The 57,671-nt window shown below is 59.7% G+C and carries 49 protein-coding genes, 1 rRNA gene and 4 pseudogenes (1 of these 54 running past the window's edge); 26 read left to right on the forward strand and 28 right to left on the reverse strand.

The features are described 5' to 3' along the window. Window positions 1-2: 2 nt before the first annotated feature. From rrf to INT12_RS09705, 4 genes are all read left to right on the forward strand, one after another. A 5S ribosomal RNA gene (rrf, locus tag INT12_RS09690) occupies window positions 3-118 on the forward strand. A gap of 169 nt (window positions 119-287) precedes the next feature. Beyond that, entirely contained in the window at window positions 288-947 is a 660-nt protein-coding gene (locus tag INT12_RS09695) for a paraquat-inducible protein A (protein WP_017844516.1), read from the forward strand. Then, on the forward strand, window positions 934-1,557 hold the full coding sequence (locus INT12_RS09700; protein WP_046384829.1) for a paraquat-inducible protein A: 624 nt from the start codon (window positions 934-936) through the stop codon (window positions 1,555-1,557). Before INT12_RS09695 ends, INT12_RS09700 begins: the two co-directional genes overlap by 14 nt. Beyond that, window positions 1,550-3,853, forward strand: coding sequence for a PqiB family protein (locus INT12_RS09705; RefSeq protein WP_017844514.1), 2,304 nt, complete (start codon window positions 1,550-1,552; stop codon window positions 3,851-3,853). Before INT12_RS09700 ends, INT12_RS09705 begins: the two co-directional genes overlap by 8 nt. Before the next feature lie 186 nt (window positions 3,854-4,039). On the opposite strand, the gene mksF is transcribed toward INT12_RS09705, so the two are convergent. From mksF to mksB, 3 genes are read right to left on the reverse strand one after another with little or no spacing between them, the layout of a single operon-like run. Next, window positions 4,040-6,880 carry an Mks condensin complex protein MksF gene (gene mksF, locus INT12_RS09710; protein WP_017844513.1) on the reverse strand — a complete coding sequence of 947 codons (2,841 nt, stop codon included), beginning with the start codon at window positions 6,878-6,880 and terminating at the stop codon, window positions 4,040-4,042. Continuing rightward, the gene (gene mksE / locus INT12_RS09715) at window positions 6,877-7,584 is read right to left on the reverse strand and encodes an Mks condensin complex protein MksE (RefSeq protein ID WP_017844512.1); all 708 of its coding nucleotides are present in this window, start codon (window positions 7,582-7,584) and stop codon (window positions 6,877-6,879) included. Before mksE ends, mksF begins: the two co-directional genes overlap by 4 nt. Further along, window positions 7,574-8,851 carry an Mks condensin complex protein MksB gene (gene mksB / locus INT12_RS09720; protein WP_017844511.1) on the reverse strand — a complete coding sequence of 426 codons (1,278 nt, stop codon included), beginning with the start codon at window positions 8,849-8,851 and terminating at the stop codon, window positions 7,574-7,576. The genes mksE and mksB overlap by 11 nt, the downstream gene beginning before the upstream one ends. Before the next feature lie 187 nt (window positions 8,852-9,038). Between mksB and INT12_RS09725 the strand changes: the two genes are divergently transcribed. Continuing rightward, window positions 9,039-9,782 (forward strand): energy transducer TonB, encoded by a 744-nt coding sequence (locus tag INT12_RS09725; RefSeq protein WP_104904014.1) that lies wholly within the window; start codon window positions 9,039-9,041, stop codon window positions 9,780-9,782. Then, window positions 9,775-10,227 carry a ribosomal protein S18-alanine N-acetyltransferase gene (gene rimI, locus INT12_RS09730; RefSeq protein ID WP_079442761.1) on the forward strand — a complete coding sequence of 151 codons (453 nt, stop codon included), beginning with the start codon at window positions 9,775-9,777 and terminating at the stop codon, window positions 10,225-10,227. The genes INT12_RS09725 and rimI overlap by 8 nt, the downstream gene beginning before the upstream one ends. 118 nt (window positions 10,228-10,345) lie before the next feature. Here rimI and INT12_RS09735 read toward each other — a convergent pair whose 3' ends face one another. Continuing rightward, window positions 10,346-10,720: a serine kinase/phosphatase gene (locus tag INT12_RS09735; RefSeq protein WP_193040228.1), complete on the reverse strand. Its 375-nt coding sequence runs from the start codon at window positions 10,718-10,720 to the stop codon at window positions 10,346-10,348. 151 nt (window positions 10,721-10,871) lie between these two features. On the opposite strand from INT12_RS09735, the gene can reads away from it, so the two are divergent. Further along, a complete protein-coding gene (gene can, locus INT12_RS09740; protein WP_193040227.1) occupies window positions 10,872-11,516 on the forward strand; it encodes a carbonate dehydratase in 645 nt (214 codons plus the stop codon). Here can and INT12_RS09745 read toward each other — a convergent pair. From INT12_RS09745 to INT12_RS09760, 4 genes and pseudogenes are all read right to left on the reverse strand, one after another. Then, window positions 11,513-12,037 (reverse strand): SET domain-containing protein-lysine N-methyltransferase, encoded by a 525-nt coding sequence (locus INT12_RS09745; protein ID WP_193040226.1) that lies wholly within the window; start codon window positions 12,035-12,037, stop codon window positions 11,513-11,515. The two genes, can and INT12_RS09745, sit on opposite strands and share 4 nt — an antisense overlap. Before the next feature lie 146 nt (window positions 12,038-12,183). Then, window positions 12,184-13,353 (reverse strand): hypothetical protein, encoded by a 1,170-nt coding sequence (locus tag INT12_RS09750; protein WP_017844505.1) that lies wholly within the window; start codon window positions 13,351-13,353, stop codon window positions 12,184-12,186. Window positions 13,354-13,475: 122 nt separating this feature from the next. Further along, complete coding sequence (gene acpA, locus INT12_RS09755) at window positions 13,476-15,176, reverse strand: acid phosphatase (protein ID WP_193040225.1); 1,701 nt, start codon at window positions 15,174-15,176, stop codon at window positions 13,476-13,478. Between the two features lie 141 nt (window positions 15,177-15,317). Beyond that, window positions 15,318-16,735 (reverse strand): annotated as a pseudogene (locus INT12_RS09760) (short-chain fatty acid transporter). A 185-nt stretch (window positions 16,736-16,920) separates the two neighbouring features. Here INT12_RS09760 and INT12_RS09765 point away from each other — a divergent pair. The 5 genes from INT12_RS09765 (at window position 16,921) to INT12_RS09785 (ending at window position 24,822) form a co-directional block, all read left to right on the forward strand. Beyond that, on the forward strand, window positions 16,921-18,210 hold the full coding sequence (locus INT12_RS09765; protein WP_079442765.1) for an MFS transporter: 1,290 nt from the start codon (window positions 16,921-16,923) through the stop codon (window positions 18,208-18,210). A 74-nt stretch (window positions 18,211-18,284) separates the two neighbouring features. After that, window positions 18,285-19,190: a cation diffusion facilitator family transporter gene (locus INT12_RS09770; protein WP_193058834.1), complete on the forward strand. Its 906-nt coding sequence runs from the start codon at window positions 18,285-18,287 to the stop codon at window positions 19,188-19,190. A gap of 109 nt (window positions 19,191-19,299) precedes the next feature. Continuing rightward, on the forward strand, window positions 19,300-20,523 hold the full coding sequence (locus INT12_RS09775) for a TolC family protein (RefSeq protein ID WP_057005636.1): 1,224 nt from the start codon (window positions 19,300-19,302) through the stop codon (window positions 20,521-20,523). 18 nt (window positions 20,524-20,541) lie between these two features. Next, window positions 20,542-21,648 carry an efflux RND transporter periplasmic adaptor subunit gene (locus tag INT12_RS09780; protein WP_193040224.1) on the forward strand — a complete coding sequence of 369 codons (1,107 nt, stop codon included), beginning with the start codon at window positions 20,542-20,544 and terminating at the stop codon, window positions 21,646-21,648. 18 nt (window positions 21,649-21,666) lie between these two features. Next, window positions 21,667-24,822 (forward strand): CusA/CzcA family heavy metal efflux RND transporter, encoded by a 3,156-nt coding sequence (locus INT12_RS09785; protein ID WP_193058835.1) that lies wholly within the window; start codon window positions 21,667-21,669, stop codon window positions 24,820-24,822. Here INT12_RS09785 and INT12_RS09790 read toward each other — a convergent pair. The 3 genes from INT12_RS09790 to INT12_RS09800 all read right to left on the reverse strand — a co-directional run bounded on the left by INT12_RS09790 (window position 24,737) and on the right by INT12_RS09800 (window position 28,508). Then, a complete protein-coding gene (locus INT12_RS09790; RefSeq protein WP_193058836.1) occupies window positions 24,737-26,173 on the reverse strand; it encodes a heavy metal sensor histidine kinase in 1,437 nt (478 codons plus the stop codon). The genes INT12_RS09785 and INT12_RS09790 overlap by 86 nt on opposite strands. Further along, on the reverse strand, window positions 26,170-26,844 hold the full coding sequence (locus INT12_RS09795) for a heavy metal response regulator transcription factor (RefSeq protein ID WP_017844493.1): 675 nt from the start codon (window positions 26,842-26,844) through the stop codon (window positions 26,170-26,172). The genes INT12_RS09790 and INT12_RS09795 overlap by 4 nt, the downstream gene beginning before the upstream one ends. Window positions 26,845-27,188: 344 nt before the next feature. Further along, window positions 27,189-28,508, reverse strand: coding sequence for an OprD family porin (locus INT12_RS09800; RefSeq protein ID WP_193040222.1), 1,320 nt, complete (start codon window positions 28,506-28,508; stop codon window positions 27,189-27,191). A 225-nt stretch (window positions 28,509-28,733) separates the two neighbouring features. Between INT12_RS09800 and INT12_RS09805 the strand changes: the two genes are divergently transcribed. From INT12_RS09805 to INT12_RS09820, 3 genes and pseudogenes are all read left to right on the forward strand, one after another. Next, the gene (locus tag INT12_RS09805; protein WP_046384813.1) at window positions 28,734-29,066 is read left to right on the forward strand and encodes a DUF2790 domain-containing protein; all 333 of its coding nucleotides are present in this window, start codon (window positions 28,734-28,736) and stop codon (window positions 29,064-29,066) included. A gap of 156 nt (window positions 29,067-29,222) precedes the next feature. After that, window positions 29,223-29,372: pseudogene (locus INT12_RS09815) on the forward strand (chemotaxis protein); the annotation flags it as partial. A 60-nt stretch (window positions 29,373-29,432) separates the two neighbouring features. Next, window positions 29,433-30,020: a flavin reductase family protein gene (locus INT12_RS09820; RefSeq protein WP_193040221.1), complete on the forward strand. Its 588-nt coding sequence runs from the start codon at window positions 29,433-29,435 to the stop codon at window positions 30,018-30,020. Window positions 30,021-30,026: 6 nt separating this feature from the next. On the opposite strand, the gene INT12_RS09825 is transcribed toward INT12_RS09820, so the two are convergent. Next, the gene (locus tag INT12_RS09825) at window positions 30,027-30,836 is read right to left on the reverse strand and encodes an AraC family transcriptional regulator (protein WP_017844488.1); all 810 of its coding nucleotides are present in this window, start codon (window positions 30,834-30,836) and stop codon (window positions 30,027-30,029) included. Between the two features lie 140 nt (window positions 30,837-30,976). Here INT12_RS09825 and INT12_RS09830 point away from each other — a divergent pair, with 140 nt between their 5' ends. After that, a complete protein-coding gene (locus INT12_RS09830) occupies window positions 30,977-31,615 on the forward strand; it encodes a LysE family transporter (RefSeq protein ID WP_017844487.1) in 639 nt (212 codons plus the stop codon). Window positions 31,616-31,659: 44 nt separating this feature from the next. Next, window positions 31,660-32,754, forward strand: coding sequence for a D-alanine--D-alanine ligase (gene ddlA / locus INT12_RS09835; protein ID WP_017844486.1), 1,095 nt, complete (start codon window positions 31,660-31,662; stop codon window positions 32,752-32,754). 27 nt (window positions 32,755-32,781) lie between these two features. Here the strand turns inward: ddlA and INT12_RS09840 are convergent, their stop codons facing one another. The 9 genes and pseudogenes from INT12_RS09840 to INT12_RS09875 form a co-directional block, all read right to left on the reverse strand. Further along, complete coding sequence (locus INT12_RS09840; protein WP_046487461.1) at window positions 32,782-33,096, reverse strand: helix-turn-helix domain-containing protein; 315 nt, start codon at window positions 33,094-33,096, stop codon at window positions 32,782-32,784. Window positions 33,097-33,220: 124 nt separating this feature from the next. Further along, the gene (gene pgeF / locus INT12_RS09845; protein ID WP_057005643.1) at window positions 33,221-33,943 is read right to left on the reverse strand and encodes a peptidoglycan editing factor PgeF; all 723 of its coding nucleotides are present in this window, start codon (window positions 33,941-33,943) and stop codon (window positions 33,221-33,223) included. Window positions 33,944-33,968: 25 nt separating this feature from the next. Further along, window positions 33,969-35,798: a gamma-glutamyltransferase gene (ggt, locus tag INT12_RS09850; RefSeq protein WP_193040220.1), complete on the reverse strand. Its 1,830-nt coding sequence runs from the start codon at window positions 35,796-35,798 to the stop codon at window positions 33,969-33,971. Between the two features lie 35 nt (window positions 35,799-35,833). Next, the gene (locus tag INT12_RS09855; RefSeq protein WP_017844482.1) at window positions 35,834-36,613 is read right to left on the reverse strand and encodes a PhzF family phenazine biosynthesis protein; all 780 of its coding nucleotides are present in this window, start codon (window positions 36,611-36,613) and stop codon (window positions 35,834-35,836) included. A gap of 271 nt (window positions 36,614-36,884) precedes the next feature. Next, window positions 36,885-37,130, reverse strand: a pseudogene (locus INT12_RS09860) (monooxygenase); the annotation flags it as partial. Window positions 37,131-37,133: 3 nt separating this feature from the next. Continuing rightward, window positions 37,134-37,928, reverse strand: coding sequence for a methyl-accepting chemotaxis protein (locus INT12_RS31935; RefSeq protein ID WP_413469015.1), 795 nt, complete (start codon window positions 37,926-37,928; stop codon window positions 37,134-37,136). Between the two features lie 63 nt (window positions 37,929-37,991). After that, window positions 37,992-39,008 (reverse strand): annotated as a pseudogene (locus tag INT12_RS31940) (cache domain-containing protein); the annotation flags it as partial. 229 nt (window positions 39,009-39,237) lie between these two features. Next, window positions 39,238-40,392 carry a Fic family protein gene (locus INT12_RS09870; RefSeq protein WP_193040830.1) on the reverse strand — a complete coding sequence of 385 codons (1,155 nt, stop codon included), beginning with the start codon at window positions 40,390-40,392 and terminating at the stop codon, window positions 39,238-39,240. 306 nt (window positions 40,393-40,698) lie between these two features. Continuing rightward, window positions 40,699-41,217, reverse strand: coding sequence for a carboxymuconolactone decarboxylase family protein (locus INT12_RS09875; RefSeq protein WP_017844477.1), 519 nt, complete (start codon window positions 41,215-41,217; stop codon window positions 40,699-40,701). A gap of 129 nt (window positions 41,218-41,346) precedes the next feature. Here INT12_RS09875 and INT12_RS09880 point away from each other — a divergent pair, with 129 nt between their 5' ends. Further along, window positions 41,347-42,171, forward strand: coding sequence for an AraC family transcriptional regulator (locus tag INT12_RS09880; RefSeq protein ID WP_017844476.1), 825 nt, complete (start codon window positions 41,347-41,349; stop codon window positions 42,169-42,171). A gap of 64 nt (window positions 42,172-42,235) precedes the next feature. Here INT12_RS09880 and INT12_RS09885 read toward each other — a convergent pair whose 3' ends face one another. Continuing rightward, a complete protein-coding gene (locus INT12_RS09885; protein ID WP_193040831.1) occupies window positions 42,236-43,114 on the reverse strand; it encodes a LysR family transcriptional regulator in 879 nt (292 codons plus the stop codon). A gap of 109 nt (window positions 43,115-43,223) precedes the next feature. Between INT12_RS09885 and INT12_RS09890 the strand changes: the two genes are divergently transcribed. Together INT12_RS09890 and INT12_RS09895 are read left to right on the forward strand one after the other, a co-directional pair. Further along, entirely contained in the window at window positions 43,224-44,225 is a 1,002-nt protein-coding gene (locus tag INT12_RS09890) for a zinc-dependent alcohol dehydrogenase family protein (RefSeq protein WP_193040832.1), read from the forward strand. 431 nt (window positions 44,226-44,656) lie between these two features. Continuing rightward, entirely contained in the window at window positions 44,657-45,598 is a 942-nt protein-coding gene (locus INT12_RS09895) for a DHH family phosphoesterase (RefSeq protein ID WP_046384788.1), read from the forward strand. 150 nt (window positions 45,599-45,748) lie between these two features. On the opposite strand, the gene INT12_RS09900 is transcribed toward INT12_RS09895, so the two are convergent. The 5 genes from INT12_RS09900 to INT12_RS09920 form a co-directional block, all read right to left on the reverse strand. After that, window positions 45,749-46,237 (reverse strand): hypothetical protein, encoded by a 489-nt coding sequence (locus INT12_RS09900; RefSeq protein ID WP_017844471.1) that lies wholly within the window; start codon window positions 46,235-46,237, stop codon window positions 45,749-45,751. Between the two features lie 15 nt (window positions 46,238-46,252). Then, on the reverse strand, window positions 46,253-46,669 hold the full coding sequence (locus INT12_RS09905) for a hypothetical protein (RefSeq protein WP_017844470.1): 417 nt from the start codon (window positions 46,667-46,669) through the stop codon (window positions 46,253-46,255). Window positions 46,670-47,647: 978 nt separating this feature from the next. After that, entirely contained in the window at window positions 47,648-47,995 is a 348-nt protein-coding gene (locus tag INT12_RS09910) for a hypothetical protein (RefSeq protein WP_193040833.1), read from the reverse strand. A gap of 132 nt (window positions 47,996-48,127) precedes the next feature. Continuing rightward, entirely contained in the window at window positions 48,128-48,736 is a 609-nt protein-coding gene (locus INT12_RS09915; protein WP_158243618.1) for an outer membrane beta-barrel protein, read from the reverse strand. Window positions 48,737-49,412: 676 nt separating this feature from the next. After that, window positions 49,413-50,129, reverse strand: a complete 717-nt coding sequence (locus tag INT12_RS09920) for a hypothetical protein (protein WP_017844467.1) — start codon at window positions 50,127-50,129, stop codon at window positions 49,413-49,415. A gap of 253 nt (window positions 50,130-50,382) precedes the next feature. On the opposite strand from INT12_RS09920, the gene INT12_RS09925 reads away from it, so the two are divergent. The 6 genes from INT12_RS09925 (at window position 50,383) to INT12_RS09950 (ending at window position 56,959) form a co-directional block, all read left to right on the forward strand. Next, entirely contained in the window at window positions 50,383-50,943 is a 561-nt protein-coding gene (locus tag INT12_RS09925) for a hypothetical protein (RefSeq protein ID WP_017844466.1), read from the forward strand. Between the two features lie 396 nt (window positions 50,944-51,339). Next, on the forward strand, window positions 51,340-53,604 hold the full coding sequence (locus tag INT12_RS09930; RefSeq protein WP_193058838.1) for a restriction endonuclease: 2,265 nt from the start codon (window positions 51,340-51,342) through the stop codon (window positions 53,602-53,604). Between the two features lie 406 nt (window positions 53,605-54,010). Next, window positions 54,011-54,493, forward strand: a complete 483-nt coding sequence (locus INT12_RS09935; RefSeq protein WP_017844464.1) for a DUF3617 domain-containing protein — start codon at window positions 54,011-54,013, stop codon at window positions 54,491-54,493. Window positions 54,494-54,776: 283 nt separating this feature from the next. Then, window positions 54,777-55,133 carry an IS66 family insertion sequence element accessory protein TnpB gene (tnpB, locus tag INT12_RS09940; protein ID WP_082118868.1) on the forward strand — a complete coding sequence of 119 codons (357 nt, stop codon included), beginning with the start codon at window positions 54,777-54,779 and terminating at the stop codon, window positions 55,131-55,133. Window positions 55,134-55,151: 18 nt separating this feature from the next. Further along, window positions 55,152-56,654 carry an IS66 family transposase gene (gene tnpC, locus INT12_RS09945; RefSeq protein ID WP_102619022.1) on the forward strand — a complete coding sequence of 501 codons (1,503 nt, stop codon included), beginning with the start codon at window positions 55,152-55,154 and terminating at the stop codon, window positions 56,652-56,654. Beyond that, window positions 56,651-56,959, forward strand: a complete 309-nt coding sequence (locus INT12_RS09950; RefSeq protein WP_104903687.1) for a hypothetical protein — start codon at window positions 56,651-56,653, stop codon at window positions 56,957-56,959. Before tnpC ends, INT12_RS09950 begins: the two co-directional genes overlap by 4 nt. 386 nt (window positions 56,960-57,345) lie before the next feature. Here INT12_RS09950 and INT12_RS09955 read toward each other — a convergent pair whose 3' ends face one another. Next, window positions 57,346-57,671 carry the 3' portion of a GtrA family protein gene (locus INT12_RS09955; protein WP_102617948.1) on the reverse strand. Its footprint extends 76 nt past the window's final position, so only the last 326 of its 402 coding nucleotides appear in the window; the start codon falls outside the window, past its right edge; the stop codon is at window positions 57,346-57,348.

Here is a 57,671-nt window from a genome sequence, read left to right on the forward strand (position 1 = left end):
TTCTTGACGACCATAGAGCATTGGAACCACCTGATCCCATCCCGAACTCAGCAGTGAAACGATGCATCGCCGATGGTAGTGTGGGGTTTCCCCATGTGAGAGTAGGTCATCGTCAAGATTAAATTCCAGAACCCCTGTTTGCTTGCGCAGACAGGGGTTTTGTTTTGGGCGGTCGGAAAGGGTCAAGTGGCTCGCCCCCCTCGGTACTCGACAAAATTGCGCAGTTATTTCTGAACCAGACCACTAGAATAGGTACCTAACCTTTTTTTAGCGTCCGAGCCCTATCTATGCCCGATCCGGTTGATGCCCCCAAGGTGTCGGATTTACCCCTGGACGACCTGGTGGCATGCCATGAGTGCGATTTATTGATGCGCAAACCTGTGCTCGCCCTCGGCGAAAAAGCCCAGTGCCCGCGCTGCGGTTACGAGCTATACGCGCATCGCCACAATGTCGTCGAACGAAGCCTCGCCTTAGTCTTGGCGGCGCTATTGCTGTACATCCCCGCGAACTTTTTGCCCATCATGCAGCTCAATCTACTCGGGCAGTCCTCGGAGGACACCGTGTGGACAGGCGTCGTCGGCCTGTTCGACACCGGCATGCGCGGCGTCGCCGCCGTCGTGTTCCTGTGCAGCATGGGTATTCCCCTGCTCAAGTTGCTCTGCCAATTGGCGGTGTTGCTCAGCATCCGCTGGAACATCGGTCGCAGTTACGGGCTGTTGCTCTACCGCATTTACCATCACCTGAGAGATTGGGGGATGTTGGAGGTGTACCTGATGGGCGTCCTGGTGGCGATCGTAAAGCTCGCCGACATGGCCTCCATCACGATTGGCCTGGGTCTGGTCTGCTTCGTCAGCCTATTAATGGTTCAGGTTCTGCTTGAGGTGGTGATGTCGCCCCACCAGATCTGGCAAGCACTGTCAGGAGAGGATGATCATGCGGGCGATTGATGCAGGCATTCTGATTTGTACCGAATGCCACGAATTGAACAAGCAAGAACCGGACACCGATGAGCAAACTTGCACCCGTTGCGGTGCGCTGGTCCATGCCCGTCGCCCCAACAGCCTGACGCGCACCTGGGCCTTGCTGATCACCGCTGCGATTCTCTATATCCCGGCCAACCTGTTACCGATTATGACCGTCAATTCCCTCGGCCAGGGCGATCCCAGTACCATCATGTCCGGCGTGATCCAACTGGTGCAGCACGGCATGTTCCCCATCGCCGCCGTGGTGTTCATCGCCAGCATCCTGGTGCCGACGTTCAAGCTCGTAGGTATTGGTCTGCTACTGTTCTCGGTGCAGCGTCACCAACCGCTGTCCGCGCAACAACGGATTATCATGTACCGCTTTATCGAATTCATCGGCCGCTGGTCCATGCTGGATATCTTCGTGATCGCCATCCTGGTGGCGGTTGTAAACTTTGGACGGCTTGCCAGTGTCGAGGCCAACCTCGGCGCGGCGGCGTTCGCCAGTGTGGTGATCCTGACGATGCTTGCCGCAGTAACTTTTGATCCCCGACTGATTTGGGATAACACGGAGTCGGACGACGACCATGAGTGATTTGCCTAAAGCTAAAACCCGCCCGGCCTCCAACTGGTCGGCTATTTGGGTACTGCCCCTGATCGCTCTGATCATCGGCGGTTGGTTGGGCTGGCGTGCCTATTCTCAGCAAGGCATCGAGATCCAGGTACGCTTCGAAAGCGGCGAAGGCATCCAGGTCAACAAGACCGAAGTCGTCTACAAAGGCATGCCCGTGGGCAAGGTCAAGACCCTGGCCCTGGACGACGAAGGCAACAATCGCGGGGTGATTGCCACCATCGAGATGAACAAGGACGTCGAGCAATACCTCAAGACCAACACGCGCTTCTGGCTGGTCAAACCCAGCGTCAGCCTCGCCGGCATCACCGGCCTGGAGACCCTCGTGTCGGGGAATTACATCGCCGCCAGCCCCGGCGACGGTGAGCCCACGCGCAAATTCAAGGCGCTGTCCGAAGAACCGCCCTTGTCCGACGCCAAGCCAGGCCTGCACCTGACCATCAAGGCCGACCGCCTTGGCTCGCTCAACCGCGGCAGCCCGGTGTTCTACAAGCAGATCCAGGTCGGCCAGGTCAAAAGCTACCTGTTGTCCGAGGACCAGAGCACCGTCGAGATCAAGGTCTACATCGAACCGACCTACGCCAGCCTGGTGCGCAAACACACGCGTTTCTGGAACGCCAGCGGCATCAGCATCGACGCCAACCTCTCCGGCGTGAAGGTGCGCAGCGAATCGCTCTCCAGCATCGTCGCCGGCGGTATCGCCTTCGCCACCCCGGAGAATCGCAAGGACAGCCCGCCAACCGACCCGAGCCTGCCCTTTCGCCTGTATGAAGACTTCGACGCCGCCGCCGCCGGCATCAAGGTCAAGGTCAAACTCACCGACTTCGAAGGCCTGCAGGCCGGGCGCACCCCAGTGATGTACAAAGGCATCCAGGTCGGCAGCCTGAAAACCCTGAAGATCGACCCGGACCTGTCCAGCGCCAACGCCGAACTGACCCTCGACCCATTGGCCGAAGACTACCTGGTACAGGACACCCAGTTCTGGGTGGTCAAGCCGTCGATTTCCCTGGCCGGTATCACTGGGCTCGAGGCGTTGGTCAAAGGTAACTACATCGCGATTCGTCCCGGTGACAAAGGCACTCCACCTCAACGGGAATACGTGGCTCGGGCCAAGGCGCCGCCCTTGGACCTGCGTTCCCCTGGCCTGCACATGGTGCTGTTCACCGACAGCCTCGGCTCACTGGATGTCGGCAGCCCGATCCTCTACAAGCAGGTCAAGGTCGGCTCGGTGCAGAGCTACCAGTTCTCGCGCAAAAACAAGCAACTGGTGATCGGCGTCCATATCGAGAAGGAGTACGCCAACCTGGTCAATGGTTCGACGCGTTTCTGGAACGCCAGCGGCGTGACCCTGACCGGCGGCCTCACCGGCGGTATCCAGGTGAAAAGCGAATCCCTGGCCAGCCTGATGTCCGGCGGTATCGCCTTTGAAACGCCGGAACCGAACGTGCCGCTGAAAAAACGTATCCCACGTTTCCGCCTGTTCGCCGATCGTGAAACGGCCAATCAGAGTGGCACCCTGGTGACTATCAAAGTCGACCGCGCCGACGGCCTGCGCCCCGGCACCCCGGTGCGTTTCAAAGGCCTGGACGTCGGTAAGATCGAGAGCGTCGACCTCAGCGCCGATCTGCAATCGGTGCTGCTCGGTGCGCGCATCACCCAGGTGACGGATCGCATCGCACGCGTCGGCAGCCAGTTCTGGGTGGTCAAGCCGGAACTGGGCCTGATGAAAACCTCGAACCTGGAAACCCTGGTCACCGGCCAATACATCGAAGTGCTGCCCGCGCTGAAAAACGCCGGGCCACAGAAGAGCTTCGTCGCGTTGGACCAGCCACCCGAAGCCGTCCATCAGGAGGCTGGCCTGAGCCTGGTACTGAGTGCCGCACGCCGTGGTTCGCTCAAAGAAGGCGTGCCCGTCACTTACCGCGAAGTCACCGTGGGCAAAGTCACCGGCTACGAATTGGGCCAGACCGCCGACCGCGTGCTGATCCACATCCTGATCGAGCCCAAGTACGCGGCGTTGGTGCGCAGCGGCAGCCGCTTCTGGAACAGCAGCGGCTTCGGTCTCGACTTCGGCCTGTTCAAAGGCGCGACGGTACGCACCGAATCCCTGGAAACCCTGGTTGCCGGCGGCATCGCCTTCGCCACGCCCGATGGCGAACGCATGGGCAGCGCCGCGCGGCCGCAGCAAACCTTCCCGCTGTTCGACAAGTTTGAGGATGAGTGGCTGACCTGGGCGCCTAAGATTCCGCTGGGCAAGTAGACCGAGGCGCGGCTATCGCGGGCAAGCCCCCTCCCACAGATGAGCGCATTCCTACAGGATAAACGCGGTCACTTGTGGGAGGGGGCTTGCCCGCGATGAGGCCCTCAAAAACACCGCCAAACCCCAGCCCACAAAAAAGGCCGCGATCCATAAGATCGCGGCCTTTTGGCATTTCACCGCCGAACGTCAGACCTCATCCAACTCCGGCTCATCCGCCTGCACAGTCACCGTTGCCTTCACCGCATCATGGCGCCGGATGTACTTCCAGTCCGCCTCATCGATGTAGATCCCGTTCGGCCCGCTGCCGCCTTCCAGGTCGATCGCCACCTGGGCCGACACCTGCGGCTTCACGCTCGCCAGGATCGGCACGAAGCCCAGTTGCAGGCTGGTTTCCAACAGCGCCGCCTGGTTCTTCTCATCGATGTCGGCCGCTTCGTCGAGGTAGTACGGCAAGCGCACGCGCCCGGCCTGGTCGCGGTCCATCAGGTGCAGCAACAAATACATGTTGGTCAGCGCCTTGATGGTCATGGTGGTGCCGTTGGACGCCGCGCCATCGATGTCGGTGTGAATCACCGGCTGGCCATGCACCTTGGTGATCTCGAACGCCAGTTCGAACAAGTCCTTGAGGCCCAACTGGTTGTGGTTGGCCGCCACCAGGCGCGCCAGGTATTCCTTGGCCTCTTCGTTCTTGTTGTCCTGCTCGGCGCTCTGGCTCAAGTCGAACACCGACAGGGTTTCGCCTTCTTCGTACTGACCGGCGCTGTGGATGATCTGGTCGATATGCTTGAGCGCTTCCTTGTTCGGTGCCAGCACGATGCGGAAACTCTGCAGGTTCGACACCTGGCGCTTGTTGATCTCGCGGTTGAACAAGGCCAGTTGGTGTTCCAGGCTGTCGTAGTCGCTGCGGATATTGCGCAAGGTCCGTGCGATATCGGTGACCGCCGCGCGCCGTGCCTTGCCCAGGGTCAGGGCTTCGTCGGTACGGTGAGCATAGGCGTTGATCAGCAGTTGCAGGCGCCGCTCCACGTCATCCTCGCTGTCGAACTTGGCCACGCCCTTGAGGCGAACCTGGGCGTACAGCGCTTCGATCTGGCCATCAGCGCGCAGCAAGCCTTGCCAGCTGTCCTGATAGTCATTGAGCAGCGGCAGCAGGTTGTCCATGGAATCGTCGACCGGGTCCATGAACGGCGTGCCGAACGGCAAGTCCGCCGGCAGCAACTGGCGACGGCGCAAAGCGTCATCCAGGGTGCGTTGCTTGGCTTCCATATCGCCGATCTGGCGACCGACCAGTTGCAGCTTGGCCGACAGTTGCTGGACTCGTTCGGTGAACGCATCGCTGGAGCGCTTCAATTCATCCTGGGCGGCTTCCATCTGCGCCAGCTGTTCCAGCTTCTCGCCTTCTTCGGCGCTCAAGGTCTGCGCACGGCGGAAATCTTCCAGGGCCTTTTGCGCGTCCAGCACTTGCTGGTACAGCGCTTCGGTCTGGGTTTTGCTCGCGGCGCGGTCAGAGGCCACCGCCTGCTGCGTCTTGAGTTGCTTGAGTTCTTTTTCCAGACGCTCTTTCTGGTCGCGCAACGCCGCACGATCCGCCAAGGCCTGCAAGGCGGGCGGCTCGATGTGGGAGATGTCGATCGACAGCCCCGGCACTTCAAAGCGCTCGCCCTTGAAACCATCGAGGATCAGTTCCAGGGATTTGACCCACTGGCCGTCCTCATCCAGCGTGATGCCATGCTCACCCAGCGGCAGGCTGAACAGCGAACTGTTGAACAGACGCATCAGACGCTCGACATCCTGCTGTGAGAATTCTTCGCGCAGCTTGGCGTAGCTGTTGTTGTCTGCGTGATCGAGCTGTTGCTTGACCGACTTCAGGCGTTTTTCCAGCTCGCGCAGGCGCTCGTCCAAGTCCTCGGCGCTGAACTGCCGTGACTGCGCCAGGGCGCCGGCGAGTTCATCGTGGGCATCCTTGGCTGCCAGCAGTTGCTGTTCCAGCACCCTGACATCATCGACCAGCGCAAAGCGATGCTTGAGCACCGACAGCTCGCCCAGCCAACGCTGGATACCGCTGATTTCGCGCTCCAGGCGCATCAGCTCCTGGGTGCCGCCACGTTGGTCGTGCTGCAGCGCGTCCTGCTCGTTGCGGTAGTGCTCGGCCTGGATGGTCAGCTCTTCCTTGCGCGCACTGGCGTAGTCCGACCAGGTGCCCAGCAGCGAGTCCAACAGCGGCGACAGGCGATGCAATTTACCGCGCAGGATGTCGCGTTGTTTCACGCCATTGGCCAGGGCCTCGACCAGCGGGCCGGCGGCGACCAGGGAGTTGTAGTCCTGCTCCATGCGTCGCACGTCGCGGAAGGCTTCTTCACACGCGGCGATGTAATCGACACTGCCGGAGCGCAGGCTGTGCTCAAACGCATCGAGGAACAATTGCTTGAGCTTGGCTGCGGTGATTTCGCGCATGTGCAGCAGGTTGATAAACAGCGCGCGGAAGGTCTTCAGGCTCTGTTCGCTGGTGGAACGCAGCGGGATCAGCGTCAGGTCCAGCGGGATCGACGTGTGGCCGCCGACCAGCAAACGACGTAGTTCATCGGGCTTGAGTTCGTAGGCTTTCAGGCCCTCGCGCTCCAGGTTGGTGAACAGCTCTTTCTGGCGCAGGCAGGTGTCGTTTTTCTGGTAGTGGGCCAGGTCGAGCTTGCCGGCGTAGGCAAAGAACTGGTGACCGAAACCACCGCCCGGGCCGCGCCCGACCACGCCGATCACATGCGGGCCGTGGGGCAGGGAGACTTCCACGAGGATGTAGCTGGTGTCGGTGGCGAAGTAGAAGCGCCGCGATTGTTCCAGGGTGTACTTGCCGAAACTCATGTCCGACATGCGCGCCAGGATCGGGAACTGCAAGGCGTTGATCGATGCGGATTTACCCAGGTTGTTCGCGCCGTACACCGACAGCGGCTCTTCGAGCGGGAACAATCCGAGGCTGTAGCCGGCGGTATTCAATAGGGCGAAGCGGCGGATGCCGTAGCGTTCCTTGCTCATGCGTCGGTCTCCTGTTCTTCGGCAATGGCGCGGGCCAGGGCGTCTTCTTCGCTTTCGTCGGCAAAGTCGCTCAAGTCCAGCGGGTCATCGGTCTTCAGCAGTTTTTCATCGCTGTCTTCGTCGATGATCACCGGTGTCGGCAATGGCAGCACGCTGTGGATGCTGGCCGCGAGGTCGCGGTCCTGTTGCACCGACAGGCACACATCGAGGAAGCGATGCATCGGCGGCAGGAAGCGATAGATGCCGTTTTCTTCGCTGGCAAAACCCAGTTGGGTCATGCGGCGCATGATTTTCTCTTCGAGCTCTTCCTGGGTTTGCACTTCGGCCTGGATAAACAGGTCGCGGTATTTTTCCAGCAGCGACGGCAGTTCATCGCGGCCGAGGCTGCCGCCGTCGAGCACGGCAATCGGGTCGCGGCCCTGGTCGGCCAGGTGCTCGACGATGATAAAGGTGAACAGCGCCAGGCGCTGCGCGGTCTTGTTCACCTGCGCGCTGGCGATGGCCGAATCCGGCACGAAGTAATAGAAACCACGGGTATCGCACACCAGTTCAAAGCCCAGGGCCTTGAACAGCGTGCGGTACTGGTCCTGGAAATTCGACAGTTGTGCGTACAGCTCCGGGTCGCGGCGGCTGACGTGGTAACCCTTGAACAGCTCGCGAAAGATCGGCGCCAGCTGGGACAGTTCGGATAGATCAAGATGCATAAGGGGTGCTCGCAGAATTCTCGGCGGCGTCGGGCGTGGCCGGGAGCAGGGCGAATGAGCGCAGGCTGACCTGATGCTCGTGTGTGTGGTAATCGCGGCGTTCCAGGCGCTCGCGCTTGAAGCGTTTTTCGCGGGACAGGCGCGAGAACCAGTAGAGCAATTCGTCGGTGGCGCCGTCCGGTTCCTGTTCCAGCAGCCAGGTCATCAGGTCCGGCATCGGCAGCGCGTCTTCGCAGCGTTCGAGCATTTCCTTGACCGTGCGCGGTGCGCGCTGGGCTTCGCCTTTATGGGACTTGTGCGCCTTGGGGAAGCGCGCCGGTTTCGGCTCGAAGTTCGCCAGGGCGTACACGTAGGCCTCGACCTGACTCGCACTGCCGAGGAAGGTGCTTTGCGGCCGGGTGAACATCGGCATCGCGGCCTGCGGCACCGCGTCCAGGCCTTTACGGCGAATGGCCGACAGCGCCAGCGCGGCACCACGGGTCACGGCGTTGTGCCGACGCGCTTCTTCACGCAGCGGCAGCAGCAGCTCGCGGGCGTGACGCAGGGTCAACTGGGCGCTGGTCTGCATTTCGAGGATGCGCGCGTGGGTGCGCAACAGCATGTCGTCGTCGACCAGATGGCCGAGGCGCTGCTGCTCGGTGAGCAGGCGCAGCAGCACGTTTTCGACCTTGCGCACGCCTTGTTCGAAGGCGCCGTCGGCGTTCACCAGTTGGATCATCGGTTCGACGTATTCGTCCCAGGTCGCCAGCACTTCGGCGTAGCGCTGACGCAACGGGATCTGCCGGTCGCTGGTCTTGGCGCGGTCGGCCACGGCGGCGAGGGCTTGTTCGTCGTTGGCGAGTTTTTTCAGCACGTCGCGCACGCGCATGTCGAGCAGGCGCAGTTGCCGGGCCAGGTCGTGGCCGTCACGGATGTCGAAGGCGTCCTGGATATAACCGGCCAGGCGCTCGAGGTGGCGCAGGTAGGCTTCGATTTCCAGGCACAGGCCAAGCCGGTGCTCCTTGCGAAGATAGGCGAGGAAGTCGTGGATCTGCGCATTGAGCTCGAAACGGTTCGGGCTCTTGGCGACAGGCACCAGGATATCCAGGCGAATCCACACGTCCAGCAGGCTGGTGATGTCCTGGGGCGTGCTGTCCAGTTGTTGGGCGGCCAGTTGTGCGCGCAGCTCGCCGAGGCTCAGGGTGCCTTGGTCGAAGTGTTCGCACAGTGGCTCAAGTAAGGCCCAGTGTTCGGCGAGGGCGCGCAGGACGCGCTTGGGTTCGATCATGGGAATGGCCGGCTGGTTGGCGATTAAAAGTCGCGATTGTACTGCATCAGGCGCGGGATTTATCCACAGCCGGTCAGTGCGCAGTGGGCGATTGTTACCGAACAGCGGTAGAATCCCCGCTCTTTACTTATCCACAAGTGGCCGAGCTGTGCTTATCGAGTCCCGACGTCGCGCTTACTTGACCGCCATGCAGGTGGTCAACTGGCTGCCCCGCACCGAACTGCCGTTTGCCGCCCCGTCGCGGCCCGAGCTGCTGCAGGCGCTCGAGCCCGATGACGGATTGGAAATGTCGGGCGAGGAGGCGGCTGCGCCCGTGGCGGTGGTCAAGCCTGAGCCGCCGACGCGGCCGGTGGTCGAACGCGCCAAGGTCGAGGTGCCACGCCCGTCGCCGATGGCCAAGCCGGCGGTGGCTGAAGAGGCGGCCCCGGTGGTCAAGGCGCCTGTTGTCCCACCGCCGCGGTTTGCCCTGCAATTGCTGCGGGCCGGGCGTTGCCTGTTGCTGGTCGAGCTGCCTACCGGCGAGCGCTTCCAGACCCGCGACCCGGCCTACATGCTGCTCAAGGACATGCTGCGCGCTGCCGGCCTGCCCGACAGCCCGCAAATCGTCGGCGACCCGGTGCGCTGGCCGTTGCTGGTGCGCGGCACCATGGACCAGGGCCCGGACGCCGCGCGGGATTTTGTGCAAGGTTTTGTGTCGGCACGCTTGGAAGACGAACCCTGCGTGTGCCTGTGGCTGATCGGCCTGCCCGCCGTGCGGTTTGCAGGCGAAGCCGATGCCGAAGTCTGGTACCGCGAGCTGCAGGTCGAAGGCCTGGGCTCGGTATGGGCCCTGCCGGGCCTGGAATTATTAATGGAAGAGCCACAGCGTAAGGCTGATGTCTGGCAAGCCATGCGCCGGCTGATGGCGCGCTGGAAAACAATCGATGAGTGAGGCTTTATCCTTCCGCCCGATGACCGAGGCCGACCTCGACGCCGTGCTGAAAATCGAATACGCGGCATACAGCCACCCCTGGACCCGCGGGATCTTTCTCGACGGGCTGGGCAAGTACCAGATCTGGCTGATGTTCGAAGGTGAGCAGCAAGTGGGCCACGGGGTGGTGCAGATCATCATCGATGAAGCGCATTTGCTGAACATCACCGTCAAACCGGAAAACCAGGGCCGCGGTCTCGGCCTGGCGCTGCTCGAGCACCTGATGTCCCGCGCCTATGCCGCCAGCGCACGGGAATGTTTCCTCGAAGTGCGTGACAGCAATGCCGGCGCGTTCCGGCTGTATGAACGCTATGGCTTCAATGAAATCGGCCGTCGGCGCGATTACTACCCAGCCGTCGGCGGTCGCGAAGATGCGGTCGTGATGGCCTGCACCCTCGTCGACTGAACACGCAACCCATGTGGGAGGGGGCTTGCCCCCGATGGCAGTGTGTCAGTCAACACATGTATTGTTGACAGTGTGCTATCGGGGGCAAGCCCCCTCCCACATTTGGATCTACGGTGTGTCAGCGGTTGCCGTTGACAGGCTCGCGCTCGGCCAGTTCGGCTTCATCCAAGCCATTGCCGCCGCCAATTTCATCCTCGTCGACGATGCTCAGGTCCCAATCGGCCTGTTCGCCTTCGCCTTCTTCCCGCGCATCCCGTGCGCCGTCCTCGCGGATCAGGTTCTCCGGGCTCATCTCGTCATCGGTCGTCTCGGCCTCGCCCACCCGTTTGTCGCGCATCCGGTGTTTGCGCTCGACAAGCGGCAGTTCATCGCCGATTTGCGCCGTCGGCTCTTGATCGTCAAAGTCCAGCTCGCGCACCGAGCCCATGCGATCCTCATTGTCATCAATCGGTTCCGGCTGTGTAGCGCCGTATGGACGTCGTGATTCAGTCATGGCCAATCCTCATACTGTGGGGCTTATAGTGTGTGGACAGGCCTGGCGCGCCAAGATTCAAGTCATCGCCTGCCGTCTATCTTTATTCCGGGCGTGACCCGGACGGGCGGTCGTCTGTCAAAGCTGCGCATCATTCCTGAGGCTTTCCCTGATGAACGAACTACAAGAGCTGCTTGATAACAACGAACGCTGGGCGGATGCGATCAAACAGGAAGATCCCGAATTCTTCGCCAAACTGGCCCGCCAGCAAGCACCGGAATACCTGTGGATCGGCTGTTCCGACGCCCGCGTACCGGCCAACGAAATCGTCGGCATGCTGCCGGGTGATCTGTTCGTACACCGTAATGTGGCCAACGTGGTGCTGCACACCGACCTTAACTGCCTGTCGGTGATTCAGTACGCCGTCGATGTGCTCAAGGTCAAACATATCCTGGTCACCGGCCACTATGGCTGCGGCGGTGTGCGGGCGTCGATGCAGGACCGTCAGTTCGGCCTGATCGACGGCTGGCTGCGCACCATTCGCGACCTCTACTACGAAAACCGCGATTTGCTGGCCAAGTTGCCGTCTGAGGAAGAGCGCGTCGACCGCCTCTGCGAATTGAACGTGGTTCAGCAGGTGGCCAACGTCGGTCATACCAGCATCGTGCAAAACGCCTGGCACCGGGGGCAGAGCCTGTCGATCCACGGTTGCATCTACGGCATCAAGGATGGCCGCTGGAAGAGCTTGAACACCACCATCACTGGTTTTGAGCAGTTGCCGCCGCAGTATCGCTTGCGCCCGCTGGGTGAAGCCTAAGGGCGCTTGCGCTCGCGCCACAGGGTCATGAACGTCTGCCCTTCGGCGTTCAGCGGCTCCTGGCTGCCGGTGATCCAGCCCCGGCAGTTCAGCTCGCCGCATTGGCACGCGAACTGCCGGAACAGCGCGTCCTCGGTGCTGGCGTAATCCAGGGTCAACAGGGCGCCGGCCGCGATGGGCTGCACGGTCCAGAGCTCCAGGTAGGTGGTGTCCAAAAATACATTCGGGTTGCAGGAGTGGCGCAGCAGGCCGCAGAACCAACAGTCGTACAAGTGGATGCGCGGCGACAGTTGCAAGGTGTGCGGGCGTCGCTCGTTCACCGCGTAGCCGGAGACCTTGGCAATGCGTATGCGACTCTCAAAGGCGATGCGCGCCTTGACCCTGGCCCCGGTGCCGTCCCTGGCGTGGCTGACCTGGAAGTGTTTGGACGAAGGGTAGCCCTGCCCGACGAACAGTGTCTTGAACGGGTAAAGGCAGTCATTCACAGGGTTTACAGCCTTATCCATGGCGCGAGTTTTCATAACTCTCCTGGGTTGGGCTGCATCGACTTGCGGGTGATGTCTGACTGCCAGTCTTGCAGCGGAAGGGCCCGGATCAAGACTCGCTGAACATAACGCCGATTTCTACTGTCAACTTTGACAGTAGAAATCGGCGTTTTTTTGCGCTTTTACAGCGCCGGGGCGCTGATCGTCGGGGTGGGCGCGGCGTCTTTCAGCTGTTTGAGCTGGGCTTTGATCGCGGACGTGGCGCATTTGGCGTTGGCCTGTTCCGGGGTCAGGTTGCGCACCGAGGTGTAGAACAATTCGCAGGTCTGTTCTTTACGCGTGACCTGCCAGGTGTTCATGCACGCCTTGAGCAGCACATTCGCATCGCTCGCCGGTTTCTGGCCCATTCCGGCTTGCCAGCAGGCGGCGCTCAAATCCTGGCCCATCACTTTCAAACCGGCCTCGTCGGCCTTCTGCTCGTTACCGTCATACGTGTCGGGGCTTGCCGCATACCAGATGTAACTGGGGTGGTTGGCGCCCAGGACCGAGACGGTTTTGCCGGGGATCGGGCTGATTTGCGCCAGGCCCAGCACACCCACGGTTTGCCCGTATTGTTGCTTGATCCAACTGCGCACCGGTGCGCCGAACGCGACCATCGGCAACGCACCTTTGGGCGGCAGGCTCAGTTCCTTGACCATGCGTGTCTGGTAGTCGGTGAAGTAGCTGTAGACGTTTTCCAGGTCTTTCCCGGCGTTGGACGGCGCGGCGATCGGGGCGATGTCGATGATGGTCTGGTAGGCCGGGGTTTCGCTGGCCGGAATGCCATTGTCGACGAGCAGGGTGGCCCAGCGGTCGGTGGTGGCCGATTCCAGGTAATCCTGGGCCTGGGTCAGCGAGTAATCCGGCGGAAAGTGCAGCAGCTCGATGCTTTTGCGGTTTTCCAGGGCCATGCCCAGCGGCAGGAACAAGTACCAGTTGTAAGCCCACTTGCCATCGCTATTGAGCCGGCTCGCGCCCTGGTAGGCCAGGTCGGCGGTAGCGAGCAAGCTCGTCAGCGGCTGGCCATAGTTGTCGGGCACGCCGCTGAAGGTCGCCGCGACCTGGCCGTCATGCTTTCTGACGCTGACCTTGGCGCGGCTGTAGCCGTCGCGCTGCAGGCTCTGGTTGAGGTAGTGCTCGACGGTCTGCTCCAGCGTCCACGGCCGGAAGCAGATCACGTTGCAGTTATTGGGGTAAGCGAACAACTGGGTAACCCGTTGCGTGCTGCCCAGCGGTACGTCGATGTCGGCCTGTACGACCGCACTCGCGATCAGTGCGGCCAAGGTGAAGGACAACCTGGTCGGTTTAAACATAGATGATTCCTTGTCAGCGAGAGCCCGTCTGCGCGGGGTGAAAGCCCACCTCCACACAGTAGCGGCTGACCAGGAAAACCGCGTGCAAAATCGCCGGGCGTGTCGCTATTGGATAAGCCGTCCTACACCTCGAACTGCAACGCATTGCTCAAGTCGCCCATCGGTTTCTGGCCGCGGGCGATCATGGCGTCGTCGCGCCGCTTGAGCCCGTCCAGTGTCTCCAACTGGAAGACGCGGGTGATCAGGCGCAGGATCGACGCGGTGTCGTACACCGTATGGTCCACCGTGCCTTTGCGCGCGAACGGCGACACCACCAGGGTCGGAACCCGTGTGCCAGGGCCCCAGCGGTCGCCCTTGGGCGGTGCCACGTGGTCCCACCAGCCGCCGTTTTCATCGACGGTCACCACCACCACCATGTTTTTCCACTGCGGGCTTTCCTGCAGCACCTTCAGGGCGCGGGTGATATGGCGGTCACCCGAGGCCACGTCGGCATAACCGGCGTGCATGTTGAGGTTGCCCTGGGGTTTGTAGAAGGTTACGGCGGGCAGCTTGCCCGCCTGCGCGTCGGCAAAGAACTTGTTGGTGCTCGACTCATCGCCCAGGCCCGCGTCGCGCAGGCGCTTGTCACGCTCCGCGCGGTTTTCCGGGCCCTGTTGCTTGAAGTAGTTGAACGGCTGGTGGTGATACTGGAAGTTGGGGATCTTCGGAATGCCGCCCGAGTCCTTGAACTGTTCCAGCGTCGCTTGCCAGGCCCCGGCGTACCAGGCCCAGTCGATGTTCTTTTTCGACAGCTTGTCGCCGATGTGTTCGTGGGTTTGCGGCACCAGCACGTTGGGCAGGTCGGGCTTGGCGTAGTCCGGGTTTTGCGGGTCGCGAATCCAGGTCGGCCAGTAGGGCGGGGCCAGGGTGTTCACGGCGTAACCGTCCGGCGTCAGCGCGCTCGGGCCGAACTGCGGCGGGCCGCTCATGGCGCTGGCCGGGGATTTGTCCAGGGGCTTGAGGCGTGGGTCGGTGGGATCGTCGCTTTGCAGCGTGGCGATCTGCGCCTTGGCCACCGACTGCGCGGCGTTCGGATAAACCGGCGCGGTCGCGCTGATCAGGTATTGGTGGTTGAGGAACGAGCCGCCAAATGCGCCCTGGAAGAAGTTATCGCAGAGCACAAACTCCTTGGCCACGTCCCACAGGCGCAGGGAATAACGGCTCTGGGCGTAATGCCCCATCACCAGGCCGCCGGAATCGGCCCAGGCGACGAAATTGTCGTTCTTGCCGCCGTTGATCTGCATCTGGTTCTGGTAGAACACGTGCCACAAATCCCGGGTGACCAGGCTCAAGGGCAGGTCTTCGTCGTTCGGGCCCTTGAGGGCGAACGGGGCGTTGGGCAGGTTTTCCTGGAATTGCACTTCGCTGGGGTAGGTCACCCCGTCGACGCTTTGCGAGCCGACTTGCAACACACCACCCCACACCGGGGGCAGGGTGGTCAATACGCTGGCGTCGCGGTCGCGCTGCTGATAGTCGGCGGGAGACAACGCCGACAGCGGTTTCTCCAGCCCGGGGAAATCGGCAAACAGGTTGTTGAAGCTGCGGTTTTCGGCGTAGATCACCACGACGGTTTTCACTTGGTCGTGTAATGCCTTATCCAACTCTTGCGGCGTGAGCGGCCGAGGCAGCGGTTTGCCCGGCGCGTCGCCGGGATTGCCGCAGGCACTCAAGGTCGCGCCCACCCCCAGCACCGCTGCGCCGCCGAGGAAGCGCCGCCGGCTGGTGTCTACCGGCGGTTGATCGATGGAATCGGGGGCCGGGCGGTCTTCGTGCTCGTCACTCATTGCGGGAGTCCTTGCTGGCGGTTTGTTGCAAGATATTTCGCCAGGACGGTAGCAGTGGAATGTGACGCAGGGAAGACAGCTTGAAGTTACACGCGTTAAGCGGAAAGCCTGGAGCTACAAACCTCAAGCTTGCCGCTGCGTTTAAGGCATCACCGGCGGCAAATACTTCAACGTCGTCCCCAACGCCCACAACAGAAACAACACCAACGGCGCGTGTACCAGCAACTGCACGAACGAAAACCCGATCAGATCCCGCGCCTTCAGCCCCAACACGCCCAGCAACGGCAGCATATAAAACGGGTTGATCAAATTCGGCAGCGCCTCGGCCGCGTTGTAGATCTGCACGGCCCAGCCCAGGTGGTATTGCAGGTCAGTGGCCACTTGCATCACGTAGGGCGCTTCGATGATCCACTTGCCGCCGCCCGACGGGATGAAGAAACCCAGCACCGCCGAGTACACGCCCATCAACAGGGCATAGGTGTCGTGGGAGGCGATGGAGGTGAAGAAGGTCGAGATATGGTGAGCCAGGGTCTGGCCGTCGCCGCCCTTGACCACCGTCATCAGCGCGGCAATCGAGCCGTACAGCGGGAACTGGATCAGCACGCCGGTGGTGGTTGGCACCGCGCGGGCGACCGCGTCCAGAAAGCTGCGCGGGCGCCAGTGCAGCAGCGCACCGACCATGATGAACAGGAAGTTATAGGTGTTCAGCCCGGAAATCGCGCTGATCGCCGGTTTGGTCGAGAACTCGTGGAACAACCAACCCGCCGCCAGCACCGCCAGCAGGATCGTCAGCACCGGGCTGTGTTCCAGCCATTCGCCCGGGCGTGTCGGGGCCTGCGGCGTGGGCAGGTTGAAGGCCGGGTCGACCCCGCAGGCCTTGGCGTCACGGGCGCTGTTCGGGCCGGGCGCGGTGGCGTAGGCGATGATCAGCGAGACCACGATCAGCGCCAGCAGCAGCACGCCGGATTGCCACAGGAAGATGGTGTCGGTGAACGGGATCACCCGGTGATCGACAGGATCGACGGCGGCAGACTGGCCGGGTTGGCCTGCAACTGCGCGGCGGACGACGACAGCCCGAGCGCCCATACCGCGCCGAGCCCCAGGTAGGCCGCGGCACCGGCAGCGCGGTAGTCCATGCGCAAGTCCGTGCGCCGCGCCAATGCGCGCACCAGCAAACCGCCGAACACCAGGGACAGGCCCCAGTTGAGCAACGAGGCAACCATGGAAATCAACGCCACCCAGGCCACGGCCGAGCGGCCGTTCTTCGGGATGCGCGCCAGGCGGTCGATCAGTTTCACCGCCGGTGGCGAACTGGCGACCACATAACCGCCGATCACCACGAAGGCCATCTGCATGGTGAACGGGATCAGGCTCCAGAACCCATCGCCAAACGCCTTGGCGGCTTCGGTCGGCGCGGCGCCCATGCCCAGGGTCGCCACGGCGACAATGATCACGGCGAGGGCGGCAAACACCCAGGAGTCGGGAAACCAGCGTTCGGCGAAATTGGAGCAGCGCAGGGCAAATCGGGCATAGCGGCTTTCTTCGATAGCATCGGCCACGAGTCATTCCTCTTGTAATTGTTATGGTTTTGGCAGTTTTACGGCATGTTCCGCTACGGCCATTGATATGGGAATGCAGTTATCTTCATCGATCATTGAGGAAAACAAATATATCCGCCGCGATTGCCATCATCCGGCGCAGCTCATAACCTGCACGCCATTTTGGTTGTCTGCCGAGCCTCAACATGACTGCCACCTCGCTTGCCCAGGCGCAGCGTTTTTCCCGCTCCGACTACAAAACCCTGGGCCTGGCCGCCCTCGGCGGTGCCCTGGAAATCTACGACTTCATCATTTTCGTGTTTTTCGCGCTGACCCTCAGCCAACTGTTCTTCCCGCCGGAAATGCCCGAGTGGCTGCGCCTGCTGCAAAGTTTCGGGATCTTCGTCACCGGCTACCTCGCCCGCCCGCTGGGCGGCATCCTGATGGCGCACTTCGCCGATCACCTGGGGCGCAAGCGCGTGTTCAGCCTGAGCATCCTGATGATGGCCTTGCCCTGCCTGCTGATCGGGATCATGCCGACCTACGCGCAAATCGGCTATTTCGCACCGCTGATCCTGCTGGCGCTGCGCGTGCTGCAAGGTGCGGCGGTGGGCGGTGAAGTGCCCAGCGCTTGGACCTTTGTCGCTGAGCACGCGCCGCCCCATCACCGCGGTTACGCCTTGGGCTTTTTGCAAGCCGGCCTGACCTTCGGCTACCTGCTCGGCGCACTGACCGCCACGCTGCTGGCGCAAATCTTCACCCCGGCGGAGATCCTCGACTACGCCTGGCGCTTCCCCTTCCTGCTCGGCGGCGTCTTCGGCGTGATCGGTGTGTGGCTGCGCCGCTGGCTCAACGAAACCCCGGTATTCCTCGACATGCAGGCGCGCCGCCAAGCCGCCGCCGAACTGCCGCTGCGCACCGTATTGCGCGACCATCGCCGCGTGTTGCTGCCGGCGATGATCCTCACCTGCGTGCTCACCTCCGCCGTGGTGGTGCTGGTGGTCATCACCCCGACCATGATGCAGAAAACCTTCGGCATGACGCCCAGCCACACCTTCGCCCTGAGCGCGCTGGGCATTGTGTTCCTGAACATCGGTTGCGTACTCGCCGGCCTGCTGGTGGACCGCATCGGCGCCTGGCGCGCGGTGCTGGTCTACAGCCTGTTGCTACCACTGGGGATCGCCGTGTTATACGCCAGCCTGATCGCCGGTGGCGTCTGGCTCGGCGCGGCATATGCCGTGGCAGGCTTGAGCTGCGGCGTGGTCGGCGCAGTGCCGTCGGTGATGGTCGGACTGTTCCCGGCGCCGGTGCGGGTGTCAGGCATTTCCTTCACCTACAACATTGCCTACGCGCTGTGGGCGAGCACCACGCCCTTGATGCTGATCGCACTGATGCCGACCAGCCCGTGGATTTGCGTGGGTTATTGCGTGGTGATGGGCGCGGTGGGGGTGGTGAGTGTGGTGCTGTTCAGCAAGCGCCATACGTTGGCGGCCTGAGGAAGTGCCGACCCCATCCGAATCTTCTGCTAGGGCGCTATGATTCATCCAACCACACCCCACGAGGATGTTTCATGAGCGCAGGACACAACCACGCCCAGGTACGCGCCGGCCACGAACGGCAGTTGTGGATGGCCCTCGGGCTGACCAGCAGTTTCATGATTGCCGAGGTGATCGGTGCCTTTATCACCGGCAGCCTGGCGCTGTTGTCCGATGCCGCGCACATGATGACCGATGCCCTGGCCATGGCGATTTCCCTGGTGGCGATCCAGATCGCCAAGCGCCCCGCCGACCGCAAGCGCACGTGCGGCTATGCCCGCTTTGAAATCCTGGCGGCGGCGTTCAATGCCTTGCTGCTGTTTGCGGTGGCGTTCTACATCCTTTATGAGGCCTATCAACGCCTGCAGGCACCCGCCGAAATCCAGTCGACCGGCATGCTGGTGATCGCCGTGCTGGGGCTGCTCGTCAACCTGATCTCCATGCGCCTGCTCAGCGCCGGCAGCGGCGAAAGCCTGAATGTCAAAGGCGCGTACCTGGAGGTCTGGAGCGACATGCTCGGCTCTATCGGTGTGATCATCGCGGCCGTCGTGATCATGTTGACCGGCTGGGCTTGGGTCGACTCAGTGGTGGCGGCGGCGATTGGTTTCTGGGTGTTGCCGCGCACCTGGGTTCTGCTCAAGGACAGCATGAATGTGCTGCTGCAAGGCGTGCCCGACGGCGTCGATATCGACAGCGTGGAGCAGGCCATGCGTGGCGTGCCCGGCGTGAAGGACGTACACGACCTGCATATCTGGGCGCTCACCAGTGGCAAGAACGTGCTGAGCAGCCATCTGGTGGCGGATGCGATGCCGGGCACCGAACAGCAGGTCCTCGCTCAAGTGACGCAATTGCTGCATGAACAATTCGATATTTCCCACGTCACGCTGCAGGTCGAGGGCGAGGGTTTTCATCGTGACGGGCCCGAAGACGCCCATGCTTGAGCCTTGCTAACGGATTTGTAATGTTCGCCCCACCGCCCTGATAAGTACCGAAAGTTACAGTGCCCCGGCTTGGATTTATCCGCCATTTCATGGGCCTGGAACTCTCGTTATGCCAACTCGTGCAAGAACTCTACTGTGCTCGATCATCGTGTTGCTGGCGACGGCGCAAGGGGTCGGCGCCCAAACCCTGACCCTCGACGCCGCCCTGCAAACCGCCTTCGCCAACAACCCCGACCTGGCCGCCGCGCAATGGGAGATCGACATCGCCAGCGGCGGCCGCCAGCAGGCGGGGCTGATCCCCAACCCGGTGGCCTCGTGGGATGCCGAAGACACCCGCCGCGACACCCGCACCACCACGCTCAAGTTAAGCCAGACCCTGGAACTGGGCGGCAAGCGCGGCGCGCGCATCGAGCTGGCCACGCGTGGCCAGGACGTCGCGGCGCTGACCCTCGAACAGCGCCGCAACGGCTTGCGCGCCGAGGTGATCGACAGTTATTACGGCGCCCTTCGCGCCCAGGAGCGCCTCGACCTGGCGCAACGCTCCCTGGCGTTGGCCGAGCGCGGCCTGGTGATCGCCAACGGCCGCGTCAACGCCGGTAAATCGTCGCCAGTGGAAGCCACCCGCGCCCAGGTGCAGTTGTCGGAAATCCGCCTGGAACTCAACCGCGCCCAGATGGGGGTCAGCGATGCCTATCGCCGCCTGGCTGCCAGCACCGGCAGCGCCGCGCCCGACTTCGCCGCCGTCGCCACGCCAAGCAGCGGCCCGGCGACGTTGCCGCCCGCCGCGCAACTGCTGGCGCGTCTTGAGCAGACCGCCGAGCTGCGCCTGGCCGAACTGCAAATCCTGCAGAACGAAGCCAGCGTGGGCCTGGAAAAAGCCCAGCGCATCCCCGACCTCGATGTGTCGATTGGCAGCCAGTACGACGCCAGCGTGCGCGAGCGCGTGAACCTGGTGGGCGTGTCGATGCCGATCCCGCTGTTCAACCGCAACCAGGGCAACGTGCTCGCCGCCACCCGCCGCGCCGACCAGGCCCGTGACCTGCGCAACGCCGCCGAACTGCGCCTGCGCACTGAAACCCGCCAGGCCCTGGACCTGTGGCAAACCGCGAACACCGAAGTGCGCGCATTCAACCAGCAGATCCTGCCCGCCGCGCAGAGCGCGGTGGACAGCGCCACCCGTGGCTTCGAAATGGGCAAGTTCAACTTCCTCGACGTCCTCGACGCCCAGCGCACCTTGATCGCGGCCCGCACCCAATACCTCACGGCGACCGCCCAGGCCACCGACGCCTGGGTACGCATCGAACGGATCTACGGCGACCTCGCCCGTTTCTGATTTTTTTTGGAGTCCTCTATGCAGACTAAACATGGCGTGGCGCTAGCCCTCGTCCTGAGCCTGATGCTGTCCGGCCTGGCAAACGCCGAGGAAGAAGAAGGCACACTCGAACTCACCGAGCAGCAGATCGAGGCCGCCGGTATTCAACTGGCCCAGGCCCAGCCGCGGCCGATCAGCACGGTGCTGTCGTTGCCGGGTGAAGTGCGCTTCGATGAAGACCGCACGTCGCACATCGTGCCGCGTGCGGCGGGGGTGGTGGAGGCAGTGAAGGTCAACCTCGGCCAGGCGGTCAAGCAAGGCGAGTTGCTGGCGGTGATCGCCAGCCAGCAGATTTCCGATCAGCGCAGCGAGCTGGCCGCCAGCCAGCGCCGCCTCGAACTGGCGCGCACCACCTTCCAGCGCGAGCGCCAACTGTGGCAGGACAAGATCTCCGCCGAGCAGGATTACCTGCTGGCGCGCCAGGCCTTGCAGGAAGCCGAAATCGCCCTGAACAACGCCCGCCAGAAGATGACCGCCCTCAGCGGCAGCGCCGTGCCGGCCGGCGGTAATCGCTATGAATTGCGCGCACCGTTCGCCGGCGTGGTGGTGGAGAAACACCTGGGTGTCGGCGAGGTGGTCAGCGAGACCAGCAACGCCTTCACCTTGTCGGACCTGTCGCAGGTGTGGGTCACGTTCGGCGTCTTTCCCAAGGACTTGAACAAGGTCCGCGTCGGCAAACCGGTGAAAGTCAGCTCCACCGAAATGGGCACCGAAGTACTCGGTACCGTGGCCTATGTGGGCAACTTGCTGGGCGAGCAGACGCGCACCGCCACCGTGCGCGTGACCGTGCCCAACCCCGATGACGCCTGGCGCCCGGGGTTGTTCGTCGCCGTACAGATCGCCACCGACACCTACCAGGCCAAGGTCACCGTGCCCGAGGCCGCGATCCAGACCGTCGAGGACAAGCCCTCGGTGTTCGTTCGCACGGCGGACGGGTTCGTCACCCGCCATCTGGAACTGGGCGTCAGCGAAAACGGCTACGTCGAAGTGCGCCGGGGCCTCGACGCCGGGGCACAGGTGGCCACGGTTGGCAGCTTCATCCTCAAGTCCGAACTGGGCAAAGGCTCGGCCGAACACGCCCATTGATCCAGCGAGTGATTTCCCATGTTTGAGCGCCTTATCCAATTCGCCATCGAGCAGCGCATCATCGTGCTGTTGGCGGTGCTGTTGATGGCCGGTGTCGGCGTCGCCAGCTATCAGAAACTGCCCATCGACGCGGTGCCCGACATCACCAATGTGCAGGTGCAGATCAACTCGGCGGCGCCCGGTTTTTCGCCGCTGGAAACCGAACAGCGCATCACCTTTCCCATTGAAACCGCGATGGCCGGGTTGCCGGGGTTGCAGCAGACCCGTTCGCTGTCGCGCTCCGGTTTGTCCCAGGTCACGGTGATCTTCAAGGACGGTACCGACCTGTTCTTTGCCCGCCAATTGGTCAACGAACGCCTGCAAGTCGCCCGTGAACAATTGCCCGTCGGCATCGAAACGGCGATGGGGCCGATTTCCACCGGTCTTGGGGAAATTTTCCTATGGACCGTGGAAGCCGAAGAGGGCGCGCGCAAGGACGACGGCACGCCCTACACGCCGACCGACCTGCGCGTGATCCAGGACTGGATCATCAAGCCGCAACTGCGCAACGTGCCCGGCGTGGCCGAGATCAACACCATCGGTGGCTTCGCCAAGGAATACCAGATCGCCCCCGACCCCAAGCGCCTGGCGGCCTACAACCTGACCTTGAGCGATCTGGTCACCGCGCTGGAACGCAACAACGCCAACGTCGGTGCCGGCTACATCGAGCGCAGCGGCGAGCAATTGCTGATCCGCGCACCGGGGCAAGTGGCGTCGATCGACGATATCGCCAACATCGTCATCACCACCTCGGACGGCACGCCGATCCGCGTGCGCAATGTGGCCCAGGTCGAGATCGGCCGTGAGCTGCGTACCGGCGCCGCCACCGAAAACGGCCGTGAAGTGGTGCTGGGCACGGTGTTCATGTTGATCGGCGAAAACAGCCGCACCGTGTCCCAGGCCGTGGCTGCGCGACTCGAACAGATCAACCGCTCGCTGCCCGAGGGCGTGGTCGCCGTTACCGTCTACGACCGCACCAACCTCGTCGAAAAAGCCATCGCCACCGTGAAGAAAAACCTCTTCGAAGGCGCGTTGCTGGTGGTCGCGGTGTTGTTCCTGTTCCTCGGCAACATCCGCGCGGCGCTGATCACCGCGATGGTGATCCCGCTGGCGATGCTGTTCACCTTTACCGGCATGTTCACCAACAAAGTCAGCGCCAACCTGATGAGCCTCGGCGCGCTGGACTTCGGCATCATCGTCGACGGCGCGGTGGTGATCGTCGAGAACGCGATCCGTCGCCTGGCCCATGCGCAACAGCGACACGGCCGCCTGTTGACCCGCAGCGAGCGCCTGCACGAAGTGTTCGCGGCGGCCAAGGAGGCGCGGCGCGCGCTGATCTTCGGGCAACTGATCATCATGGTGGTGTACCTGCCGATCTTCGCCCTCACCGGCGTGGCCGGGAAAATGTTCCACCCCATGGCCTTCACCGTGGTGATCGCCCTGTTCGGCGCGATGATCCTCTCGGTGACCTTTGTGCCGGCGGCGATTGCGCTGTTTGTCACCGGCAAGGTCAAGGAAGAAGAAAACCTGGTGATGCGCAGTGCGCGCCGGGTCTATGCGCCGGTGCTCGATGGGGTGATGGCGCGGCGCCCGCTGGTGTTCGGTTTGGCGCTGTTGACCATCGTCGCCTCGGGGCTGGTGGCCAGCCGCATGGGCAGCGAATTCATCCCCAGCCTCAGCGAAGGCGACTTCGCCCAGCAAGCCCTGCGCGTGCCCGGCACCAGCCTGACGCAGTCGGTGCAGATGCAACAGCAGTTGGAAAAAACCTTGATGGCCCAGGTGCCGGAAATCGAACGGGTCTTCGCCCGCACCGGCACTGCGGAGATTGCCTCCGACCCGATGCCACCGAACATTTCCGACAGCTACGTGATGCTCAAGCCCAAGGATCAGTGGCCTGATCCGCAGAAGTCCCGCGAAACGCTGATCGCCGATATCCAGCGCGCCAGTGCGATTGTGCCGGGCAGTGCGTATGAACTGTCGCAACCGATACAACTGCGCTTCAACGAGCTGATTTCCGGGGTGCGCAGCGACGTGGCGGTGAAGGTATTCGGCGACGACATGGCGGTGCTCAACGCCACCGCCGGGGAAATTGCCGAGACCTTGCAAGGCCTGAACGGCGCCTCGGAAGTGAAGGTCGAGCAGACCTCCGGCCTGCCGGTACTGACCATCAATATCGACCGCGACAAGGCCGCGCGGTTTGGCCTGAACGTCGGCGATGTGCAGGACACGATTGCCGTCGCAGTCGGTGGGCGCCAGGCCGGAACGTTGTACGAAGGTGACCGACGTTTCGACATGGTCGTGCGTTTGTCCGACGCATTGCGCACCGATATCGACGGCTTGTCGCGGCTGCTGATCCCGGTGCCGGCGCTGGCCGGTAACGCCTCCGGGCAACTGGGCTTTATCGCCTTGTCCCAGGTCGCCAGCCTCGACCTGGTGCTGGGCCCGAACCAGATCAGCCGCGAGAACGGCAAGCGCCTGGTGATTGTCAGCGCCAACGTGCGGGGGCGTGATATCGGCTCGTTTGTCCAAGAGGCCGAAGCTGCCATCGGCGCCCAGGTCAAAGTGCCGGTTGGCTACTGGACTACCTGGGGCGGGCAGTTCGAACAGTTGAAGGAGGCCTCCGACCGCCTGCGCATCGTGGTGCCGGTGGCGCTGCTGCTGGTGTTCGGGCTGTTGTTCATGATGTTCAACAACCTCAAGGACGGGCTGTTGGTGTTCACCGGGATTCCGTTCGCCTTGACCGGTGGGATCATGGCGCTGTGGCTGCGCGATATTCCGCTGTCGATCTCGGCCGGGGTGGGCTTTATCGCCTTGTCCGGCGTGGCGGTGCTCAACGGCCTGGTGATGATCGCGTTTATCCGCAACCTGCGCGAGGAAGGGCGCTCGCTGTCGATGGCCATCAACGAGGGCGCGCTGACCCGACTGCGCCCGGTGTTGATGACGGCGCTGGTGGCGTCCCTCGGGTTTATCCCCATGGCCCTGGCCACCGGCACCGGCGCCGAGGTGCAGCGGCCGCTGGCGACGGTGGTGATCGGCGGGATCATTTCCTCTACGTTGCTGACCTTGCTGGTGCTGCCGGCGTTGTATCACTGGGCGCATCGCAAGGACGAGGAAACACCAGGCTGCAGCGCGTAAAACACCCCGGCTGGCTGCTGACATCGGCGTGACCCTGATGCAGGTGCATGATCGACTGCACGATGGCCAGCCCCAGGCCGGTGCCGCCCTCGGCGCGGGTACGGCTGCTGTCGGCGCGGTAGAAGCGTTCGAACAAGTGCGGCAGGTGGTGCGCTTCGATGCCGCGCCCGGGGTTGCCGACCGACAGCGATACACGCTGGCCGTAGGTTTCCACCAGTAACAACACGGTAGACGCGGTTGGCGTGTGGCGGATGGCATTGGACAGCAAGTTGGAGATGGCCCGCTGGATCATCAGGCGATCGCCCATCACCCAGGCGTCGCCGCGCAGGGTCAGGGTCACCTGCTTGTCTTCGGCGCTCAAGGCAAACAGCTCCATCACCCGCTGCGCTTCGTCACCCAACGACACCTGGGCAAACCCGGCCCGCGCCGCCGGATGGCTGACCTGGGCCAGAAACAGCATGTCGGAGACGATGCGCGACAGGCGTTCCATTTCCTCGACGCAGGATTCCAGGCCCGCTTGGTATTCCTGCGAAGGCCGCTCGCGGGACAACGTCACCTGCGCCTTGCCCATCAGGTTGGTCAACGGCGCGCGCAGTTCGTGGGCCAGGTCATCGGAGAACTGCGACAGTTGCCGCACACCGTCGTCCAGGCGGTGCAGCATGAAGTTGATGCCCTGGGCCAACTCGCCCAGCTCCTTGGGCAGGTTGTCCAGCGCCAGGCGATGGGTCAGGTCCTGGGTGCTGACCTGCGCCGCCACACGGCTGAACTGCTGCAACGGCGCCAGCCCGCGCTGCACCAGCCACCAGGCGCCCATGCCGATCAGGATCAGCAGCAGCGGCAGGGCGATCACCGTGGAGCGCAGGTAGGCACTGAGCAACGCTTCATCGTCGGAGCGGTCCAGCGACAGCAGCACGCGCACGTTCTCGCCATTGCGCAGCGCCACCATGCGCGAGGCGCTGAGGATGCGGTTGCCGTGCCCGTCCACCCAGTTCAGGTAGGCCAGGGTCTTGCCGGCCGGTACGTCGAGCAACAACGGCTGCTGGGGTTTTGCGCCCACGCTGAGGAGCACCGGCGTATCGGCCTGGGTGCCCATGATGGTCAGGTAGATATTGTCGTGGCCCATCACCAGGTCCAGCAGCGAGTGGGGGCGGCGGCTGATGTCGCGGGGGGCGAGGCTCTGGCTCAGGCTGTGTTCCAACTGCTCCAGCTTGTTTTCCAGGCCCTTGCGCGCGAGTTTGTCCAGCTCGTGGGTCAAGGCCAGGTAAGCCAGGGTCGCCAGCAGCACGACCAGTCCGGCGCCCATCAGGCTGACCGTCAGGCCCAGGCGCATCGACAGGCTGCTGGTCCTCATTGACGCGCCTCCAGCACGTAACCGACGCCGCGAATGGTGTGGATCAGCTTGACCTCGCTCTGGTCGTCGACCTTGCCGCGCAGGCGGCTGATGGAGACTTCGACGACGTTGGTGTCGCAGTCGAAGTTCATGTCCCACACCAGCGAGATGATTTGCGTGCGGGTCATCACCTCGCCGGCCTGGCGCATTAATACGTGCAGCAGGGCGAACTCCTTGGTGGTCAGGTCGATGCGTCGTGTGCCGCGGTAGGCGCGGTGGCGGCGTGGGTCCAGCTCCAGGTCGGCGACGCGCAACACGTCCGGCAACGGAATGTGCTCGCTGCGCCGCAACAGCGTGCGCACGCGAGCCAGCAGTTCGGGGAATTCGAAGGGTTTGACCAGGTAATCATCGGCGCCCATGTCCAGGCCCTTGATCTTGTCGGTCAGCCGGCCGCGGGCGGTCAGCATCATCACCCGCTGGTTGCCGTCGCGGCGCAGGTGTTCCAGCACTTCCCAACCGTCGGTGTTGGGCAGGTTCACATCGAGGATCACCAGTTCATAGGTGTGTTGCCGGGCCAGGTGCAGGCCGTCGACGCCACTGGCGGCGCAATCGACGACATAGCCGCTTTCGGTCAGGCCCTGCTGCAAGTAGTCGGCGGTTTTCTGCTCGTCCTCAACCACAAGGATACGCATGGGGATTTACCTTCAAAGGAAACGGAGAGGGGGCATGGCCTCATAGAGGCGCTGAATTTGGCTGTAGGAAAACTCTGAGCCGTGAAGTCGCTATAGGGTCAAGCCACGTCAGGTAGCTGCGACGATTCGCCGCTGTGCGAGTGAACAAAAAAAACGCCCCAAACGGGGCGTAAAAAGTTCATCTCCGTTCCAAAGGAGCCACACAAAAGCTGCAGAGATGAATAGTGCTCGATGCGCAGTATAAAAACTGCAACTTAACGCGAAGGTGAGGCCGATATTACAGTTCTGACAGATTTGAACCTGTGAAGAGATGTACTTCATCGGCAAGTTAATGTAAGCGTTGCTTAGAGCACCGCCAGTGGATATTCGATAATGACCCTTACTTCTTCCAGGTCCGACTCAAATGCACTTGAGCGCACGCTCGCCTGGCGCAGGCGCAGGGATAAGTCCTTCAGCGTGCCGGCCTGCACCACGTACTTGGCTTCGATATCGCGTTCCCAGCGGCGCTGATCGGTGAGCGGATTACCGGCGGCATCGCGGCGCATATACACCGCGTTGGCGTTGCTGTAGTCGGCACCGCTGCCTTTGGCGTAGCGGGTCATGAACGTCAGGCCGGGAATGCCGAAGGCCTGCATGTCCAGGTCGTAGCGCACCATCCATGAGCGTTCCTTGGGCGAGTTGAAGTCGCTGTACTGGATCGAGTTGTTGAGGAAGATCGAGTCCGACTGGCGCAGGTAATCGAAGTCGTCGTCGCCATTGTTGCGCTGGTGCGACACGGCAACGCTGTGGGCGCCGACTTTCACCCCGAGCCGGGCGCTCCAGATGTTGTTGTCGAATGTGCCCAGGCGCTTTTTGCCCTCGTCCACGGCCTTGTAGTAATTGACGTCGCCGAACAGCGAGACGTCGTTGGTGAGCGGGTAACTGGCGGTGCTGCCGACGTAGTATTGGTCCCATGCGTCTTTCAGGCGGCTGCTGTACAGGCTGAAACCGAGGTGCTTGTTGAGTTGATAGTCACCGCCGAAATAGCCGATCCAGGGCGAGTCGACCGGGCCCGCATAAAACGTCGCGAAGCCTTTGTTCATGCCGCTTTCATTGGGCTGGCTCATGCCGCTCAGGCGTCCGCCCTGCAGGCTCAGGCCGGCGAGGCTGGTGTTTTGCACGGTGACGCCACGGAAACTTTCCGGCAATACACGGGAGTCGCCGTAGGCCACCACCGGCGTCAGCGGGAACACGTCGCCGGCCTTGATCACTGTGTCCAGCACGCGCAATTTCGCGGCGCCGCCGACCTTGCTGTAGCTGTCTCCGGGGCGGTTGTCGCGGTCCACCGGCAACATGCCGAACGAGCCCTTGCCGCCGCTGCGGCCGGTGCCCGAATCGAGTTTCACGCCGACCATGGCAAACGCATCCAGGCCAAAGCCCACGGTGCCCTGGGTGAAGCCGGATTCGAACTTGCCGATCAACCCCTGCGCCCAGGCTTCTGAATAGCCGTTGCCGGTCGGGCTGGATTGGCCTTTGCGATCATCGCGGTTGAAGTAAAAATTACGTGCCAGCACGTTCAGGCGGCTGCCTTCGATAAAACCGTCGGGCTGGTCTTCCACGGCCAGCGCTGCCAGGGGCAAGGCGGCGATGAGTGAGAGGGGGAGGGTGTAATAACGGATATGCATGTTTCGCTCCTCGGTATTGGCAGTGATCAGCTTCTTATGGAGGCGGGCGTTCTTATTGATTTGGCCCGGGCTGATAGTTGCAAACCGTGGATAACGGCTGTGTTGCGCGAACATTACAATTCTGGAACCTTAGTGCCACCTAACAAATACGTAATCTTCTGGTGAACATCGCGTCAGGGTTGTTTAGTTAGTCTCGACACTGAACTTTCAGTCGAGGAATGAACAATGAACTTTTATAAAACCAGCCTGGGTATATTGACGGCCATCCTGTCCTTCGGTGCATTGGCCGAAGGCGGCGGCGATCGCACGTTTGCGCTGATGATGGAGCGCAATGAACAAGCCATGACCGAGTACGCGGCCAGAGAGGGCAAAGCGGCCCCGGTGGTGCAGACCTATCGCTATGGCATGACCCTGGACATCGCCAAGGTGGTCAACGTGACACCACCGATCCGCTCATGCAGCCCCGTGCCCTCGCGCATGACCTACGAAGACACCAGCGGCAAGCTCAATACCCTGGAATATCAAGTGATGGGTATCTGCCGGAACAATGGCAGCTGACCGCTGTAAAAAGAGTGACGCCGGGCATTGAAGCGCTCTTCAGAAAACGCCGGCCACACCGATGAAGGCCGGGTGGAATGGTCGAATGCCAACTTCCTGCAGGAGCTGGCTTACTCGATGTCGCAACTGCAGGCGCGCGGCGAACACGTTGCCGGTGCGGTGCGCCTGATGAGCGACGGCCGCTAGCAAGCCGAGCAGGGCCTGGCCCTGGCGGCCGAAGCCGGCACGGTGATCGTGGAAATCCAGGACGGCGCACAAAAGGTCGTCAGCGCAGTCGGACAGTTCGCCAACCAGCTCTCGAACTGACCCGTAGGGCTTGTGCTTGAGGTATCGTAGGTTTTTTCACGATTGAAGAGCCGATCCTCCATGAGCCCCGACCACTGCCGCGCCGTTCCGCTGCCCAAGGCCTACCGCTTGCTCAACCACGGCCCGACCGTGCTGGTCAGCGCCGCGCATGACGGTCAGCGCAATATCATGGCTGCCGCCTGGGCCATGCCGTTGGATTTCGAACCGCCGAAAGTCGCCGTCGTGCTGGACAAGGCCACCTGGACCCGGCAACTGCTGGAACGCGCCGGCACCTTCGTGCTGCAGGTGCCCTGCGCGGCCCAGGCCGATCTCGTACAGACGGTGGGCACTACCAGCGGCGCGGAACTCGACAAATTCGCCGCCTATGGCCTGCGCACCTTCAACGGTGAACACACTGAGGCGCCTTTGCTCGAAGGCTGCGTCGCCTGGCTGGAATGCCGCCTGTTGCCCGAACCGCACATCCAGCAGACCTACGACCTGTTCCTCGGCGAAGTGGTCGCGGCGTATGCCGACGAGCGCGTGTTCAGCGAAGGGCACTGGCACTTTGAAGGCTTTGATCAACTGCGCACCTTGCACCATGTGGCGGGCGGGCATTTCCTCACGATCGGCCAGCCGATTGACGGGCAGCAGCTGACGCCCGCCGGTTGAGCGCGTTCAGCGCCCGAGCATCTTCACCCAGCGCGCCGGCGGCATGCCGTAGGTGCTGTGAAATTGCCGGGTCATGTGGCTCTGGTCGGTGAAGCCGGCGATCATCGCTGCGTCCACCAGCGTTTTGCCCTGGGCCAGCAGGCTGCGTACCAGATCCAGCCGGCGCATGGTCAGGTAGCGGTAAGGGCTGGTGCCGAACAACAAACGAAAATCCCGCGACAAGGCCCAGCGGTCGCGGCCGGCGTGTTCGGCCATTTCATCCAGGGTGATGCTGCGGCCCAGGGCGCTGTGGATAAATTCCCGGGCGCGTTCGGCGGCGACGTAATCGAAGGTCTTGCGGGTGGTGATCGCTCCCGAGGCGTTGTTCAAGGCTTGGGCCAGGTCGAACAGGGCGTCCTGCTCCTGCAGCCGGTCGATCGGGCAGTCCAGGCTTTGCAGCAACACTTCGCTGGCGCGAAACAGCCACGGGTCGGTGGACACCCCGCCGGGGATAAACGGCAACGGCTTGCCGCCGAGGATCTGTTGGACCAGCGCCGGCTCCACATAGATCATGCGGTACTTGAAGCCTTCCTCGCTGCCAGCGCGGCCGTCATGGGTCTCGTCGGGATGAATCACCATGGTGGTGCCGGGCAGGCCATGGGTCATGCCGCCGCGATAATGAAAACTCTGCACGCCGAACAAGGTGCGACCGATGGCATAGGTGTCATGGCGATGCAGGTCGAACGCGATGCCGGCGAAGTACGCCTCGATACGGTCCAGGCCACTGGCATGCGGCGCGCGGTGGACCCAGTCGAGGGTGGGGGTGGGTTTACCCATGGTGACTTGTCACAAGAAGAGGTGGAAACACGTTAACCGAGTCTGAGGCCCTTGTCTGCCGGGGTCTTGTACGATTGTGCAGGGGGGCAGGCGAGGCCTATGATCGCTGTTCGTGCCCTGTGCTGATGGAGTTGCCCGCCATGGATTTGCTCAACCCCGCCTACGTGACGCCCCTGATCTCGCTGGCCCTGCTGTGGACGGTGGCGGTGGTCACGCCCGGGCCCAATTTCTTCAACACCGCGCAACTGGCCGCCAGCTGTTCGCGCCGCCATGGCGTGGTGGCCTCGGCGGGTGTCGCGACTGGGACGATCCTGTGGGGGCTGGCCGGTGGGCTGGGCATAAAGTCGCTGTTTACCGCCGCACCCATGCTGTACCTGGCGTTCAAGATCATCGGTGGCTGCTACCTGATCTACCTGGGGTTGAAGCTGTTCAAACGCTCGGCGCCGGCGATGGGGCAGAGCCGCTTGCCGGACGGGGCTCGGCGCTCGTTGTTTTCCGCCTGGCGCCTGGGGTTGCTGGGCAATCTGTCCAATCCCAAGGCCGCGCTGTTCGTCGCCACCATCTTCGCGTCCACCATGCCGCCGTCGCCATCGCCGATGCTGTTGACCCTGGCGGTGATCATCATGGCCACCTTGTCGTTCAGCTGGTATTCCAGCGTGGCCCTGGTGTTTTCCAGTGCGCGCATGGCCGACCTCTACAGCCGCTCGCGTAAGTGGCTCGACCGTTTTGCCGGGAGTTGCTACATGCTGTTCGGTGTACATCTGGTAGCGAATCGCTGACCGCTCATGGTAAGAAGCCTTACTTTCAACAGTGAGGTCGGGTCATGAGCAAGGTGCGCGTAGGGATTATTTTTGGTGGTCGTTCGGCCGAGCACGAAGTCTCGCTGCAATCGGCGCGCAATATTGTCGATGCCCTCGACCGCTCGCGCTTCGAGCCGGTGCTGATCGGCATCGACAAGGCCGGTCACTGGCACCTTAACGACACCTCGAACTTCCTGATCAACCAGGAAAACCCAGCGCTGATCGCCCTCAACCAGTCCAACCGCGAACTGGCGGTGGTGCCGGGCAAGGCCAGCCAGCAAGTGGTGGAAACCGCCGGCAGCGGCCTGCTCGCGCACATCGATGTGATCTTCCCCATCGTCCACGGCACCCTCGGCGAGGACGGTTGCCTGCAAGGCCTGCTGCGCATGGCCGACCTGCCTTTCGTCGGCTCCGACGTGCTCGGCTCGGCGGTGTGCATGGACAAGGACATCAGCAAACGCTTGCTGCGCGACGCCGGCATTGCCGTCACGCCGTTTATCACCCTCAACCGCAACAACGCGGCGCGCACGTCGTTCGACATGGCGGTGGGCAAGCTCGGCCTGCCGATGTTCGTCAAACCCGCCAACCAAGGCTCTTCGGTGGGCGTGAGCAAAGTGAACGACGAGGCCGAATACCACGCCGCCGTCGAACTGGCCCTGGGCTTTGACGAGAAAGTGCTGGTGGAGTCCGCCGTCCACGGCCGCGAAATTGAATGCGCCGTGCTGGGCAACGAACATCCCATCGCCAGCGGTTGCGGCGAGATCGTGGTGAGCAGCGGCTTCTATTCCTACGACAGCAAGTACATCGACGACCAGGCGGCCCAAGTGGTAGTGCCGGCCGATATCAGCGTGCAAGCCAGCGAGCGGATTCGCCGCCTGGCCGTCGAAGCGTTCGAGGTGTTGGGGTGCGCAGGGCTGGCGCGGGTCGATGTGTTCCTCACCGAGGACGGCGAAGTGCTGATCAACGAAATCAACTCGTTGCCGGGTTTTACCCGGATCAGCATGTACCCCAAGCTGTGGCAGGCGGCGGGGATGAGCTACAGCGAGTTGGTCAGCCGCTTGATTGAACTGGCGTTGGAGCGGCATGCGGGGCGCAAGGGGTTGAAGATCAGCCGATAGTCATCGCCCGGCGCGTCAGTAACGCCATCAGGCGTTACTGAGGACTTCCCGGAAAACGTCCGGTCTTATAGCCGCAATATGCAGCAGCGAACGTGCTGCGCCGGAGGGGGAGCGACGCCCTTGTTCCCACTCTTGAAGGGTTCTTATCGACACCCCCAACAGCTCGGCAAATTTGGCTTGCGACAACCCAGTCTTACTTCTTGCGTCCGCGGCTTGAGTGATTTCAACCTGGTGGACTGCGCCGTAAAGCCCCGCTTTGACATCCTGAATGGCTGCCAGTAATTCTTCGCCGATAGTGCGCTTGGCGTCACGTTCCTTCAGCTGTTTCTCAGTGAGTGGCATGGTTCATGTCCTTCGCGATTTTGTACAGGATATGCGCTGGAATATGCTCGGTAGCGCCCTTGCCGTAAATCGGCAGGGCTACCACCGCTCCACACGACAATTGTGTGGTGTAGGCCTTTGTTAATCAGCTTGTACGAGCAATCCACGAATACAACAACGTCTTCGCCTCTTGCGGTTGATGCGTGCGTCGGCGGTAGCTGGCAAACGTCGGTGATGTGCAATAGGTACACACCTCACTCACTTCAATCTGCTCGCGCCGAATGCCCGCCGCTTGCAGCAGCATCAGCCCATACCCGCTCAAGTCAAACCATGCGCTGCCCGCTTGTCTCGCCTGGGGCGGTGCAATTTCCGGCGTCAGCAGCGGTGCCGGTTGCTCAGCGCTCCATGGCGCCTGGCGGTGTGGCCACAGGTGCCCTTGGTCCGACTGGAACTCGGCAATAAACGCCGCGCTCACCTCATAACAACAGGGCTTGATCGACGGCCCGATTGCCACCTGCAATTGATCGACAGCCACTCCTTCAGCGGCAAAGCGCTGCACGGCGCTGGCGATGATCCCGCGTTGCAGGCCCTTCCAGCCACCATGCACAGCGGCCACCCAGTCACCGTTGTTCGAGGCGAACAGAATGGGCAGGCAGTCGGCGGTGATCACCGCGATCGGGTGGTGATGGCGCGTCAACACGCCATCGGCTTCGACCGTATTGGCCACCCGATCTGCCTGCCATTCCATCACCGACGCACTGTGTATCTGCTTGCAGATGAATACCTCTTCCGGCCGCTGCGGGTCATTGATCGAACAAAAACCGTGGTCGACACCAGGAACGGAACCGAGATTGTTTGCCTTGCGCACTGTGCTGTTCTCCGTGCATTAACGATCAATCGCCCAACGCCTCCCCCTCCCGCCGAGGGTCGGCACCGCCGCTCAGCAGCACCTTGCCCTGCGCATCCCGCGTGCGAACGATGGCCTGGACGCCACTGGTCATCTCGATCTCGCTGAGTGCATGGCCCTTGTCCCTGAGCGCCTGTTTCAACGCCGGGCTGAACAGGCCGGTTTCCAGTTCGGTAGCGCCATTGCGGCTGCCGAAGTTGGGCAGGTTGATTGCGGCTTGCGGGTCGAGTTGCCAGTCGAGCATCGCCACCAGGGACTTGCTCACGTATTCGATGATCTGCGAGCCGCCCGGCGAACCCAGGGCGGCCAGCAACTCACCGCTGTGGCGGTCGAACACCAGGGTCGGCGCCATGGCCGAGCGCGGGCGTTTGCCGGGTTGCACGCGGTTGGCCACCGGCTGGCCGTTTTCTTCGGGAATGAACGAGAAGTCGGTCATCTGGTTGTTGAGCACAAAGCCCTGGACCATCAGGTGCGAGCCAAATGCGGACTCCACCGTGGTGGTCATCGACACGGCGCCACCCTGGTCATCCACCGCCACCACTTGTGAGGTGGAGATGCGCAGCGGCGAGCGGTCCGGGGCATACGCCACTTGAATGCCCGCCGGTTGGCCCGGCTGCGCGATGCCCAGGCTGCGTTCACCGATCAAGGCGGCGCGCTGGGCCAGGTAGTCGGGGGCGACCAGGCCGGCGACCGGCACCGGCACAAAGTCGGCATCGGCTACATACAGGGCGCGGTCGGCAAAGGCCAGGCGCCCGGCTTCGGCGATCAGGTGAACCGCCTCGGGCGTGGGCTCAAGGCCGGCGGGGGAGGCGCTCTTGAGCGGCGTCATGGGCGCGATGGCCAGGCGTGGGTCGCGGGCTTGCAGGGCCTGCAACGTGCCGAGGATCTGCGCGATGGCAATCCCGCCCGACGACGGCGGCGGCATGCCACAGATTTTCCAGCGCTTGTAATCGGTACACAGCGGCGCACGCTCCTTGGCCGCGTAGCCTGCAAGGTCGGCCTCGGACAGGCTGCCCGCGTTGCGGTGGCCCTGCACCTTGCGCGCAATCTCATCGGCGATCGGGCCGTGGTACAGCGCGTCCGGGCCTTCCTCGGCGATGCGCTTGAACACGGCGGCCAGCGCCGGGTTTTTCAATAGGGTGCCGGTGGCTTTGGGCGTGCCATCGGCGTTCAGAAAGTAGGCCGCCATCTCCGGCGACTGTGGGATAAAACGGTCAGCGGCTATCAGGCTGTGCAAGCGCGGCGAGATGGCGAAGCCGTGTTCCGACAGCCGGATCGCCGGCTCGAACAACCGGGCCCAGGGCAGATGCCCGGTCTTTTTGTGCGCCAGCTCCAGCGCTCGCAACACCCCCGGCGTGCCCACCGAACGCCCGCCGATCTGCGCTGTGGTGAACGCCATCGGCTGCCCGTCGGGCTTGAGGAACAAGCGCTCGGTCGCCCCGGCCGGTGCGGTTTCCCGGCCGTCATACGCCTGCACGCGGTTCCCGTCCCACAGCATGATGAACGCGCCGCCGCCAATCCCCGACGACTGCGGCTCCACCAGCGTCAACACCGCCTGCATGGCAATCGCCGCGTCGATTGCCGAACCGCCCTGGCGCAACATCTCGCGCCCGGCTTCGGCCGCCAGCGGGTTGGCCGCTGCCGCCATATGCTGCGCGGCGTGGCGCGGGCTGAGGTCGGCGCGATAGCCCGAGCCCAACTCCGGCGCTGCTGGCGGTTCGTTGACCGGGGAGTGGCAGGCCACCAGGGCCAGGGCTGCGGCAATGACCGTCAGGTGACGGCGGGCAATCGAAAACACGCGCTGAACTCCGTTCATTTTGCGAATGATCTGTCGTTCTTGGGGAGTGTGTTTTACAGGTAGATCGAGCCCTGCATATACAGCACAGCCTTGCCGGAAATAATCACCCGGTCGCCCTTGAGGGCGCAGCGCAACTGGCCCTTGCGCGTGCCGCCCTGTTCGGCGCTCAGGCTTGTCTTGCCCAGGCGCTCGGCCCAGAACGGCGCCAGCGAGGTGTGCGCCGAACCGGTGACAGGGTCTTCATTGACCCCCACATTCGGGCCGAACCAACGGGAAATGAAATCGAACCGCGCACTCTTGGCCGTCACCGCAATCCCGCGTTTGGGCAGGCCCTTGAGCCGGGCGAAATCCGGGGTGAGCGCGGCGACCTGGGCTTCGTCGTCGAGCAACACGATGTAGTCATCGGTGCCGAACACCTCGGCGCGTTCAATCCCCAGCGCGCTCAACATTCCGGCAGGCGGCTCGCACGCCTGTGGCGCTTTCGCCGGGAAATCCATCGCCAGTTCATCGCCCTCGCGGGTTACCCGGAGCTCGCCGCTGCGCGTTGCAAACCGCAGCACGTCAGGCGCATCCGCCAACGCATTGATCAACACCCACGCCGCTGCAAGCGTGGCATGGCCGCACAGGTCGACTTCGACGGTCGGGGTGAACCAGCGCAACTCATAAAAATCGTCACGGGGTACGAAGTAGGCGGTTTCGGACAGGTTGTTTTCGGCGGCGATGTTTTGCAGTTGCGCGTCGCTCAGCCACTCGGTCAGCGGGCACACCGCAGCGGGGTTGCCGCCGAAAGGGTGTTGGCTGAAGGCGTCGACTTGGTAGATGTCCAGTTTCACCGTGGTGTACTCCATGTGCGAGGGGAGGCTGGACACTAACAGCGGGCTGCGGGGAGCGTCAAAATACAGATGGGCTGTTTTTTTGCGCGCATGCAGGATGCCGCGAGGGACGCGGCAGGGCTTTTTCGATGTTGCGGAAAAAAATGCCCCGGCAGGCTGGGGCATTTTCAGCTCGCGGTGTTACATGCTCCGAGGTTATTTCTCCGCGCGGTTTTGCTGGCCGCCTGCCCCGCCCCGACCAGGACGGCCAGCAGGGTCAGCTGGTAAAACGCACGTCGGCACCGGTGTCGTCCTGTTGGGCGTACAGGTCGGTCCAGCTGGCGAACAGGCTGCCGGTGCTGTAGTACTTGGTGCCGTTGGCGACCCATTGCTCGCCCTGGCTGCTGATGCGGGTAATCACCTGGCCGATCTTCACGTCAGCGACTTCGGTCCAGGTATTACCGACCAGTTCCCCGGCCACAAACCGCTCGAACCAGGCATTCTGTGGGCTGAATGCCTGGGCGTTGAGGCGGTGTTCGGGTCAGATACGGAAACTGCCCACCAGATGCTTCAAGCGTGCCGCCTGCTGTTCCAGGTCGGCGCAGGCGCGCAGGGTCGATTGCAGGTTTTCCACGCCTTCCTGATTGAGCGTGTTGATCTCGGTGATGTCCATGTTGATCGACTCCACCACCGAGGTCTGCTCCTCGGTGGCAGTGGCGACTGACTGGTTCATCCCATCGATTTCGCCGATGCGCTGGGTCACGCTGTTCAAGCGTTCGCCGACCTGGTTGGCGATCTCTACGCTGTCGAGGCTGTGGCGCTGGCTTTCGCCCATGGTGTTGACCGAATCCCGGGCGCCGACTTGCAGCTCCTCGATCATCGTTTGCACCTGTTGCGCCGACTCCTGGGTGCGGTGCGCCAGGTTGCGCACTTCATCGGCCACCACGGCAAACCCACGCCCGGCGTCACCCGCCCGGGCGGCTTCGATGGCCGCGTTGAGCGCCAGCAGGTTGGTTTGCTGGGAGATGCTGGTGATTACTTCGAGAATCTGCCCGATATTCACCGTTTTGCTGTTCAGCGACTCGATATTCCTACTCGACGCGCTGAGCATTTCCGACAGCTGATTCATTGCACCGATGTTGCGTTCCACCACTTGCTGACCCTGCTCGGCCATCCCGCGCGCGTCGCTGGCCTGGTGCGAGGCCTCAGCCGCATTACGGGCTATTTCCTGAGCCGCGGCCCCCAGTTCGTTGATGGCGGCGGCCACACTGTTGGTTCGGCTAGCCTGTTCGTCGGAGTTGAGCATGGATGAGTTGGAGGCGCTGACCACGCGCATTGCCACTTCGTTGACGTGCTCGGTCGCCGACGAGACCTCTCGGATCGAAGTGTGAATACGTTCGACAAAACGGTTGAACGCATTGCCCAGCATGCCGAACTCGTCATGCGTGTGGATGACCAGGCGTTTGGTGAGGTCACCTTCGCCTTGGGCAATGTCCTCCATGGCGCGGGTCATCGCGTGCAGCGGTTGGAGCAATACGCGGATCAGCAGGCTCAGCAGGACGATGATGATGACCACCGCAACGATGGTGGCAATCACCGCCGAATAGCGGAACTTGCTCAGCGTCGCGTAAGCCTTGTCTTTATCGATAGACAGGCCGATGTACCAGTTGGCCGAAGGGAGACCTTTGATCGGTGCGAAGGTCAGCAAGCGGGCTTGCCCGTTGACCTGGACCTCGGTCAGCTCGCCGGAAAGTTTCGGTGTGTGTGTAGGGTACAAATCCGAAAGCGACTTCATGACCAGCGCTTTGTCCGGATGGACCAGGATCTTGCCCTGATCGTTGACCAGGAACGCATACCCCATGCCGCCAAAGTTCAACGAGTTGATGATTTCCACCAGGCCATCCAGCGCCAGATCGCCGCCGACCACACCGATGTTGCTGGAAACCTTGCTGATGACACCAATGACCATCTTGTTGGTGGCCATATCGATATAAGGCTCAGTCAGCATGGCGCCGCTGGCGTTCATACCGTCCTTGTACCAAGCCCGGGAGCGCGGGTCATAGCCATCGGGCATCTTGGTGTCCGGACGAATGCTGAAGCTGCCGTCGACCTTGCCTAGATAGTCGGTGAGAAAACTTGAGGTCAGGACGCTTTCATCCATCAGCGTCTCGGCATTGGCAGGCTCCCTGGCAATGTTCTGCGCCAGGTTCGTCACCAGATTGATCCGCCCCTCCAGCAGGTTGCGAATATTGGTGGAGGTCGACTCACCCATTTCAGCCAAATAGTTTTCCAGGCTGGTGCGGGTGGCATTGCGCTGTAGATAGTCGTTGTACAGCGTGAACAGGGTGAAGGCGAGCATCACTATCAGCGACACGGCCAAAAGAATTTTATGACTGAAACGAAGGCTTTTATTCATGGCGTATTGAGTTCGCTAGGTCTTTTGCAGGGACTGTGGAAGCGTATCGGCTGGAGCCTGGTAAACCTTGAGATGCGAAGAGCCTGTTTACTGCGACGGAGGAAGGTAAAGGAGGCAAGGAGCGACCGCCAGAAACAACGAAGCCCGCAGGAGGCGGGCTTCTTGAGGGGCGTCATAGACTGCTGCACAGCGGCGGGCGATTTCCGCTCATTCGGTCTTTAATCGATGCTCAGGGTCTTTCCAGCGGCTCAGGTATGAAGCCTTGCTCCCTGAGGGACTTGATTACACCTCGAATGAGATAGTTGTTGGAAAAACCGATCGTGTACTGCCTCGCGCCGGCGTTCAGCGGTAGAAGCATCCCTTGGTCCACCAGCTTTTTGATCAGGTAAGTCCGTTGATTGCTCGACTGCTGTGGGAGTACGGCTGCTACATCTGCCGATTTTACGACCTTCAGTTTTATTGCGGCCAACAGCACCGCTTCCTCTACCTCCGTGATCCATTTTCGTTCCCGTGCGAAGGCCACGGCAGGCACGAGTATGCATTTGGTCAGGTATGCGTAGTCTGTGAGGCGATCGACTTTCTCCAGCGCCTCACGAACCCCTTCCAGCACGTAGGTACACCACGCCTCCAGTCCGTCCTTTGTTCCTTTGTCGGCGGTGGCAAGCATTGCGTAATAGCGCTCACGATCGTTGCAGAATACGGCCGTAGGATTCAGGACACGGCCGCCGGCGTTGACGTTGAAACCATACTTGATCAGGAGTGCGTAGGTTAGCAGCCTGACCACGCGGCCATTGCCATTGCCGAATGGATGTATCCATCCAAATCTATGGTGAGCGAGCGCAACCTTCATGAGGTCGTATTTCGGGGGAGCTTCGTGATTCACGAATGCGACAAGTTCCTGCATATACGCTTGAACGTGGATGAAGTCAGGAGGCTGGTGATCAGACTGAGATATTCTGACCTCTCCACTGCGATAGGCTCCGGGCGTTTTGTCGCCCTCACGCACCAGATCGTCGACGGTCATCGCGTGCAGCTCTCGAATCATCTGCTCGGTCAGCGCTGCGCCGGGCGCCATGATCCGCTCAATGTAGTCCATCGCCTTTTCAATATTGGCCACCTCGCGCAACGGGTCCGTGTCCTGGGCCTTACCTTCGACCTTGCTGTCTATATAGTCCGCCAACGTCGTGTGGTTGCCTTCTATGCGGGCAGAACCGAGGCTTTCCAGTGCATGGAAAAGCGATTTGAGTTGGTAGAACACCTGCGGCGGCGTATCACCTTCAAGCCTTAGGCGACGCAGATGCTCCAGTTCGCTCAGTACATCGACAAGGTCCGAGTCAAAGGATGGATTGAGAAGCTCAAGGTCGTGATGGATAAATGTAGGCATATGGAAAGATATCTCAAGCCGGCCGAAAGGTTATCTTGAAAAAAATCAGGGAAGCTACCGTAATTAAGGGTGTTTGCTTGGAGTGCGCTAAACATTATCTTGAATTCAGGCTTAAGCTAACTCAAAAATGAGCAATGATTAAGTGAGAAATCTCGATGGTTAGCGGAGGGCATGGCGAGGATGTGCTTTCGGCAGGTCTGAATGATGGGGCCTTTGAGCGTCATGAGTCGCCGCCAGGCCTTCAAGGTCAGCAGCAAGGGCTGACCTTGGTATTGCAGGTGCTGGAAACTGCTACGGAAATAGCCGTTAGTTTGACGATGGCGGGAAGTCGATATCGGTAGCGGCGATGTTGTTCAAATAGTTGGTCAGGGTTAACAGCGTGATCTGTGCCACCACCTCCACGATCTTGCTATCGGTAAGACCGGCGTTGTGCGCTGCGGTGATCTGGGCATCACTCAATTGTCCGCGGCTTTCGGTGATTTGATGCGCCAGAGCCGCGACCGCGCTGAGTGTGCCCATGCGTGCTTTGCCAACGGCCTCCTCGCTCAAGCCAGCCTTGGCCCCAAAGAATGCATGTGCGGCCACGCAGTAGTCGCAACCGTTGACCTCTGACGCAGCGAGGGCAACGACCTCACGCTCAACGGCACTCAGTGAGGTTTTACCCAAGGCCTGAGCGAGGCTCTGGTAACCACTCAATGCGGCCGGGGAGTGAGCCAGGGTTTTAAATACGTTGGGAATAAACCCAAGACCTTTTTGGATACCTTCAAGGGCAGCGCGCGAGCCAGCAGGGGCTTGGTCCAGCGAGAGAGCAGCGATACGAGTCATGGTAATTCTCCAGTAGATTGATTAGCCGGCTTGTCGATCAAGCCTGGTGTCAATATTAGGGAGGCAGACTTTCCTTTCGGATTCAGATCGTCGAACTTATGCAACAGATCGTCTAAATTTGAGCGAGCTATGGACCGATTATCGACACTGCTTAAACACTTCAATCTGCACGCGTCCACGTTTCACCAGGGTGGTTTTTGCGGAACAACCAACCTCTATGGGCAGGGCCGTTTCGGGCATGCACATTTACTGCGTTCGGGACGCCTGGCCCTAAGGGACAAGCGCGGCCAGCTCATTGAGTTGACGGAACCCAGCCTGATTCTGGCGGTGCGCCCGCAGGAGCATCAGTTGCTGGCGATCGAAGCAGATGAAGCGGAGTTGGTCTGTGCAACCTTGCAATTTGATGGCGGGGCGAACAATCCCCTGACTCTGGCTTTACCGGACTTCATCATCAAGCCACTTCGTGAATTGCAGGGGCTGAGTGGCACCCTCGACTGGCTATTTGAAGAAGCCTTCGGCGACGAGTGTGGCCGTGATGTCATCCTCAATCGTCTGTTCGAGCTGATGGTGATTCAGCTGCTTCGCCACCTCATCGCCAGTCGTAGCATTGCGTCAGGGATGATGGCCGGATTGGCTAATGCTCAGCTGTCCCGCGCGCTTGTAGGCATCCACAACGAACCACAGCGCAATTGGTCCGTGGCGCAATTGGCGGATCGCTCAGGTATGTCACGCGCCAGCTTTGCTGCGCACTTTCGCGAGACGGTGGGTAGTACCCCGGCAGATTATCTGGCGAACTGGCGAATCAGCTTGACGCAGAAACGCCTGCGTGAAGGGCGCCCCATCGCGTTGATTGCCGATGAGGTTGGCTATGAAAGTCCGTCTGCGTTAGCCCGTACTTTTCGGCGCAAAGTTGGTGCAAGCCCGAAGGAATGGCTCCAGCACACTAAGGGATGACGTCTAACCGATTGGTGGCGCAATCGCAGGAATGATCACGGTCCTGGGCTCAGTGTGGAAACCCTCACAGGTGTGCCCGGAGAAAATCGATGAACGCCATCGTCCGCGCTGAATGTCGCCGCTCACGACTGAACACGGCGCTTACAGGCAGCGCGGTGTTCTGATAATCGTTGAGCACGCTACGAACGTTGCCTTGTTCGACGTCAGCTGCGAACAGCCATTCTGGAGAAAGAGAAATGCCCAGGCCGCAGAGGACCATTTCACGGATGGCATCGCTGCTGTTGCTGGTGACGTTGCCTTTGATAGCCACATCGAACTCTCCTGCACCGTGCTTGAAGTGCCAGGTGTCATAGTGCTCCAGCAACGTGAAACCGATGCAGTTGTGGCCTGTCAGTTCATCGGGCTCGCGTGGCAGACCGTGTAGATCCAGATAGGCGGGCGCGGCATAAACCCGCCGCGTGCTGGTACCCAGAGACATTGCCACCAATCCCTCGCTCTTGACCGTCCCGATCCGGATCGCAAGGTCGATGTTTTCCTTGAGCAGGTCTTCATTGTAATCGCTCAGCCGCAGGTCAATCCGGACCTCGGGATAGCGCTGCAGAAAAGTCCCTACCAGCGGCGCTATGCACAACCTCCCGTAACTGACCGGTGCCGTTACTCTCAGGGGACCTGCGATCTGCTCCTGGCCGCAGGCAAAGCTAAGCGTGGCGGTTTCGAGGTGGCCGAGAATTTCTTGGCAGTGGCTGTAGAAGCGTTGGCCCTGGTCGGTCAGGGCCAGGTGCCGGGTGCTGCGGGCGAACAATGGCCCGCCCAGATACTGCTCCAGTGCGCGGACTTGCTTGCTCACTGCCGGCTGCCCCATGTTCAGCTCTCGAGCTACCGCAGAAAACGACCCGCGCTCCACGACGCGTACAAAGATGTGCATGTTGTCGAACAGGTCCATCGGCAATTTGGCCTCTTTGTGGAATAAGTCATATGCAAATTCAGTTTCTTATCGGAACAATGAAAGCGCGGCAACCTGTAAGCGTCCATTCAATCATAGGGTTTGCGTCATGAATCACACCATGCTTGCCGCTATCGCCGAATCTGCCCAGGTCCCTCTGACCGTCCGCCACATCGCTCGCCCTGTTCCAGGTAAAGGGCAGGTCCTGATCAGGGTTCACGCCGCGGGGGTCAATCCTCTCGATACCAAGATCGCGATCGGCGCAGGCGCCCACGCCCGTCAGGCGCTGCCGGCAGTACTCGGCCTGGACCTGGCCGGAAGGGTCATCGAACTGGGCGAGGCGGTTGAAGGATTCACCCCTGGCCAGGAAGTCTTCGGTATGGCCGGCGGGATCGGCGGCGCCCAGGGCACCATGGCCGAGTACATTGCCGTGGATGCGCGTCTGATCGCGTTAAAGCCGCAGAGACTCGACATGCGTGAGGCGGCCGCATTGCCTTTGGTATTCATCACAGCGTGGGAAGGGTTGGTGGATCGCGCCAATGTCCGTGCAGGTCAACGTGTGCTGATTCATGGCGGTGCAGGCGGGGTCGGCCAAGTGGCTGTGCAACTGGCAAAGGCTCGCGGTGCCGAAGTCTATGCCACCGGTTCGGCGGCGAGTCTCGACTTCATTCGCTCACTGGGTGCAAGGGCTATTGACTACCGTGCGCAGAGCGTAGATGACTATGTCGAGCAGCATACGGCGGGGGAAGGTTTCGACATCGTCTACGACACGGTGGGAGGCAGCACCCTGGATGCGGCGTTCAAGGCAGTGAAGCCTTATACCGGGCACGTACTGAGCTGCCTGGGTTGGGGGCAGCACAGCCTCGCGCCGCTGTCGTTTAAAAGCGCAACCTACTCGGGCGTATTTACTCTGACGCCGTTGCTCACAGGCAAGGGGCGCGAAAACCACGGGGCTATCCTGCGCGAGGCCGCCGCGCTGGCAAATGCCGGGCAACTGACGATCCGGATAGATCAGCAGCCATTTGGACTGAATGAAGTCAACGAAGCGTTTCGCCAGGTCGCGGAAGGCCGCGGCAAGGGCAAGACGGTAATCCATTTGGTGAGCGAATAGTCCCCAACGACTTCAACGGTGTGCAGCCCTCCGTGAATGGTTCATACCGCATTACGCACTCACATTTTCCGGTCTTAAAAATGCCTTTATTTTGTCATGTTCCTGCAATGAACCCATGCGAGTTTGGTCGCCGGAAAATAGGACGCAACCGAGTGTTTCAGTGCGCTAATACGCTGTTTTAAATATGGAAAATTGATTTTAATGTCGATGTTTTGTCAGAGCATGGATAAGTCTGAGAGTGGTGGGGGCGGGTGCAAAATCCCATCCAATGTATTGACGAAGATTCTGTCGCAAACAGCCGCGGCCACGCTGCGCATTTCCATCGACGAAGAACCGTGTCAATTGGCGTATGAGCGGTTTCTGGAGGGGATCGCCCAAGCGCTGAAGCGGCCTTCGACTGTCTCGACAACTCACGCTGTGGCCCACGTGTCATGAAGGTGGTGACCTCAGGCTCGGCCTACCTGGACATCGACGCGTATGCTTGTTGCATTGCGTACGCCGAGCTGTTGAATCTCCAGGGCGTTGATGCTCGGGCCGTCAGTAGCGCCCCGCTCAATGCCAGCATCTCCAAGACCGTGCTCGGATGGCAATCCTCTCTGGACGATTATCTGCCGAGGGCGGGTGATGAGTTCGTGTTGGTGGACGTCTCCGACTACCAACATTTCGACCCGGCGGTGGTGCTTGAACAGGTGGTGGAGGTCATTGACCATCACCCAGGCTTTGAAAACTATTGGGCACAGAAGCTCGGATCTGCGGCAGACATCCTGCCGATCGGCGCAGCGGCGACTCTGATTTTTCAGCGTTGGGAGTCGGCAGAGCTGTTGCCGCTGATCAGCAAAAAAAGTGCGGTGTTACTGGCCACGGCGATTCTGGACAACACCCTGAATTTCACCGGGCAGTTGACCACCCAATCGGATATTCGGGCTTATGAAGTCCTCGCACAGCGGGCGAAACTGGAAGCGGACTGGCCCGAGCGGTATTTCGCCGAGTGCCAAGCCACTATCGAGTCGGACCTGATTGGCGCATTGGCGGTGGATATGAAGCGGCTGAAAGCCGATAGCAACCTGCCGCAGGTTTTTGCGCAGATGGCGGTGTGGGATGCCAGTGCGCTGATCCGAACGCATCGTTCAACGATCGGTCACTGGTTGGCGGCGCAGGGGGGCGACTGGCTGTTGAACGTCATCAGCATCCGCGAGTGCAGAAGCTACTTTCTGGCTGAGCCCTTGGTCAGTCAACAAAAGTTGAGCCAATTGCTGTCGATCGAATGGCATGCCGGAATGGCTGTGCTTGAGCGCGCGCTGCTACGTAAGGAACTGTTGAAGTTGGGGTTGGAGCGCATCTCGGTTATGAGTAAACCCCCTCTGGTTTTGTAGCCATGTCGAAGGGTTGTTTCTGGCTGTTTTCTGCCTGTCGTAACTGATTGAATCCACCGTCAAAAGACGTCATTCAAAGGTGTTTGGGAACTAGGGGCTATTAGGGGAAGGGGACGGAAGGAGCCACGCTCCTTCCGCGGGTTCAGCTAATCAGTTCGTACCAATGTAGGGGTCCCATTGGATGAAACGTGTCGATGGCCGAAGCCCTCCAGAGGTCACCTTGACCTGGATCTGGTAGGTGGTCTGAGACGATGCGTTGCGAGCCAGGCCCACCCAATAGTTACCCGCGGCACCGACTTGCATCGGGTAGCCATCGCTGCCGAACACACTGCCCTGGGAAATTTGGAAGCCGGTGATGGACACCGTGTCGCCAGCGTTCGGATCGATCGGAACCACCTCGAAGCCGAGGTAGTCCCCGATGTTGCAGTGGGTGCGCAGTTCCAGCGTTCCTTCGCCGCTGCTGTCATTGCTCAGACGATTGTCGAACATGTACACACCGGTGGAAATGTTCCCGCCACCAGTGCCGAGTACATATGCGGTATCGATGGCAATGGTGATTGCGGTTTGCGGATTGGCGATGCCGGCTAGCACCTGCGAATCAGCCGTCCACACCTGGGCAGTACTTTTTTGGCCACTCATTGTCGTGCTCCTTCCTTAGGCAGAGACAGTCACGCTGGGGTTGAGCTTCACGGTGATACCGGAGCCGCCCGCCACCTGTACGTTGAGGGATACCGGGTAGGACGCGGTACCTGCGTTCTGCACGGTGCCGGTGTACGCGCTCGCGTTATCCGAAGCGGTTTGCGGCTGGCCACTGAAGCCCCAGGCGCTCGAGTTACCGAAGGCGGCAATGGAGACCTGCGAGGTCGACTTGGGATTGATCAGGAACACTTGCCAGCAGACATTGCTGCCTTTGGACGCAGCAGTATTCAGGTTGGCGGTGCCTTCGTGGGTGGTGCCAGCAGAGATACGGTTATCGACCAGATAGACCCCAGCGGTGGAGCCATTGGTCACTGCATTGTCGTCGACCCAGATTTGCACCTGGACGTCACAACTGGTGGTAGGAATTGCCATGAGAGAACTCCTTGTAAGGTTTCGACGCAAGCGTCGGGCATGCCCTATGTCGACCCCACACGCTTACCTGCAGGCGTGGTGCCGAACCACCTTGAGCCTTGTGGTCGCGAGGACCTTGGCAAAGCATCTCGGTCAGGCGAGTGGGAGGATAGACAAAGCAAATAAAGGCAACTTGCCATTACGCTATTAGCAGTAGAGCCATTCGAAATAACTGCCGCGACAGCAGCCTCAAATCGCCTTGGGACGGCTTGGCGAAACCGCGGAATACAAGGTTCTCGAGATTGCAGGCATGGCAACCTCAATGCCGAAACGGCTGGCGATGACCTTGCGCCCGCTCCTCGGTGGGTCAGTGCATGGCTGTCTAGGTTCTGGGTTATTCACTGGGGATTGATGGCTAACTTCTGTCGGTCGCGACAGGTAGAAATAGGCCGATTGTGTTGAAAAAGACGGTTTTCCCAAAACACTCGAATATTGATGGATGAAACACCTCTGTTGCACGCTGCTACGCGAAATTCGAGTACTGAACCTTCTGCCAAAAGTTCAGATTTCAATCTCAGGCGCGTACCTTTCTGGCGTGGAATTCGAAGCCGTCTTTTTCAACAGAATCGGTCGAAAGCGGTCACTTGCAAGCGTTCGCTTCTGGCCCAGAGTGTGTAAAAACGCTTCGTCAAAATTGAAGTGTGCGCGTCTACGTTAAATCTGAAATTTATCGGCACGTCAGCAGATGTGGATTTCGCGTAGAAGCGCGACTTTCAGTCCGGTTTTGAGTACCTGCCGCGCTCAAAAACGTTTTTACACAGCCTCGGCCAGAAGCAGACGCTGAAAGGCGCTGCGTTCGACCAGTACTGCCTTTACTTCGAGCTGCAAATTGGGCGTCGCTTTGCGAGCACGGGCGTAGCGCGGTGAAACTAGAACCCACGGACCGCCCGTAATAAAGCGCCCGTAAGTGGCTCAGCGCGCCCAACTTCGTAAGTCGATTCAGCTTCCCCCTTTACCCATGCCGCCACCCATACCACCGCCTGCGCCGCCGCCCATGCCGCCGCCCATGCCGCGCGCGGGTGGTTCTTCCGGCAACGTCACACCCCGTTCTTTGGCTCGCTCACGCATCTGTTCATGGTGCTGGACGCGAATCTGCTCGCGCTCTTGTTGAGTGGTGGCTTGGCGCATGCGGTTGCGGTATTCCAGGCGTTCTTGCTGGGTCATGATCTGCGAGCCGAAGACCTGCTCGCTGCTACCGGCCGCGCCCTGGACGTCGGAGGACTGCGCCAACGCTGCACCGGATAGTAGGGCCATTGAAAGGCCGATGGCGAATTTGATGCTTTTCATGGGTATCTCCTCGTCTGAATATTACCGGCGACGCATCAACGCTCGTGCTCTTCGTCGTCGGGGTGGTGCGATGATTCCTCATCGCTGGGCTGGTCGCCCATGTACTTCGGTCCCTTACCGCAGCTAGCGAACTCAGGTTGTGCTTGCGATCAGCATTGTCGATGCGACCGCCGGCGAGGGTGCGAGCGTTGTAGTAGTCGTCGCTGTCGTAGGACGCAGGCGGCCGATCTCGCTGGCACCCCCCAGGTATGCTTCATCGTGCTCGTAGCGGGTGGGCTCGCGTTGCAACTCCGGCCCGGCAGCGCCGGGGACATAGCGATCCTCATGATCGCGGGTGTGGCGTACGCCCCCGAATACTTGCGTTTGCTCGGTCAACTCGCGGGTACCGTCGAGGCCTAACCAGAAGTCCTCCACGTCTTCGGAATCGGCGTCCTGATAGCGGTCGAGGTCGGCGCCGAGATCCACGCTCAGTTCGTGCCGTTCCCAGTCCGATTGCAGTAGCAGCGACGGTGACAGGGTGAAGATGGTGTCTTCGGTTTCATCGGTACGCTGGGCGTAGATGTTGTCGTCGCGGGTCGCTGAAAGCACGACCTGAGGAAGTGCGACGAAAGTGCCGATAGGCAGGCCAGGAAATTCGCGCGTGTCGGCCTTCTTCAGCGTGGCGCTGATAGGAGCCGCGCTGGCTGGCGTGATCGAACCTAAGCCGAGCACAGCCATCGCAAGTACAAGTTCACGGTCCATCGAGCACGCTCCCAATCCATACGACAAATAGATGGTTTCGCACGATGAGCAACCATCGCCGACGCTCCACAGGAGCTGGTACATCGCTTAACGTCGATTACCGTTATCTGCAACGTACTCGTAATTACTGCAATAAGATTGATGTAAATCATGCGCGACACACTGCCTGGGTTAGCTGTTGGTCAGCGCAGCGACTAATAGCGTCCGCCTAGTGGTGGCAGTGCGGTTGGATTTGGTTTCTCTACGGGGCGGAACCGTTGCGTCCGCCGCGTCCGCACATGGCCGAGGCTGTGTAAAAACGTTTTCGATCCGCGGAGGCGGACGAAAACAGCCCAAAAATCGCGTCCCTACGCAAATTTTAGGTCTACTTACCAAACGAGCGACGGCAGATTTCACGTAGCACCGCTGACTTCAAAGTGACGGATGCGTTTTTACACAGCCTGGGCCAGGAGCAGACATTCGAGACAGGCTAGCTATGGGCCATTTTCGGAGTTTGTTGATGGGGCTGGGGGGCTCCCTTGTCTCATTCTCCAAGGTCCCTCTCTAGGAGCCCTCATACGCCAGTCGTCGCTTCGGCGTAGCTAGGCTGGCTGATAACGCCCTTTTTTCAGCGCAAAAGTGCCAGCGTGAAAGTGGCTGCACAAACAGCAGCCATCCTATACCAGGCCCGGTCGGCTTATTGCCCGGCCTGGCTGACAGGGGTAACGCTGCGGGTGTGATAATCGCCCGACGAGTCCTGGATGCAGTAATTCGGGGACATCGGTTTTTCCTCGCCGGCTTTCAACTCAACCACCTCATTGCGGCACGTTGTCTGGAATGTTTGCGACTGGAATGCCTGCCGGACTTCATAGTCGGCGCCTGCGCGTGGCACGAAACTGACGGGTGCTGATGAGCAACTGGACCCGGACGTGACGAACGCCACAAACACGATCAGCGGCTGCCCGGCCGGGACCACACGTTCATCGAAGTACCTGCGCGTCTCATCGATCTTCGCGCTGACCGGGGAGGCCGGCATGCCGATGACATTGTTCTGGTAGTCGGAAGGCCACATGCCGAAGATATCCGTGCTCTGACCGCTGGGCACGATACGCGAAGGATTCCATCCTTGCGGCCGCTCGCGGGCGGCCAGCGCTTTTCTGTAAGTGTCGTTGAAATACTGCTCGCAACTTTGGCCGGATACGAAACCTGCGTATGCCCCTTGCCCGCTGATCAGGCGGATGCGCGCCGTACTGGCGGGGTCGTACTTGGCCATCTCGGCCGGGTTCTGGACATCGGTTTTCTTGAAGGTGCAGCCGCCGACAGCCAACGGCACGATGAGCAACAGCCCCAGGCGTGCGATGACAGTGCCCAAGCCGGTATGAATTGATGAGCGCTTGCTGGCGTCCTGCTTCATTATTTTCTCCCTGTTAGTGGCGCAACCTTGGTGATGGCGGGGTTTGGGCAGGCGTTTGCTTTCAAAGTTCGCGGGTTCGCATTGGATTGGATTGGGGCAAAGAAAGTATGGCGGCGGCCTTCTCTCTCCCCCGAAGTGTCGCGCGTACAGTCTACCCTGTTATGCTGATTCAGCAATCCGGCGTGTAGATAAGATGCTATACGGCATTAAGTGACAGGAATGTCGGCTAATTGATAGTTAGGGAAAACTGAGTATGCGTCGCTTAATAGCCAATGGGTTTGTGTTTTTCAGCATTGCGATACTCTGTTCCGGCTGCACATCTTATTCGTCCCAGCCGACAATCAACGAACCCGCTGAACCCGAAACACAAGAAATCATCTCCAGCTTCAGTTACGCAATAAACTCCCCATGGAAAGACAGTCGCTTCGGCAAGGACGCATACGCAGCGACACTCAAAGTTATTCCCGATGCACAGGATACGGGCTCCAGCCTTGCCGCCCCGACCCTACCGGCATTAGAAATAAAGATCTCGGAGTTCTCATCTGGCGGCGCTTGCGGACAAGATTACTTGACGGGCCTGAGTCTGGGTTTGATCCCCAGTTGGTGTACGCGGACAAACCTTTTCAAGTTTGATTTTATATTGAATAAGGATCAGCGCTTTTGCAGGCAGAAAACCTACTCGATAAACGCCACGTCGTTTTCACATCTCACGATGATTCCGTTTGCACTATTCAATACGGACAATCAGCCCTTGACGCTCTATCAGGCGGCGCTTAAAGATTTTCTTCGGATAGGTCAATGTGCGACGCGTTGAGATGCATGTTAACAGGCTTTGTTTTGCGGCTACGAGGGGCTCACTCCAGGCGTTGGGACGTTCGAAATTTATCTCTGGTGAGCGGCAGCTTTTGGCCGATATTTGCCCGTGGCGTCAAGCCAAAGTCGTCGCTTTACCCATGAGTCAGCCAAAAACCTAGCAGTCCAGAATAGAAGCGCACCGTACTTTCGGGCCAATCCCGTGCCGCATGCTACGGTCATACTTCTACAGGATGGGTGTCAGCCTGTTACCGGCACCCTGCCGGCCTCTTGGTAAGGTCAGGTGCGATGAAATTTCCTCGGACCCGTTGGGTTCATAGGCGTTTGCCGGTAACTGGTTATACTCACATGCTGCGGCCATCGTTGATGTGCGATCAAACTAAGTAGCGGAGCTTCTGTGAACGAATACGATTTTTCGCGGCTAAATGACAAAGAATTCGAAGTTTTTTGTACTGATTTGCTCAGCGCACGCGAAGGCGTCCGCTTCGAACGGTTCAAGCCTGGACGCGACTCTGGGGTGGATGGCCGCTATTTCAAATCTGACGGTAACGAGTGGGTTCTTCAATGCAAGCATTGGGTCGCTACGCCTCTGGAAAAGCTGGTTAAGAACATTGAAGATACGGAATATTTGAAAGTTAAGAAGCTATCTCCCGCCCGATATATTTTAGTGTTATCGCATCCACTATCTCGGAACGATAAGACTATATTGATGCAAAAATTAGCGCCATTTGTGTTGACGCCAGATGATATTTTAGGTCGGGAAGATTTGAATGATCTGTTGGCTAAGTATCCTGATGTGGAGCGGAGGCATTACAAGCTCTGGATCAGCAGTTCAAATGTGTTGCGCTATCTTCTGAGTAAGCCAATACATGACAGGAGTGATTTTGCATTTAATGAGATAGTGGAGGACGCCAAGCTATACGTTCCTACTGCCAATCATGCGGACGCCATAGACAAGTTAGAATCTATGAATGTGGTAATCATCACCGGACCGGCTGGAATCGGTAAAACCACGCTTGCGGGGCAGTTAATCTTACATTATGTGTCGCAAGATTTCACGCTTGCTGTAGTGGCGGATGATATTAAGGAAGCAGAGGGTGTCTACGATCAAGAGGCTAGACAAATATTCTATTTCGATGACTTCTTGGGGCGTAACTATCTCGAAGCTCTTTCAGGACACGAGGGTGGGCAGATAGTTAATTTTATTAAGCGCATTGTTAAAGACCCTAATAAGCGTTTTGTCTTAACGTCAAGGACTACGATTCTGAATCAGGGCAAGATACTTAACGATGTATTTGAAAATCAAAACATTGCGAGAAATGAATTCGAAGTCACACTTTCATCTATGAAAGTCATGGATAAGGCTCGGATCCTTTATAACCATATCTGGCACTCAGAGCTAGAGGGCGATTATGTAGATGAACTTTATGCGCAGAAACGGTATCGCGATTTAATCGATCATCCTAACTTCAACCCTAGATTAATTCGTTTTATTACCGATGTCCAACGCTTAGAAGGCGTAGCCCCAAAGCTATACTGGTCTCACGCTATTAATTTGTTAAACAATCCCTCTCAGGTATGGGATAACCCATACCAAGCACAGTTAGACGACTGTGGGCGTGCAATGGTCTTACTCGTGACTATGAATGGTCGTCAAATTTCTGAGGTAGACCTTGCTGAAGCGTTTGCGAGATACCTTGGTGCTCCGGGGCTGGGAAGTCTGACAGGGAAGAAGGATTTTTTGTTAAATCTTCGTCACCTTTCGGGTTCTATGCTGACCCGATTTATAGTGGGTGACACGCAGCCATTCATTCGTCTCTTCAATCCATCGCTTGGTGATTTCGTACTAAATCGCTACGCGACCAACAAGCCGGCGCTGCGAATTTGTTTCAGCAGCCTGCAAACTCTATCTTCTTTGAATACACTCAAGGATATGGTAGCTAACAAAATCATTCCTGCGAGCACTGCTGTCGATGTGGCTGATTATATATTTAGATGTATATGTGAATTAAGATTCTTGAGTTGTGAGTCCGAATTCGTTGCGCGACTATGCATGATGAGGACTGAGTTAGGTTTGGTTTTCAGTACTTCAGATCAAAGCTTTTTGGATGCGATAGAATTCATTATTTCTTCTGATTGCGCCGGGTTATTTTTATCTTCTGCTAATGTAGTGTTATGGGCTCTCGAAAATGAGTGCGTAGGTATGGGCCCCGTTGAAAGATTTTTAGAGACTGCATGCTCCAGCAATCCCTCCTATGATGAACTATTAGTGCTAGGTGAAATAATTTCTCATTTTGGTGCTTCTGAATATGAAGCACTCACTGTGACTTACGATGAGGCAGTCACCACTTACTTGATTGAGTCTGTCGAGGATGAGTTTCCAGAGTCAGCTGTATTCAACGATTGCAGCTCGGAGTCTCAGGCGCGCAGGAATTTTAGAGAGCTGATGGAGGAGCAAGCTGGTCAGCTGGGTGCAACTGATTTGTCCGCAGTGGTAGACAGTGTCGAAGAATCAATCAATGTTGAAAAACATTATGACACTTACTTTTACGGGGGAGAGCCTGAGCCTGACTATGAGTACCGTCGAGACCAACGCATGATCTGGCCCGGCCCGTTACGCGATGAAGTCGACCCTGTCGACGATTTATTCTCGCGGGACTAAGATTTACAGTTTTTCTTCGACATTAGGTATCACCCATCAGCTTTCTTTAAGTTGCATAACTCCTGAGTTATGCAACGACTCATTCGGGCCTGATAGCAAAGGCATTGCGATGCCGCGTGAGTCTGTCGCAGGTACTCAATTACCTGCGACATGACGTGTGACAAATGTGGCATTGAGACGGAGTGATGTACCGATACCGGTCACGACTGACAGAAAATGGCCGACTTCTGCCTGTCACGAAGGGCTGAAGTCGGCCAGAAGCAGTTGCTCATGAGCCTAGAAATATATAAAAATGCTAACCTCGCATGGGCGAAGTAGCCTCAAAAGGTCATAAAAAACTCGGGGAATCGAAATGGAGGAAACGTTTTTCGGTGCTCAATTTAATGCTTTACAGAAAGGAATCGTGATGAAGTATTCCGCCATTTTTTTGTGGATTCCCGTTATAACACTTGCAGTCACATTGCCGGCCGCGGCCGTAGAACCCTCCCAGCGTCTTCAGCGCGCCTCAGGTTTGTGGAAGGTAACACCGTCCACCTCGCCGTTTTCCTGGGAGATTTGCGTCGATCAGCCAAAGGACAGGCTGATCGACGACGACTTATGGTCCGACTTCGAACAGGAATGCAAGATCGAATCGGAAAGCGGCAAAGGCGACGGCTACAATTTTAAATCAAGCTGCCCAGACGCGAAGCTGGCAGGCTCGTTCAGCGGCGATCTTGCGAAATCGTACGTACTGACGGCCGATACTTCGTTTGACTTAAACGGGAAAATCAAAACGCAGCACACCGTCATCAATGGCATCTTTCAAGGCGCATGCCCTGCGGACATGGAACCGGGAGTCAAAAAAATGCGCGGCGGTATGAAGATGAAGAGCCTGTACATTAACCGATAAGCGGTTAAAGGTTGTACATCGCATCAGCAAATTGACTGTTGCCGTCAGCATGAGAATGACCCATTTAGTAAAAAGTTGGTGATCCAAGCTCAGATAACTTGCTGGTAGCTGGCATGCATTTAGGAGCGCTCGGCTTTGCTCATATCAAGCGCTCAGGGAGCACCTACGCCATTGCTTACGAAAGGTGAGTCAAGTGTAAGCGATCCATCACCTACACATTCAAAGCCGCCCATTGAAGCCTGATGCTGTGCTCCCGATCTCTTTACGGAGCCAGCACCTCATGATGCGTCCCGACGCCAAAGTCGAAAAAGTCTACCTCTACCCCAAGCCCGTGGATTTTCGAAAATCCATCGACGGCCTCGCCGCCCTGGTCGAGCTGGATATCAAGGTGGCGGTATTCGACCCGGTACTTTTTGTTTTTCTAAATCGCCCCCGTAACCGGGTGAAAATCCTTTACTGGGAGCGCAATGGCTTTTGCCTTTGGCTCAAGCGCCTGGAGTCCGAGCGTTTCAAAACCTCGCCCGACGCGACTGACGAAGCCATCGTATTGAGCGTCCAGGAACTGAACTGGCTGCTTGACGGTTTTGACCTGTGGCGCAACCGTCCGCATCAGGTTTTGACGCCGCGATTTGTTGCTTGATTGGGTATAATCCGGGCCATGACTTCGATGCCCGACAACCATCCCGATGACCCGGCTGCGCTCAAGCAATTACTTGCTCAGATGCAGTCGAAAGTCGCTCTTCTTGAAGAGGAAAATGCACTGCTTCGTCAGCGCCTGTTCGGACGAAAATCTGAGCAAACCGTTGATCCGATGACACCACAGCTGCCGTTGTTCAATGAAGCTGAAAGTATCGCCACGCCAGTGCCCGTTGATGCTGAGGAAGAAGTTGTCGCCCCGACCAAACGCCGTGGCAAACGCAAGCCTCTACCCGCTAACTTGCCACGAATCGAAGTCATCCACGAACTCCCCGAACACGAACTGACCTGCATTTGCGGCTGCCGCAAACATACCATCGGCGAAGAAACCAGCGAACAGCTGGAGATCGTGCCGATGCAGATCCGGGTGATCAAACACATCCGCAAGGTCTACGGCTGCCGTGGTTGTGAAACTGCACCGGTCACCGCCGACAAACCCGCGCAACTGATCGAAAAAAGCATGGCCAGCCCCAGCGTGTTGGCCATGTTGCTGACCGCCAAGTATGTCGATGGCCTGCCGCTGCACCGTTTCGAAAAAGTCCTCGCTCGCCACGGTGTCGATATCCCGCGTCAAACCCTGGCGCGCTGGGTGATCCAGTGCTGCGAACACTTCCAACCGCTGTTGAATCTGATGCGTGATCGGTTACTGGAAAGTCCGATTGTTCACTGCGATGAAACGCGAGTGCAGGTGCTCAAAGAGCCAGGTCGAGACCCGACCAGCCAATCCTGGATGTGGGTACAAGCCAGCGGCCCACCGGCGCGACCAATCCTTCTTTTTGACTACACCACCAGTCGAGCGCAGGAGGTGCCGTTGCGGCTGCTCGGCGACTATCGTGGCTATTTGATGACTGACGATTACGCCGGCTATAACGCCTTGGCCGCACAGCCGAGTGTCGAGCGTTTGGCTTGTATGGCCCATGTACGGCGCAAGTTTGTCGATGCGCAGAAAGTGCAGCCCAAGGGTAAAACCGGTCGGGCCGATGTTGCGCTGACGATGATCAACAAGTTGTACGGTATCGAACGTGATTTGAAAGAAATGACGGATGAGCAGCGCTTTGCCGGTCGCCAGGAAAAGAGCTTGCCGGTGCTCGCGCAGTTGAAAAGCTGGCTGGAGAAAACTCAGCCGCAAGTCGCATCGCAAAGTGCTCTCGGCAAGGCGCTCAGTTATCTGGGTAGCAACTGGAGCCGGCTGGAACGTTACGTGGAGGCCGGTTTTTTACCGATCGACAACAATGCCGCCGAAAGAGCGATAAAGCCGTTTGTCATAGGGCGCAAGGCATGGTTATTCAGCGATACGCCCAAGGGCGCCACCGCCAGTGCGCAGATCTACAGTCTGGTCGAAACGGCTAAAGCCAACGGCCAGGAGCCCTATACGTGGCTGCGCCACGTACTGGAGCGATTACCGCAGGCTGAATCAGTTGAAGATGTTGAGGCGTTACTACCCTGGAATTGGAGGGCATCATGAGTATCAACATTGATCATCTGAGCGTCGATGAGTTAGTGACATTGAATCATCACATTATCGAACGGCTGAAGATGTTGGAGTCATTGGAGGCTCATAAATCAATGATGCAGTTCCATCCGGGAGCACGGGTAAGCTTCGATTCACCCAATGGTGAGCGCCTGTCCGGTACCGTCATGAAGTTCAACCGCAAAACCGTCACAGTGGTAACTGACACCGGCCAGCGCTGGAATATTTCGCCGCACTTACTGTCACCGATCAAAAACGTACAGGCGGGGATGGTGGTGGATATCAGGCCGAAAAAATGAAGTAACTGTGCCGAGAATGGTCTCCGCGCCAGCATGATTTGATTCCTCCCCACCTCAGGCGCCGTCTGTTTGGATAGGTGGGGTTTATGGATCAGTTACCAGGCTTCGTCGCTTGAAGATTATGAAGCCTTGCTGCCGTGGAACTGCTCGCCAGAAATGCCACGGTAAACTGTTGACCCAGTGTTGGGTAGGTGGGGTTTATGGATCGCTTACGTTTGAATTTAACTTTCGTGAGGATGAATTTTGATTTGGGGGGTTATAGTTCCGCTTGAGTGGGGGGTTAATAATTGATTATTTATCACTGAATAGTGCGGTTCTTCAGGGTGACGTTTTGTGCCATAAATAGAAAGGTCGCGCGCATAAGTATATGCAATCATCATCGATATTTATTTTTTGGTTGAAAATAAAGTTTTAGATAGTATAAATGTGACTGGGATAGTCAAGATTATGGAAATGAGTGGTGCAATCGCAATATTAAATCTAAGCTTTTCTACCCACATCCAGATAATGATAAAACTGAGAACGTACTGAATTACGTAAATAAACGGGAAAAGTATTGCAGATTTAGCACCTCGGTGACTTTTGAATACAAAATACCGACTCAATCCAAAGGCCAATAGGATGCCTGCCAAGTAGGAAATGGTATAAGCGGTCTTATAGCTAAAATTTTTGAGCAGTAACAGGTAAGCCCCATATGTCAGGACGGTATTTA

Origin of the sequence: Pseudomonas sp. K8, from assembly GCF_014889455.1 — a bacterium.
In the GTDB taxonomy this organism is placed as follows: domain Bacteria; phylum Pseudomonadota; class Gammaproteobacteria; order Pseudomonadales; family Pseudomonadaceae; genus Aquipseudomonas; species Aquipseudomonas veronii.

Coding starts and splice junctions, on each gene's coding strand:
- ddlA (WP_017844486.1), top strand. CDS start 31,660: ATGAGCAAGGTGCGCGTAGGGATTATTTTTGGTGGTCGTTCGGCCGAG.
- INT12_RS09700 (WP_046384829.1), top strand. CDS start 934: ATGCGGGCGATTGATGCAGGCATTCTGATTTGTACCGAATGCCACGAA.
- INT12_RS09790 (WP_193058836.1), bottom strand. CDS start 26,173: ATGAGGACCAGCAGCCTGTCGATGCGCCTGGGCCTGACGGTCAGCCTG.
- tnpB (WP_082118868.1), top strand. CDS start 54,777: ATGCGTCCCGACGCCAAAGTCGAAAAAGTCTACCTCTACCCCAAGCCC.
- INT12_RS31935 (WP_413469015.1), bottom strand. CDS start 37,928: ATGCGCGTGGTCAGCGCCTCCAACTCATCCATGCTCAACTCCGACGAA.
- INT12_RS09775 (WP_057005636.1), top strand. CDS start 19,300: ATGCCAACTCGTGCAAGAACTCTACTGTGCTCGATCATCGTGTTGCTG.
- INT12_RS09900 (WP_017844471.1), bottom strand. CDS start 46,237: ATGAGTGGCCAAAAAAGTACTGCCCAGGTGTGGACGGCTGATTCGCAG.
- tnpC (WP_102619022.1), top strand. CDS start 55,152: ATGACTTCGATGCCCGACAACCATCCCGATGACCCGGCTGCGCTCAAG.
- INT12_RS09745 (WP_193040226.1), bottom strand. CDS start 12,037: ATGAAAACTCGCGCCATGGATAAGGCTGTAAACCCTGTGAATGACTGC.
- INT12_RS09910 (WP_193040833.1), bottom strand. CDS start 47,995: ATGAAAAGCATCAAATTCGCCATCGGCCTTTCAATGGCCCTACTATCC.
- INT12_RS09770 (WP_193058834.1), top strand. CDS start 18,285: ATGAGCGCAGGACACAACCACGCCCAGGTACGCGCCGGCCACGAACGG.
- INT12_RS09840 (WP_046487461.1), bottom strand. CDS start 33,096: ATGCCACTCACTGAGAAACAGCTGAAGGAACGTGACGCCAAGCGCACT.
- INT12_RS09870 (WP_193040830.1), bottom strand. CDS start 40,392: ATGCCTACATTTATCCATCACGACCTTGAGCTTCTCAATCCATCCTTT.
- INT12_RS09795 (WP_017844493.1), bottom strand. CDS start 26,844: ATGCGTATCCTTGTGGTTGAGGACGAGCAGAAAACCGCCGACTACTTG.
- INT12_RS09880 (WP_017844476.1), top strand. CDS start 41,347: ATGGACCGATTATCGACACTGCTTAAACACTTCAATCTGCACGCGTCC.
- INT12_RS09750 (WP_017844505.1), bottom strand. CDS start 13,353: ATGTTTAAACCGACCAGGTTGTCCTTCACCTTGGCCGCACTGATCGCG.
- mksF (WP_017844513.1), bottom strand. CDS start 6,880: ATGAGCAAGGAACGCTACGGCATCCGCCGCTTCGCCCTATTGAATACC.
- can (WP_193040227.1), top strand. CDS start 10,872: ATGAACGAACTACAAGAGCTGCTTGATAACAACGAACGCTGGGCGGAT.
- ggt (WP_193040220.1), bottom strand. CDS start 35,798: ATGAACGGAGTTCAGCGCGTGTTTTCGATTGCCCGCCGTCACCTGACG.
- INT12_RS09825 (WP_017844488.1), bottom strand. CDS start 30,836: ATGGGTAAACCCACCCCCACCCTCGACTGGGTCCACCGCGCGCCGCAT.
- INT12_RS09935 (WP_017844464.1), top strand. CDS start 54,011: ATGAAGTATTCCGCCATTTTTTTGTGGATTCCCGTTATAACACTTGCA.
- INT12_RS09705 (WP_017844514.1), top strand. CDS start 1,550: ATGAGTGATTTGCCTAAAGCTAAAACCCGCCCGGCCTCCAACTGGTCG.
- INT12_RS09785 (WP_193058835.1), top strand. CDS start 21,667: ATGTTTGAGCGCCTTATCCAATTCGCCATCGAGCAGCGCATCATCGTG.
- INT12_RS09925 (WP_017844466.1), top strand. CDS start 50,383: ATGCGTCGCTTAATAGCCAATGGGTTTGTGTTTTTCAGCATTGCGATA.
- INT12_RS09735 (WP_193040228.1), bottom strand. CDS start 10,720: ATGACTGAATCACGACGTCCATACGGCGCTACACAGCCGGAACCGATT.
- INT12_RS09905 (WP_017844470.1), bottom strand. CDS start 46,669: ATGGCAATTCCTACCACCAGTTGTGACGTCCAGGTGCAAATCTGGGTC.
- INT12_RS09725 (WP_104904014.1), top strand. CDS start 9,039: ATGCAGGTGGTCAACTGGCTGCCCCGCACCGAACTGCCGTTTGCCGCC.
- INT12_RS09695 (WP_017844516.1), top strand. CDS start 288: ATGCCCGATCCGGTTGATGCCCCCAAGGTGTCGGATTTACCCCTGGAC.
- INT12_RS09820 (WP_193040221.1), top strand. CDS start 29,433: ATGAGCCCCGACCACTGCCGCGCCGTTCCGCTGCCCAAGGCCTACCGC.
- mksB (WP_017844511.1), bottom strand. CDS start 8,851: ATGATCGAACCCAAGCGCGTCCTGCGCGCCCTCGCCGAACACTGGGCC.
- INT12_RS09920 (WP_017844467.1), bottom strand. CDS start 50,129: ATGAAGCAGGACGCCAGCAAGCGCTCATCAATTCATACCGGCTTGGGC.
- rimI (WP_079442761.1), top strand. CDS start 9,775: ATGAGTGAGGCTTTATCCTTCCGCCCGATGACCGAGGCCGACCTCGAC.
- INT12_RS09950 (WP_104903687.1), top strand. CDS start 56,651: ATGAGTATCAACATTGATCATCTGAGCGTCGATGAGTTAGTGACATTG.
- INT12_RS09780 (WP_193040224.1), top strand. CDS start 20,542: ATGCAGACTAAACATGGCGTGGCGCTAGCCCTCGTCCTGAGCCTGATG.
- mksE (WP_017844512.1), bottom strand. CDS start 7,584: ATGCATCTTGATCTATCCGAACTGTCCCAGCTGGCGCCGATCTTTCGC.
- INT12_RS09800 (WP_193040222.1), bottom strand. CDS start 28,508: ATGCATATCCGTTATTACACCCTCCCCCTCTCACTCATCGCCGCCTTG.
- INT12_RS09895 (WP_046384788.1), top strand. CDS start 44,657: ATGAAGGTGGTGACCTCAGGCTCGGCCTACCTGGACATCGACGCGTAT.
- INT12_RS09885 (WP_193040831.1), bottom strand. CDS start 43,114: ATGGACCTGTTCGACAACATGCACATCTTTGTACGCGTCGTGGAGCGC.
- INT12_RS09890 (WP_193040832.1), top strand. CDS start 43,224: ATGAATCACACCATGCTTGCCGCTATCGCCGAATCTGCCCAGGTCCCT.
- INT12_RS09765 (WP_079442765.1), top strand. CDS start 16,921: ATGACTGCCACCTCGCTTGCCCAGGCGCAGCGTTTTTCCCGCTCCGAC.
- INT12_RS09830 (WP_017844487.1), top strand. CDS start 30,977: ATGGATTTGCTCAACCCCGCCTACGTGACGCCCCTGATCTCGCTGGCC.
- INT12_RS09875 (WP_017844477.1), bottom strand. CDS start 41,217: ATGACTCGTATCGCTGCTCTCTCGCTGGACCAAGCCCCTGCTGGCTCG.
- INT12_RS09915 (WP_158243618.1), bottom strand. CDS start 48,736: ATGGACCGTGAACTTGTACTTGCGATGGCTGTGCTCGGCTTAGGTTCG.
- acpA (WP_193040225.1), bottom strand. CDS start 15,176: ATGAGTGACGAGCACGAAGACCGCCCGGCCCCCGATTCCATCGATCAA.
- INT12_RS09805 (WP_046384813.1), top strand. CDS start 28,734: ATGAACTTTTATAAAACCAGCCTGGGTATATTGACGGCCATCCTGTCC.